The following is a 57,671-nucleotide window of genomic DNA, read 5'->3' as shown; positions in this document are numbered from 1 at the left end:
AGCCGCCGTTACAACAACTTCTATCTTCCCATCAGTCTTACCCCGCTGGAACCGGACCAGACCCCCTTCACGCCACGCAATGGAAAGCTGACTTCCTATTCCTATGCACTCAATACCGGACAAGATCAGGGTATCGATGCGCAGTCGCCCGCTTTTTCGCTCCCTACAGAGACACACCTGACGCACCTCGGCATTGGGGACAAGAAGGAATTGGTGAGCACAACCAGCACGGTATACCATGCGTATGACAGTGACGGTAATCTCTCCACCCATACCAGCATCGAAGGCATTGTCACCCGTTACACTTACTATCCTGCCGAAGGACAAACACTGGACGACACCGTTTTATGTCCGGCCGACCCGAATGGCTTCGTCAACTACATTTCCAGCATGACCATCACACCGGGCAAAGAGGCGGGTACCGTCACCAGCCCCGTGAAAAAATACGAATACCAGTACAAGCAGATTTCCACACTCCCTATGGTGGTCAGGACACAGGAAGTTTTTTATGACACTTCCAGCCCGGATGTTTCCGCCAGGAACTATCTGCTGCAGAAAAAATATGGCTACGAAGAGAAGGATCCTGTCTTTACTGGTGCGCTGATTTCCATGGAAGTCAGCAAACCGGCACCGGGCAAAGATGACAAGGGGAAGCCGATAGTCATCTACCTGACGACCAGAACTGCTACTGCCTATAGCCTGGGGACGAATCCATCACAGCAAGCCACCGTCGCCATAAGCAGCACGATAACCGGATTTGACGGCAGTACGAAATCAACCAGCACCAGCCACCTGTCCCGGACCGGGGCAACGTGGTCCAGTACGGATGAAAACAATCTCACCACCACCTATGAATATGACGCGCTGGGCCGGGTGGTAAAAAAACACTACCCATGGGGACCGCTCGGTACGGAGATCGCCACGGACAGCACAAGTTATTCGGCGGCAAACAGCGCCGTCACGACACAGACTACCAGAGAAGCCTTCAAGAAAAAGGCCACCATGGACGGGTTCGGAAATATCGTGAGCGAATACTATATTACGGAACAGGAAATCGACAAAAAAATCATTGCCACGTTTTTTGAAATGAAAAGAAACACCTACAACAATCTCATGCAACTCGTCGAATCAACTGATTACGATTACACCCTGGAAAAGAAACTGATCTCCACGGAGAGAACGATATATCAGTGGAATATCTATGATGACTTGATCAAGAAAAAATCTCCGGACAAAAGCCAGCTCAGTTATGTGTATGACTATTACAACAATACCGCCAGCGCCACCCAGTCAGCCGGGTTGTACAGACAGATTTCTTTTTTCAACGCGCAGAATCAGCTTGTGACGCAAAAAAGAATCAATCTGTTCAAAAATCCACTAAACACACAGGCAGACCAGACAGACTCCTTTACCTATGACGGATATGGGAGGCAGATAACCACGACATCCGACATCGATGAAAATCTGACATACACCTACGATGCCTTTGACCGTGCCATGACAAAGAAAGGCAGCGTCAGTGGTACGCAACAGATAGATTACGCCCCGCACAGCACGGCGGAGCTGGCAACACGCCTGACGGTCGACCGCAAGGTGATGGGGACATCCGGTTATGATGGCATCGATCGCCTGACCAGTTCCACGGTCAATCTGGTTCAATCGACCAACGACTATTCCGGCTCCACGAGCCTGACCCAGCCGCGCGAAGTCCGTTATCAGAATGGACGCGTCTTTTCTTATACCTACAATGCAAGCCTGGGTCAGGTCGTCAGCCGCCACGTCAGGCAAACGCCCGCCAGCACCACCAATGTGGGGGTGCGATCCTTCTCTTATCAGGAAAAGACCGGGCTGCTGGCCTCGAGCTATTGCAGCAATGTCAATACTTCGTACAACCGGACGCTCGGCTACGATACCTTTGGCAATCTGTCCCGGGATGATGTCAACCAGGATGTGCTCAGCCATATTTCACCTGAAAAGTGCGAAACGCGAATTCTGTCAACCGTGCGAGGAAAGCCCCTTTCCATCGATATCATACTCACTCACTCTGCCTCCACTGACGACCCGCTGAATATCAGGAAAACCTATACCTACACCGCTGCCGATGGCAGCATTGACCAGATCGAAATTCTGGTCAATGACACGCTCAGATCGCGCTCAAAATTTCTGCGCAACACTGATGGATTTGTGACCAATATCGACAGCTACTGCTGGATCACGGAAGATTATTATTCCCGTATCCAGCTGCGAAAAAAATATGGTGCCTACGGTTTGATCACCGAGGTGAAATATGTTTTTTCCGATGGAAAAAACACCAAACCCATCACAGTTTACAACGCCACCTACAATAAAAGAAACACCCTGCAGATGCTCAAACTTCAGGTCCAGACCATCAATTGCACAGAAAATTACACTTACGATCGCACAGGATTTCTGACTGAATGGAAGGTTACTGGCGATCTGATGCTGGAAAATGAATACGCTAAAAACATCATTTCGCAAACCTTTACCCAGGATACAAGCGGCAATCTCCGCAAAGTAACGACCACGGCCGCGACGGGAGGTAACAGGAGCAATTACTACTATGACATCACGGGAAGCAAACTATCAGAAATCACCAACACTGACGTCAACGCCGTCGACAGGGCCGGGCTGGATTATCCCAGAGAAATCAAGCTGGAACAGGATGCGGAAGGTCATGTAGTCAAAGAAACGATAGGCGATACGGTACGTACCTTCTCCTATCTTGGCGAAGATAATTTTTCTGACATCATCACCTCGGCCGGCAGCACACAAAGCGCATCAACATATTGCTACAACCCCTCCGGAAAAATCATAAAAACGCGCCATATCGAGGATGGCCAGCCAAGTTACCAGAGCCGGTTCTATGCGGAAGGTGAAATCATTGCTGATGTCAGTTATTCAGAAATCACCAATCCCCTGCTGCCTCCACGAAAAAAATCCTGCCAGATCTACCATCGTATCAATGGCGACATCCTGTTCATCACCCTGGCCGACACCGACCCCACGGACCGGAAATCATTGTATTTCACTACCTTTTCCTGTCTGAACCAGCTGAATGGCAGCCAGCTGGCAATTGGCCAGTACGAGAGGGCCTATACGAATGAGTATGCACCAGCGCTGTCCATCAAGGCCTTTTACCGTTACCACATCAACGGTCAAAATCCCTACGGCTTTACTTTCAATATCAAAAGCCAGCAGGTACTTGTCGAAAGGGGCATCTACAAAAAATACCCCAAAGGCAATATGGCCCTTTGGCGGAAAACACCGCCGGCAGTGGGGCCGACCCGAGGCCCCGATCCCTCGGATCCGGATGCCGGTCAACCCGCAGCCGCACCGGCCCCCCGGCCGGAAGATCCGGAGAGGTCTAGCGAGGCGCCTCGTTCCACGCCCGTTTGACCTCCAGCACCTGTGGCGGGGTCAGATAATGCGGCCCCTCAAACAGATACACCTGCTCACCCGTATAGGCACGCAACTGCGGCAGCATTTCGTCCGCTGTGGCGGCGCGGAAGCCGCCGCCCAGCGCCGGGCGGAATATCTCGGCAATCAGACGCACCCGGTCCTTGCCCAGTCGCCGCTGCAGCACTTTCAGGTAATCCATTGCCACGGAGGCATCGCGCGCATAGACCCCGACGCCATCCTGGAAAAACACGCCGACATCGGCCGGCAGCCAGGTATCCAGCCAGTCAGCCAGCGCATCCGCGCCAATATTGGAGTTGTCGTATACGCTGATCCACAGCGGGCGCGGCAGCTGGTTCAGCAGCGGGCCCAGTCTGGTCACGCCGGTCCAGGTCGGATCGGCCTCGACCGGAAAATACCAGCCACTGACGCGCAGAGGCGTCATCAATGCCGCCAGGCAGCGTGACCGCTCCACCAGCAATTCCAGACTGCGCCGCGCCTTGGGTTCGTCGAAATCGCCAGCCAGTCCCAGGATCACGTCCTGCGCCCAGGGCTCGGCGGCAATCCGCGACCAGTCCGGCAGATCGGTGATCGGCGTCGTGCTGTTGCAGCCATCGACGAAGTTGTAGTCCCCGGCCGCACTCCACTGCACCAGCAGTTTCCGCACGCCCAGCTGCTCCCAGTTGCCCTGCGGGTTGCGGGTCGGGTAGTCCGGTTGCCAGACCATGCCGACCACCGGCATGTCCGGTCCCCTGGCGGCCATGCTCGTCATGCTTGCTCCCAGCAACGCGCCGGACAACAGGATTGCCATGCCATGGCAAATTCGCATTCCAGACTCTCCGATTTCCAGCAGGATCTTGGTGGACGGGCATTGTCAATGAAACTGTCATCAACAATCCAGCATTCACTGTCAGATAAAGCTTTTGTATTCCCGATCAAATCTGCCGGTCTCCGCCCCGCCATGCTCCTGCCGGTGGCCGGGCCGGACACAGGGTGCGACAATTATTGCTTTCCAGCGCGGGGATCACCGGTCCGGAGCGGGCGAACAAAGCTTTTTTCCCCCGCATCAAAACCCGTCTTCACCTGCTTAATCTAGACTGCATTGATTGTTTCGAGCCCATTGTTTTCCCGCATTGCCAGGGAATCAAGCGCTTCGCATGCCGGAGCACACCACAGGGCCGGTCTCCGTCTATACCTAAGCAATAATGGCCTGGACGACACAATGACGGACAAATCGGATACCCGCCCGGCGCCTCTCCCCTGCGTGACGGCCCCGTTCCGGCATTTTCCTGCCGCCAAGAAAATTTTATGCCAGATACAAGATCGACAAGGGAATGCAATACGGCCTCCCGCTCTTACAGGATCGGCGCATGACCCTGCGTAAAACCTGCCTGCATGCCGCCGTGCTGATTGCCCTGTCCTGTGCGATCACGCCACTGGCCGGCCATGCCGCCCCGGTCCCCGCACCGCTGACCGGGGATGCCTGGCGTCTGGCCGACGAAGGCTACCGTGCCTACAACCGCGGCCTGTATGCGCAGGCGCAGGCGAAGGCCGAGGCCGCGCTGAAGCTGCGGCCGGATACCGACCGCCTGTACCTGCTGCTGGTCTATTCGCTGCAGAAGCAGGGCAAGATCGCCCAGGCCTTGCAGGTGGCCGACCGTGCCATTCGCGACGGGCATGGCAATCCGGCACTGCGCGAGGCCAGGACCAATCTGGCCGCCGCACCCGCTACCGGCGGCAGTGCGGCGCCGACCGATACCCCGGCCTATCGCAAGGGCTTCCCGATCGCGACCCGCGCCTACGATGAATTCAATGCCGGCAATCATGCCGCCGCCGCTCGCGACGCCGAACAGGCATTCCGCACCGACCCGAGCCAGGGCGCCTGGGCACTGCTGTGGCTGGACGCGCTCGAAGCCCAGGGCCAGTACGATGCCGCCGACCGCGCGGTCACCACGTCGCTGGCACTCGGCGCGCGCAACAAGACTGACCTGGTGGCCCGCCAGCAGACGCTGCATCGCCGGCTGGCCATCCGGCCGGCCGAAGCCGGCTACCAGGCACTGATCAACGATCGCCCCGGCGACGCGGTACCGCTGGCGCGCGAAGCCGTCTCCCTGGCGCCGGACATTACCAGCCACCGGCTGCTGCTGATGACCGCGCTGATGCTGGACAATCACCTGCCGGAAGCCGAAGCCGCCGCCAGCGATGCGCTGGTCGCCGATGACGAAAGCACCATGTCGCTGGTGATGCGCGCCTACCTGCGCCAGCGTCAGGGCAAGACCGGTGACGCCAATGCCGACTTCGATGCCGCGCTGAAGCAGGACTGGCTGGACAACGACCAGCGCCGCAATGTGCAGCTGATTGCCGCCGATGCCGCCATCGCCTCTGGCGACGGTGCCCGCGCGACCAGTCTGCTGTCATCCCTGCCGGGCAACGACGTCGATGCCGGCAAGCGCCGCAAACAGGCTCGCGCGGCCCGGGCGCCGGCCAGGCCACTGACGCTGAGTGCGTATCCGCCGCCGCTGCAGGACTGCCACGACACCCCGTACGGCACATCGTGCGACCCGCTGCCGTCCGACGCCAGTGTCAGCGGCGACCCGGCCATGCGCGCCTATGCCGCCTATGGCCAGCAGGATTACCAGACAGCCATCACCCTGGCCCGCCAGGCGGTCGAACTGAATCCGGAGCGCGAGGTCAACCAGCGCCTGCTGACCACGGCACTGGCCGCCGGCAACCGTGCCCAGCAGGCCGAGGCGGCGGCCCGCATCGAGGCCGCCCTGGCCAAAAAACCGGACGACAGCGCCCTGCTGATGCAGCGCGGCTACCTGCGCCAGCGACTTGGCCAGCCGGCGCTGGCACTGGAAGATTTCCGCGCCGCCCGCGCCACCGGCAAGGCGCCGCCCACGGCCATCCTCGACGAAGCTTTCGCCATGTCCGGCACCGGCGACAAGCGCGGCGCGGTCGGCATCCTGAAACAGGCAATCGACGAGGCCGACGCCGGCCGGCTCGAACTCGACCCGCAGCAGCGCTACAACACCCGCGCCGGCATTGCCGGCCTGTCGCGCGAATGGGGCGCAACGGTATCGGCCGGTTTCCGCGGTATTCAGCACGGCCGAAGTGTACTGGCGGCCGTCGGATTTTCTGAACACGTCGACCCGGGTGTTCGAGGTGTACGGGCGGGTGTCGAATACCTTGTATGACAGCGGCAGCAAGACGAATTCGCAGACCGTGGACAATCCGTGCGCAGGGCTGGTTTCAGACGCCAGTTCCACGATAGACGTCACCGGCACCCGCAACAATGGCATCACCGGTTTCCCGACCACGGTGGGAGCCGCCGGTTTCCGGTTTACCCCATCAACAGAAACCGGTTTCACTTTCGGGCTGGAGCGACGCTTCAACCTTGGCAGTGCTACGTATCAGGGGACCTTGGCACCCGACAGCAAGAAATACCAGTGTGCCTTGGTCAACAGTACCTATCGCCTGCGTCTGGCAGAAGAAATCCTGAAACAGCAGGGACTGATCTCCACCCCCCCAACAAACCAGCAAACACAAGCGGTACAAGATGCGCTGAACCGGCTCGGACTCGGTGCAGGCCAACTGGTGGCCAACTACAAGACCCATCAGGGTGATGGAGGCTGGCTGGCTTACATGACATATGGCTTCTATGAAGGCACTGGTCTGCGAGTTGACTTGCCGAACTGGCTGACTATCGAGGGCTATGCCCAAGCTGGCTATACCTGGCAAGACCTGCCCGCCAGCTTCCAGCTGCGCAATGTCACGACGGGCCAGGAAGTCGCCACGGGCTCCGGGCGGCTGAGGCAGGATCAGGGTTTTGCTGCTGCAGAGCTTCGTTTCGGACGCAGCATTCGACTGGATGCCATTTCCGACCGGTTGATTGTTTTCCCGTATGTGGTCGTCGGCGCAGACTGGTTGTGGCAGAAAAACAAGGCCAGCATTTCCGGTATCCCATCCGAAATCACCGCTCTTTTGGGCTCTGGCTCACTGGACCTGCAAAACAACGGCTCCACCTGGTCGCTCGGCGCCGGTCCCGGTGTGAACTTCCGCTACTGGTTCCGCGAAGACCACTACAATGCGCCCCGCTCGTATCTGGACTGGACCACGCAGTACCGGTTCAACATCGGGGGCGGCGAGGCGGACCGGGCCAAGGGCCTGTTCATGAACGTGACACTGTCGTACTGAGCCGGTTCGCCGGCCACGCTTGAGAGGACAACAACAAGATGAATTTTTCCGTCAACCGCTTGCTGCGCCGTCTGGCGCTGCCGCTGCTGGTGCTGTCGGCTTTCGCCCGGGCCGACGATTCGGCCATCGTGGCCCAGGGCAAGGACAACTGGCTGTTCCCGGCCTGGGGCAGCCTGACCCAGGTCGACCAGCGCGGCATCGACGCCTCGGTACAGCTGCTGAAGGAAACCCGCGATGCGCTGGCCGCGCGCAACGTCAAGCTGGTGGTGGTGATGCTGCCGGAAAAGGCGCTGTTCTATACCGACAAGCTGCCGGACAACAAACCGCTGAGCGCACAGGTCAAGGCACGCTATCGCGGCATCTTCGACAAGCTGTCGCAGGCCGGCATTGCCACCTTCGATGACGAGGCAGTACTGCGCAGGGTGAAGGACAGCGGTCAGGAAGTGTTCTACCGCACCGACCAGCACTGGACCCAGCCGGCCGCCGATGCCACCGCCGACGCCACTGCCGCCGTGATCAGGCAGGTGCAGCCGACGCTGGCCGGCCAGCCCGGCAGCGGACTGGCGCTCGGCCCGACCACCAATGAACGACGCTATGGCGACCTGGCCGAGCGGTTCCTGACCCCTGAACAGCGCAAGACCGTCGGCCGCGAAACCTTCACCATCCGCAAGGCGGCCGATGGCCAGCGCCTGCTCGACACCGCCGTCGCCCCGGTCCACGTGACCGGCCACAGCATGGTGCAGCCGTACTTCGGCTATCCGCAAAAGCTGTCGAACCTGATCGACCGCCCGGTGACCGTCAACTGGAAGCCCGGCAACGTCGGCCAGTGGATCATGCTGCTCGAATACCTCGAATCACCGGCGTTCAGGCAGAGCCCGCCGCAGGTGCTGGTCTGGCAGATGTTCGAGCCGACCTTTGCCCAGGGCCCGGATGCCCGGGGCCTGTGGGACAACGCGTCGATCATGACCGCCGATGCCTGGCGCGCCCGGCTGAAGACCGCGCTTGCCCGCTGACATGAACCACGATTCCGCCTCCGCCCCATCGCACCGCCCGACCGCCGGCGTATTCGCCGCGCTGCTCGCGGCCGGGCTGGCGTGGGGCGTTTGCGCACTGCTGCGTGCCGATATCGGTCCCGACCAGCTGGCGCCATCGGCCTGGCTGGACGGCAGTGCCGGCAAGGTGCTGAACCAGGCATTGAAGCTGCCCGGCCAGTCACTCATCGACAGCGGCAATGCGGCGATCCGCTATCGCCTGCTTGGCGACCTTGGTCCGCAGGTAGCACAGGGCTGTCCCGACTGGCTGTTCTATCGCGACGGCCTGCGCCCGCCGCCCGGCCATCCGGCCGTGTTCGGGCAACGGCTGGCGCTGATGCGGCACTGGACCACCCGCCTGCGGCAGGCCGGCGTGCAGGTGCTGGTGGTCGCCGTACCGGACAAGTCGCGCATCGAGGCCGACCAGTTGTGCGGACTGCCGGTTTCCGCCGCCATGCAGCAGCGGCTGGATCGCTGGGAGCAGGCGCTGCGCCAGCAGGGCATCGGCCATGTCGATCTGCGCGCGCCGCTGGCGCAGGTCCGGCCGGCCTTCTTCCGCACCGACGTTCACCTGAATGCCCGGGGCGCCAGCGCTGCCGCCCGGGTGGTGGCCGATGCCGCCCGGCCGCTGCTGGGCGGCAATGGCACATTGCGTTATCGCGAACAGATCGCCGCCCCCGCCCCGCGGGTCGGCGACCTGCTGGTGCTGGCCGGACTCGAGCACGTCCCGGACGGCTGGCGCCCGGCCCCGGACCGGGTGGCGACGGCAACGCTGACCCCGCTCCGCCAGGTCGGCCTGCTCGACGACGCCCCCCCGGTCGAAATCCTGCTGGCCGGCAGTTCCAACGGCCTGCGCAGCCAGTTCGCCGAACGGCTGGGACGTCAGCTCGGCCGCGAAGTCTGGAATCTGAGCATGGACGGCGGGCAGTTCTCCGGCGCGCTGCTGGCGGCGTTCAAGCGCCAGCCGCAGTGGCCGTCCAGCCTGAAGCTGGTGATCTGGGAGTTCTCGGAAATGGCACTGTCGCTGCCATTGACCGCCGATGAAAAAACGGCACTGGCCACTCTGGAATAACGACGCACGATGCTGTTCAACTCCTACCTGTTCCTGCTGCTGTTCCTGCCGGTCACGCTGACCATCTACTATCTGTTCGGCGCGACGCGGATGCGTGCGGCCGCCGTCTGGCTGAGCCTGAGCTCGTTCGTGTTCTACGGCTGGTGGAATCCGCAATTCGTCTGTCTGCTGGCCGGCTCGATCGTGTTCAACTATCTGGTCAGCCTGGCGATTTTCCATTTCAGGGACCGGCCGAAACGGCAGAATCTGGCGGTGATGCTCGGCCTCGCCGTCGACCTCGGCCTGCTGGTCCACTACAAGTATTTCGCCGCCCTGCTCGGCTTCCTGAATGATTACGGCGTCGGTGTCGGTACGGTCGAGTCGGTGATCCTGCCGCTCGGTATCTCGTTCTTCACCTTCACCCAGATCGGCTACCTGCTCGACTGCCGCGCCGGCATCGTCACCGAACGCAGCCCGCTCAGCTATGTACTGTTCGTGACCTTTTTCCCGCACCTGATCGCCGGCCCGATCCTGCATCACAAGGAAATGATGCCGCAGTTCGCCCAGCGCGAGAATTACCGCTTCCGCTGGGAAAACCTGTCCATCGGCGGCACCCTGTTCGTGATCGGTCTGGCCAAGAAAGTGCTGCTGGCCGACAGCATCGCCCCGTATGCGGACGATGGCTTCGCCGCGCCCGGCGACCTGCAGTTCTGGGCCGCCTGGGCCACCAGCGTCAGCTACGCGCTGCAACTGTACTTCGACTTTTCCGGCTATTCCGACATGGCGCTCGGGCTGGCCAAGATGTTCGGCATCCGCTTCCCGCTGAACTTCAATTCACCGTACAAGGCCGGCAGCATCATCGAGTTCTGGGCGCGCTGGCACATGACGCTGACCCGCTATCTGACCGCCTACCTGTATTACCCGGTGGCAATGGCGGTATCGCGCCGACGCACCGACAGGGGCCAGCCGGTCGGCGCGGCCGGCGTCGCCACCGCCGGCGGTTTCGCCGGCATGATCGTGCTGCCGACCGTCTACACCATGGGACTGGCCGGGGTCTGGCATGGCGCCGGCCTGCAGTTTCTGGTGTTCGGCCTGCTGCATGCCGCGTATCTGGCCGTCAATCATGGCTGGCGCATTTTTGTCAGCGGACGCCAGCCGGCGGCGCGCCAGCGTCCGTGGCTGCGCCATGCCGGCTGCGTGCTGCTGACCTTTGTCGCCGTTCTGGTCGGCCAGGCCTTTTTCCGCGCCAACGGCATCGGCGACGCCCTGACGCTGCTTGGCGGCATGGCCGGCGCACGCGGTGTCGAGACCCTGCCGGCGCTGTGGCCGGTCGCCACCGCGCTGCCGGCGGGAGACGCCTGGCGTCTGCTGGCCGGCCACCATCTGCAGGTGCTGTTGCTGGCCCTGCTGCTGGCCCTCACCTTCCTCGCCCCGAATGCCCACCAGATTCTCGGTCGTTTCTCGCCGGCACTGGCCCGCGCCCAGGAAGCGCCGCAGGCCGTGCTGCGCTGGCGTCCGAACCTGGCCTGGCTCGCTGCGACCCTGCTGGTCCTGTTTGTCTGCCTGGTCAACCTGCACAAGGAAACCCGGTTCCTGTATTTCCAATTCTGACTGACGCACCCCGTCTGGAGCACATTGATGGACATCCAAGAAATCGAACGTGAAGTCGCCTCCCTGATCGAAGGCATCATCCTGACCCGCGTCGACGACGACGCCCTGCTGATCGAGTCCGGCCTGATCGACTCGCTGTCCGCCGTCGACGTGGCGCTGGCGGTCGAACGCCGCTTCGGCTGCAAGATTCCGCCGACCGAGATCGACCTGCACCTGGAGTCGGTCAAGGTGCTGGCCGCCTATATCGCCGAACATTCGCACAGCTGACCGCAGCCGGCATCCTGACGGAGGTTTATCCATGCGTTTCGATTTCGACCAGCGCCGTTTCATCGACACCGGTGACGGCCAGACGCTCCCCGCCGTGACCGATGCCCGGCAGACGCTGAGCTGGCAGGCATTGCACGACGAGGTCGACGCCTGGATCGACCAGGCGCAACGCGCCGGCGTGCAGGCCGGCGTGCCGCTGGTGATCGTCGGCCACAAGGAGGCCGGATTCCTGGTCGCCATGCTTGGCTGCCTGATGCTCGGCGTGCCGTTCGTGCCGGTGGACGCAATCAACCCGGTCGAGCGCCAGCGCCGCATCGTCGACATCGTCCGCGCCGCCGTGATCCATGATGCCGCCAGTGGCAGTTTTGCCGCCGGCTGCGCCGATCCGGCACCGCTGGCAGAGCCGGACATCGCCTATATCATGTTCACGTCCGGCAGTACCGGCGACCCCAAGGGCGTGCAGATCGGCACTGACAGCCTGGCGCTGTTTGCCGGCTGGATCCGCGACTGCCTGACGCTGGGCCCGGCGCCGGCGTTCATGGACCAGATGCTGTTCAGCTTCGACTTCTCGCTGTTCAACGTTGCCGGCGCCCTGGTGACCGGCGGCAGCTGCGTGCTGTGCGCGCGCGAGACCATTGCCGACCATGCAGCGTTTATCGACTATCTGGCCCGGAGCAAGGTCAGCGTCTGGGCCTCGACGCCGTCGTTCATCCGCCAGCAACTGCTGGCTCCCGGCTTCAACCAGGCCGGGCTGCCCGATCTGCGCGTGTTCGTGTTCGGCGCCGAGTCGCTGACGCCGGCACTGGCCGGGACGCTGTGGCAGCGCTTCCCCGGCATCCGCATCATCAATTCGTACGGCCCGACCGAGGCGACCTGCTCGACCACCTGGGTCGAAATCGACGACGCCCTGCGGCGCGCAGCGCCAAACCCGTTCCCGATCGGTCGCGCCAAGCCGTATGCGGAAGTGTTCCTGCAGGATGGCGAGATCTGCGTGGCCGGCGACCATGTGATGCGCGGCTATATCAACCGCCCCGATCTGAACCGGACCCTGCTGTTCCGGCACAACGGCAAGCGCGCCTACCATACCGGCGACCTCGGCCAGATTGACGCAGACGGGCTGGTCACGTTTCGCGGCCGGATCGATGACCAGATCAAACTGCACGGCTACCGCATCGAACTGGCCGAAGTCGACGCCGCACTGACCCGCCTGCCCGGTGTGCGCGCCGGTGCGACCATCGCGCTGAAACGGCCGGACGGCTCGGCACTGCGCATGGTCGGCTTTATCGAGACCGAGGCCCCGCTGCCTGCCGACGACGGCCTGCACCCGCTGCCGGACGGCATGCATGACTGGAAGACCGTGCTTGGCGAACGCCTGCCGACCTACATGATCCCGTCGGAACTGATCGCCTGCGCCGGCTTCCCGACTACCCCTACCGACAAGGTCGACCGCAAGAAACTGGAGCAACGGTATCTGGCGGCCCGACTGAGCAAGAAACAGGAATCCTGACATGAACAAGCTGCAGCATGCGCTTATCGCCGCCGCCGTGGTCAGTCTCTCGCTGCCGGTGGCGGCCGAAGGCGTCCTGGCGCAACTGTACGCGGCCCGGCCGCCGGCCGGCTCGTCCTTTGTCCGCCTGGCCAACCCGCTGCCGACCGCCGTGGCCACCCAGGTGGCTGGCGCCTCGAAACAGTCGCTGGGACGCGGCGCGGTTGCCGGCCGCTATGCCATCGTCCAGGGCAACCGCCCGTTCGAGGTCAGGATCGACGGCAAGCTCGCCGCGACGCTGAGCGTCAAGCCGGACACGTTCAATACCCTGGTGATCGGCAAGCAGGGCGGGCGCTATGCGCTGACCGCCATTGACGACAGCGGCGGCAACCAGGATGCCCTGAAGTCCGAACTGCGCTTCTACAACCTGGCCGGCGCTTGTGCCGGCGCCCGGCTCAGGCTCGGCAGCGGCGACGCCACCGTGTTCGATGCGGTCGCGCCGTCGACCGCTGCCGCCCGCACCGTCAACCCGGTGGCAGCGACCTTCAGCGCCAGCTGCGGCAAGGGCCCGGCTGCCCACTGGTCGATGCCGGCCACCCAGCCCGGCGACCACTACAGCCTGTTCCTGACCGGCACGGCAGCAGCACCGGTATTGCGCGGCCAGCTCAGCGCTACCGAACCGTACGGCAAGGCGCCATGATGCCGGCACGCAGTGTATTCCGTGACGACCATGAGCTGTTCCGCGAACAAGTGCGCCGTTTTGTCGCCGACGAGATCCTGCCGCACTACGCGACCTGGGAACGGGACGGCATCACGCCCCGGGCCTTGTGGAAGCGGGCCGGGGACGCCGGCCTGCTGAACTGCACCCTGCCGCCGCCCTTTGGCGCCGGTGGCGATTTCGGCCATGCCGCCATCGTGATCGAGGAACTGGCCCGCGCCAGTTGCCTCGGCATCGGCTTCTCGATCCATTCGGACATGGTGTCGTCGTACATTCACCGTTATGGCAACGATGCCCAGCGCGAACGCTGGCTGCCGTCCATGGCGGCCGGCGAGCGGATTGGCGCCATCGCCATGACCGAACCCGGCACCGGCAGTGACCTGAAGGCCATCCGCACCCGCGCCCGGCCCGACGGCGACCACTATATCCTGTCCGGTCAGAAAACCTTTATCACCAACGGTGCCAATGCCGGTCTGGTCGTGGTGCTGGCGTCGACCGAGCCCGATCTCGGCGCGCGCGGCCTGTCGCTGTTCTGCGTCGAAGAAGGACTGCCCGGTTTCAGCAAGGGCCCGGTGCTGGAGAAAATCGGCCAGCATGCGCAGGACACTTGCGAGCTGTTCTTCGACGAAGTCGTGCTGCCGGCCGACTGCCTGCTTGGCGAACTGAACCAGGGCTTCAGCCACGTCGCCAACGAACTGACCCAGGAGCGGCTGTGCATCGCGCTGCGCGCCGGCGCGTCGATCGAGGCACTGCTGGATGAAACCGTCGCCTATACCCGCGAACGCAAGACCTTCGGCCGCCGGGTGTTCGACTACCAGAACACCCGCTTCCAGCTGGCTGACGCCCGCTCGCAGTCACGCATGCTGCGGGTGTTTCTCGACGACTGCCTGGCACGGCACATGGACGGCGAGCTCGACGAGGTCGACGCCGCCATCGCCAAGCTCAACGCGACCGAAATGCACGGCCGCCTGCTCGACGCACTGCTGCAACTGCATGGCGGCTACGGCTACATGAGCGAGTACGCGATCGGCCGCGCCTGGGTCGATGCCCGCGCCATGCGCATCTACGGCGGCAGCAGCGAGATCATGCGCGAGATCATCGCCCGCTCGCTGTAGCGTGTCAGGGCCAGTGGCGCACCTGTCCCGGCCGCGCCGGGCGGGTGCGGCGCGCCCGCACGTCGACACCGGACTGCCGGAGCCGTTAAGCTTGCCCCCTTTCGCCGTGGAAACCCCGTCCACGGTGTGGCTACCGCCACTCCCGATACAAAGCACAAAAACAACATGTCTGATGACGCAGCAATCGCAGTAAAAGGACGGCCGGATGACCGTGCATCACTCACCAGCTTGCTGCTGCTGGTCCCGCCCCCGCTGTTCTGGGCCGGCAATTTCATTGTCGGCCGGGCCATGCGGCAGGATGTCCCGCCGCTGACGCTGTCCTTCTGGCGCTGGGTCATTGCCTTTGTCTGTCTGCTGCCATTCGCCCTGCGCCCGATGCGGCGCGACCTCCCCCGCTACTGGCAGTATCGCTGGCGGATAGTGAGCGTCTCGCTGGCCGGCGTCGTGTCGTTCAACTCGCTGGTTTATCTCGGCCTGCGATCGACACCGGCCTCGAACGGCCTGCTGCTGAATTCGTTCATCCCGATCCTGATCGTGCTGTTCGCCGCCCTGTTCTACCAGCAGCGGCTCCAGCGGACGCAGGCGCTGGGCCTCGCCCTGTCCTTTGCCGGGGTACTGACCATCATCCTGCACGGCGACGGGTCGCGACTGGCGGCCCTGGCCTTTGCCCGCGGTGACCTGATCGTTTTCTGCGCCATGATTGCCTGGGCGCTGTATACCCTGTGGCTGCGCGGCATTCCGGCGGACATCAACCGCATCGGCCTGATGGGCGCGCAAATCGCCATCGCGCTGGTCATCCTGACGCCGCTGTATCTGTGGGAGCGCGCCTCAGGCCTGCAGGCGCACTGGAACCTGCAGTCGGTATCGGCACTGGCCTATCTCGGCCTCTTCCCGTCCGTGGTCGCCTACCTGCTGTACAACATCGGCGTGGCCCGGGTCGGCGCCGCACGGGCCGGGTACTCGATCCACCTGATCCCGCTGTTCGGCGTGCTGCTGGCCGTCCTGTTCCTGGACGAGTCCCTGCACCTGTATCACCTGGCCGGCATTGCCGCCATCATCGCCGGTCTGGCGCTGGCTTCGAGAAGCCGGCATTAACGTGCGGGTTCTGGAGGGGGTAGTGACAGGGGCGGCTTGCCGCCTCCCGCTTCAGTACGCCAGGGTCAGATTGAAGCCGGCGGTGGTCTGCGCGGTCAGAAAGCCGTCCGGCTGCCGCAATGCCTGCCCGGCGAACAGGTCGTAGTTCAGCCGGTAAAAGGCGCCGCGCAGACCGAGCACGGCACCGGCCAGCGATGTGCCGACCAGTTGCCGCGTCGACGGTCCGCCCACCCGGCCGTAGTCGAGCCCGAGATACAACTCCTGCCCGCTCTGCCCGAGCATGACGCCCAGATCATTGCGCAACAGCCAGCCGCGCTCGGCGCTCAGCGACATCTCGCCATCGAAACCCCGCACGCTGTAGCGGCCACCAATGGAAAACCGGTCCTGCGGTACCAGTGGCGTGCGGTTCCATTGCGCCCGCCAGGTTCCGCCATAGCGCAATGACAGCGGGCCGGCCGTGAAAGGCAGCGTGAGCTGGGCATCGGCACTGATCAGTGCCAGCCGCGACGTGCCTTCACCGAAGCCTTCCTCCGGCGCCGGTATCGCCCCCATTGCGCCGGTCCCGCGCCGATAACCGAGGCTGGCATCCAGCGTTGCCGGTCCGATAAACACCCGCTGGTTCAGCCCTGCCTCCCAGCCAGCCATGCTGCGGCGCTGGACCCCGACTTCGGTATCGTCGATGAAGTTCTTCGACTCGCGTGTCCAGCCACGCAGCCAGACACCCGTCTTGCGTACTGCATCGCGATACAGCAGCCGGGACAGGCGGATTTCATTATTGTGACTGTCGCCGCTGTACCGATAAGTCTGGTTGGCTCCGGCGACGGCCTGATGATAGTCGTAGCTGCTGGAGGTCAGCCCCAGCAACCAGTAATCAAATGGCAGTTCGTAATGCACCGTGTAGCCACGGGAGCCACGCTGTCCGGCTTCACCCCCGCCAAGATCATGGTTGAAACTGGCATAGAACAGATCGTTCAGCGTCCACCAGTGGTCGTAAGACACCGTTGCACTGCCCTGGTACCTGCCGGTGCTCCTGCTGCCCGAATCATCGACGGACAGGCCGACCCGGAACGGCATGTCCTGCCGCCACGCAATCAGCAGATCGCTATCGCCGGGCGCGGCGCCGATTTCGTCGACCGGCTCGATGCGGATGTCGGCGTCCGCCGTCGGCACCCGCTTGAAATTCTCCAGCCCCTGTTCGATATCGCGCAGATTGAGCACGTCTCCGGCACGAACCGGCAATGCATTCCAGCGCGTGGCGCGCGGACTGCTGTCTTCACTGAAGCGGATCGCCCGCACCCGCCCCGGCACCACGGTCAGCGCCAGCGTGCCACTGCCCAGATCCTGCTGTGCAACCCGCACCTGTGTCGTCACATAGCCTTGCGCGACAATGGCATCCTGAACCCGCTTCATCACCAGATTGATCCCGGCATCCCCCAGACAGCGCCCGCTCGCCGGGTCGGCAGCCGGGTCGGCCGCCGCCAGCGCCCGGCGAAATGCCCCGGCCATCTCTCCATCCAGCACAATCCGCCGGATCACGAAACACGGACTTTCCCCGTCAGGCAAACGCCCGGCCTCCGCGGCTCGCGGCAGTTCCAGCCGCACATCAGGCGCCACCGGCTGTCGCTGCTCCTGCTGCGCGCGTTCGCGTTCCTGCTGGCGGATCAGCGCCTGATCAACGGCGGGAACACCGGGAATGGCGGGAATCGCCGCAAACGACGGCAAGGCAGAGACCAGCCCACCCAGCACGATAGCCAGGTGGACAGGTTTGGGACAGCTACACAGCATTTAGGAAGGACACCTTTGAGGGGGCCAGCACGGTCGATGCAATGCTGGCGCCAAATAATTACTAATTGTCACGCGAATTTATTTACAGACATGACAGAATGCAAAACATAAAACCCATAAAATTCTCCAAATCATATCCGCATTATAAATGCAGCTTATAGCTCTTTGTCACCATAACTCGACAACGGTCTAGCTGCATTTAAAAAGCGAGATGCCGATGATATATTTGGCTGCAGATTAAAAACATAGCAAGCATGGCTCTCTCCATCGATAGCCGCCCAAAATGTTGGGAAGGCTCATTGGCTTTCATGCGTAATTTATGCTTGGCATGCCTGCAGTAATGGGAAGAGAAAATTGTTGAAAACAACGCGCCAGACATTTAAATTTCCACTAGTCATGGATTTAATTGGGACAACTGATGTTTTATTTTTTCCAGGTTATGCAAAAAACAAAATTTAACTATTTATCGGGTTTTCTACGTAGAAATTTTTTGCGTAAAATTCCCAAACCATTCCTCCCGGCCTGGCCCGGGAGGAATATTAGCCACCCCTGCAAATACTTTTTCAATAGCAGGCTATCTATCGATCAAGGAACATTTTGCCGAATAAATTTATTTCCTGCAAATGATTATCTATCAGCCGCATATTAATCAATAGTCATGTGCGAAAGGCGTACATCTTCAAATACAAATCAGCAGCCCCCAACAAATTCATGCATCTCACATTGACAGCTTGCTTTTTTTGCATACTGAACCCACTCACCAGAACTAGTACGAGCCTTTAAGATCCCATCATTCAACTACCACTTATAATATTCAGTATTTTTTTACTGATCGAAAATATATTTTTCATGTTTTCGCTTTCTTATTTTTTGCACCGCACAAAAAATACGGCATCATTTCTTTTAATTAGCCGCCCATATGGCTACGGTGAGGCGATGCTGGAGCTGCGCGCCAGAAAAAATGGCAGTCCCCGCTGGGCGAGGACGAGAAGTGATCGAGACGATCCGTTAGGGACTGCAGGCCAAGGGCTTTATCGTCCCAATCACGAAGCTGTGCCGCTGGTTCGACGTGTCACCCGGCACAGGCCCGTGCGACTACCCTAAAAGGTTAAACTGCGGGGGATGAATAACGTTTTTCGAGCCTTTTGGCTGAATTTAAAACTCCATCTTTTTCATCAGGAAAGTAGTCAGAGTACACATCTGCAGCAATTTTCATCAAGGCAATATAGTCCGCTACTGGAATACTTGAAGTTTCCACCTCTCCCTGAAAAAAACTAACTTCATTAAAAGCCTTGGGGTCATCCCAATCTTGGTCTAGGGAATAGAAATGCCCCTCACTCGCACAAAAGCCAACCCCCCTCGATGCCTCATAAATAAAGGCAGGAAAATTTATTTTCCCCATGGAAAGGGACTTTTTTATTATTTCATAAAGATCCTCGTACTCCAGTCCTGAGGAAGAAAAATTTTTTCTTAATTGTTCAAGCCAAGACAAGTCAATCATTGTTTGATCCTCGGTGGCATCGTAATGAAAGAGTTTGTGATCTTTCCAGTTTTAATATTGCGAGTTACTTGAAAATAATAGCCATCAACTTTAATACTAACTTCTCTTAAAGCTGGGTTTGCCGCAAATGCCGACTCAGCGTTAACTGCTGCGCGACTGGACATATTAGCGACCTTGCCATCGGGTAGGATTTTCGGGTTGTAAGTAGTCTTCGTGGCTATTGTTTTATAGCCATCAATCAATTCGCCGACATTATTTATCCTAGGCAATTGGTATTTATAATCAATAAGACCTGGAAAACGGGAGTCAGTTATTTTGTCGGAAATTTTTGCGCCAACCATTTCAATAGACTCCAAAAATGAATCGTTGTTGTGGGCTCCGGAAATTGTACCTGCCTTACGATTTAGGACACCAATTTGGGTGTTATGGCCAAGAACTGACTCACCAAAGTCCTTTGGCAAGGCAGAGGCAATAGGCACTTCAACCGTCACAGATCCTTTTATACTTTTCCCTGTGACGTTCTTTTCTGCGGCCTTTGCAGCCTCCCCCATCACCCCACGCGGCCCACTGATCGCCCCGGCACCACCTACCACCTCAGCTGCCGCGATCCCCAGTTCGCTGCATTCCACTGGCGAGCTCAAGCATAGCGCCATCAGTGTCCGCGCACTGGCTACTGCGGCGCCCCCCTGCAATACCCCCAACCCCGCCAGCACCACCCGGGCGCCCGGATTTGCCGTCAGTTCTTCACCAAACTTGCGATTGCAGACCTGCTGACTCAGACCGGCGCAGTGCTTCCGACTGTAATTTTCATATTCTCGCTGCTTGAAGACCAAGCCACCCCATTCGTTGTTCTCCATTTCGATCTGAAGCGCGTTCCTGCTGCTGACCGTGTCACCTCCGGTTTCGGCGGCAATGCCGGCCACGATGGACCCTACAAGGTTTTCTCGTGCCAGCTTTTCTTCCGCACTCAGGGTAGAACTGTCCTTGAGCAAGGTGTTCAGCACGGCATTCACACCCACGCCGCCCGCCACCCCTAAGGCGGCGCTGCCGCAATTGCCACCGCTAGCGGCAGCACTGCCGCAGGCAAGAAGGCCATGCAGAACGGCCCGTGCCGCGTCGGCTTGTGGTCCGTCGCCGACTTGCGCCGCCAGTTCCTTGATCTGTGCGGCCCCCATGCCCTGCACGTAGCTGACGACGGCACGCTGAGCCAGGTCTCCAAGCCCGCCCATGACGTTGCCACCGGTCGCCGTCGTCAGCACGGTGGCCCATTTGCTGTACTCCCCCCCTGGAGCCCACTTCGCCGCATCCCTGCGTTGCTGATCCAGCGCCGTCTTGCGTTCCGGATCAGTTTCTTTCTCCCACTCCCGTTCCAGCCGGTCCGCTTCCTTCGCCCGGTTATTCAGAAACGTCCCCGTCTCCCGCTGCAGCGCCTCGACGATCGCAAACCCGGCCTCGATCTTGTCCTTGTCGAAGATCGGTTTCAGCGTATTGCTGCTGTCCCGCTCGGTCGACACGTTCCGGTTCAGTCCGGCAAGGCTCTGCGGGTCACCGTCGGTCAGGATGAGGGTGCCGCCGCTGATGCCGCTGCGCGTAGTGCTGCTGCCGCTGCCCTTGGCCATCATGGCGATGGGCGGCGTAGCGCTCCAGCCGTTGTAGGCCGGCAGTTCGCTGCCCGGCACCTTGTCGCCGCCGGTCGTGGCCGTACCGTCCTGGCTGGTACCGACGCCGCTGGATGGGGCGGCGCTGTCGCCGCCACCGCCCATCGGCTTCAGACTGAAGTCCTTGCTGCTGTAGCCGCCGCCGAGGCTGACGCTGCTGGCGCTGTAGCTGGCGTGGTTGCGGATGTCGCTGTACGACAGCGTGCCGGTGGTCAGCCGGTTTGCGCCGTCCTGCACTGCTTGCCCGGTTGAGGCGATGATCCCGCCCTTCAGCCCGGTATGGCCGCCGACGTCGAGCTGGAAGCCGCCGTCGCCGGCGCGGATGCCGGTCTGTTCGGTCACGCTGGCGTAGTCGCTGTTCATCTTCTGCTGGCCAACGCTGACGCTGCCCGAGAAGCCGACCCCGACCGTGACGCTGGCGCTGGCCGATTGCTGCTTGCTCTTGTACTTGCTGGTGTCCTGCAGGCTTTCGATGCTCAGGTCGCCGCCGATGTCGGCCACCACCTGCCGGCCGCGCACGTCCGCGCCGCGCAGGGTGCTGTCGCCGTCGCTGGCCAGGGTCAGGGTGTTGCCGGCATCGAGCTGGCTGTTGCGCCAGATCACGTCGTTGCCGTCCGACTTGCCGCGCGCCATGCTGGCGCTGGCGGTAAAGCCGTAACCCGCGCCATTCGAGCCGAAGGTGATGGCGAGGCCGACTGCACCGCTGACCGACTTGTTGCTGCTGTGCTGTTCGGCGGTGTTGCGTGCCGCCAGCAGTTCGATGTCGCCATCGGCCAGCAGGGTCGCGTTGCGGCCGGCCTGCACGTCGCTGCCGTGCACGACGATATCGCTGTCCTTGCCGGCGCCGACCGCCACGATGCTCAGGTCGCGCCCGGCCTGTGCCGTGCTGGCGGCGGCATCGGTATAACGGTTGACCGAGCGGCTCTCGCTGCGGCTGCTGCCGAAGGTGATGCTGAGGCTGACGCCGCCGGCCGCTTTCGGGTCGGCATTGTAGGCGTCCAGCGCGTTCTTGCCGGCCAGGCCGACGGTACCGGCCGCCAGTGCTGCCAGCCGCGGGTCCTTGACCTCGCTTGCCGCCGACACCATCTGTTGTGTGGTCTGCAATGCGGCCAGCAGCGGGCTGCTGATGCCGATGTTCAGTCCGGTCTGGCTGAACAGGTGGGTTTCCTGGTGCTGGCCGCTGTTCTCGCCGGCGACCAGCGTGACCCGTTCGCCTTGCAGGCGCAGATCCTGGCCGGCGCTGAGCTGGCTGCCGCTGATGTTCAGCGCCTTGCCGGCGGTCAGGCTGGTGTCGCCCTTCAGGCTGCCGATGCGGCTGCCACTCTGCGACTGGCTGCGGTCGTCGGCGCTGTCGGTCTGCCGCACCTTGCCATAGCTGAACGTGGTGCCGGACGAGCCCAGCCCGGTGGTTCTGACGTCCTTGAAATGGTATTCACCGTGCTCGGTGCTGCGGCTGCCAATGTCGAGCTGATTGCCGGCCTGCAGCGCCAGATCGCCGGTCGCCACTACATTGCCGGCAGTGACGCCGAGGCCGTGCCCGGCATGAATGGCGATGCGGTCGCCGGACACGGTGGTGGCAGCAGCCTCGGTCCAGTCGCTGCGGTCGATGGTGTGGATCGTTTCGCCGGACAGCAGGCTTTTGCTGGCGACGTAGCGTTCATCGCGCGCACTGGCGCTGTTCTCGCCGGCCAGCAGCCGCAGGTCGCGACCGGCGCCGAGCCCGATCGCGCCACTGGCGTTCAGGTAGGCCGCGGTGGTACCCAGGTCGCGCCCGGCCAGCAACTGCAGGTTGCCGCCGCTGCCGAGCTCGCTGCCGACGCTCTGGCTGTCGTGGGTATCGGCGCGGTTGCGCCGGTCCCATGCCACGTGGTCTTCGCGCCGGGTGGTCAAGGCGTCGAGGTTCAGGTCGCGGCCGGCCGCCAGGGTCAGGTCGCCGGTGCTGTGCAGTGAGGCGGCGGTGGCGGTCAGGTCCCGGCCGGCCGAGGCCAGCAGGGTGCCGGCGTCGATGCGGGAGACGCCATCGATCCGCGTTCTGCTGCCCTGTTCACCCGAGGTGCTGCGCAGGGTGCTGGTCAGGTTCAGGTCGTTGCCGGCCGCCAGGTAGACACTGGCGCCACTCAGGCGCCCGGCCAGGTTGTCCAGATCGCGCCGCGCCTCGGCCCGCAGGCTGTCCGCCATCAGCGTGCCACGGTTGCGGATGTCGCCGGCATCGATAACCTGCTGGCCGGTCGCCAGCAGGGTGCCGCTGTTGTCCAGCGCACCGGCCAGTTTCAGCTTCAGGTCGCCGCCGGCCATCAGGGTGCCGTCGCCGCGCACGTCGCCTTCGCGCACTTTGGCATACACCTGCGGCACCAGCACGCGCTGCCGGCTGCCGTCGGCGAGGGTGACGTCCTGCGCCACCAGCCAGACGATGTCGGTGGTCAGGCGCGCCATCTGTTCGGCGCTGAGCGCCACGCCCGGACTCAATTGGTAGTGCCGGGCGAACTCGACCCCGGCCGTCATCAGCGCCTGGTACTGCGCTTCGTTGCTGCTGTAGTTGCCCAGGAAACGCCGTCCGGTCAGTTGCAGTACCTGCTCGTTGACCAGCCGCTGCTCGTAGTAGCCGTCGCCGAGCCGTTTCTGGGTCACGGCCGGATCGAGTTTCAGCTGCTGCAGCATGTAGTCGGAACTGAGCCAGGTCTTGTAGCTCGCATAGCGCGCATCGGTCTCGACCAGATAGCGTGCCTCCGGCGCCGGCCGGGTCTGGTACAACGCGCTGTCCGGCACCTGTCCCGGCAGCGGTCGGGTACGGATGGCGTCATTGCCCAGTCGTCCGGCCACGCCTTCGAGCCTGACCTGCGTCGGTGTTTCCGCCTGCCGGGGCTGCGTCCCCTGATTCGATTCGGTGCGTGCCACCGCCAGTTCGACGGTGCTTTCCTCGTTGCCGGGCTGGTAGGCAATGCTCCGCCAGCGCCGGTCGTCACTCTTCATCGAGTGGGTCTTGATATAGGTGCTCTGGGCCGAGCCGCTGACGGTGGTGACCTGCACTACCGTCGCCCCGACGTTCTCGACCGCCGGGCCGTTGACGTCCAGCGTCTTGCCGACCGAGATCCGGCTCTTGTCGTTGACCACCCGGCCATCCAGCGTGGCATTGCCGGTCACGCGCAGCAGTGCCGGATCGGTGCTGTCGACCACCGGCACATGCGGGGTCCGGTCGACAATGTAGACGCTCCAGGTCTTGACGACGCGCTTGCCCAGATCCTGGTTGAACGCAGCAATGGCCTGGTTCAGTTCGAGGTAGCGTGCTTTCCTGTCCTTGCCCTGGGTGGTCCAGGTCTGGCTCGCCGTCAGATACTGGGCGTAGCCAGGTGTCGCCCGGCAGGCGTTGCCTTTGTACCGGCAGGGATCGACCGGCTCGCCCCCGGGCTCAACCGGTGGCTGAATGCCGAAGATGCCCCAGATACGGTCGCTCGGTGAATAGACGAATTCGTCCGGAATGGGGTCCGGTTTGCAGTCGGTAAGGCCATCGTAGGTGTAGCAATCCTTGTGCTCGGGGATAAAGGCAATGGCGACCGACCCGTTGTTTCTTTTCTTTATCTGCTTCGAGAATTTGTTGTAATCGAACGGCGGCCCATACCGCTCGAACGGGTATTTCGCCGATGGCAGCACCAGCACCTTCGACGGCTTGTCCGGCCAGCGCCAGTTCTCGCCGGCATAGCCGCCGCCATAGCTGGTGTTGTACAGCCGGACCTTGCTTGCATCGATAAACTCGGTCGCGCCATTCAGCCGGTACAGAATCTGCCGGGTCGTGGCACCGTCCACGGTCGAGGTGCGGAAATGGTCGTTGCGGTTGACGAGTTCGTCGGCGGCAAGTACGGCATTGCCGCCCACGTCGATGGCCGCCGAGGCATTGACCACGCGCGTGGCGCGACCACTGGCACGGCCGTTTGCATCCAGCGTGCCGCCAATGCGCAGATCGCCTTCCGTGAGGATCAGTGCGTGCTCGCGGTTGAGCAGCGTGCCAACGCCAAGGTCCATGTCGCCGCGCGACGCGATCACGCCGGCGGTCGCACTGGCCGGGTCACGGTCGTTCAGCAGTGATCCGGCCTGGATGGCGACCCGGTCGCCGTACAGCCGGTCACGGTTGCTGACGCTGCCGGCGGTGATGCGGGTGTCGGCACTGTCGATCAGGCCGGCGTTGTCGAGTTCGCCGCTGAGGTTCAGCCGGCCGCCGCCGCCGGCGACCAGTTCGCCACTGCCGCGGTTGAACAGGGTTGCCGCTCCCAGCGTCAGTGTCTGCCCGGCGCCGATCCGGCCCTGATTGTCGATCGTGCCGGGGCTGGCCAGCATCAGGTCACGCCCGGCCTGCAGCTCGCCACGGTGCAGATAGTCACCGCTCAGCGTCAGGCTCAGATCGCCGGCGGCCAGCACCTGGCCGCCGTCGTTGTCGAGGGCGTCAGCCCCCAGCGCCAGCCCGCCATGGGCCGAACCGAGTGCGCCGCTGCGGTTGTCGACATGGCCGGCATCGACCCGTGCCTGACCGTCCGCCGCCAGCTGGCCGCTGCGATTGTCGAGGCTGCCGCGCACGCGCGTATTCAGCCCGCCCAGGCTGCCGATCCGTCCCTTCTGGTTGTCCAGTGATCCGCTCTCCAGCACCAGATCCTGCTGTGCCGCCAGTTGGCCATCGCGATTGTCGATCGCGTCGCCGGCGTGCAGTCGCAGCGTGCCGGCCTGCAGCCGCGCCGCCCGGTGGTCGATGCGCCCGCCCGCCTCCAGGCTGGCGTGACCACCGGCATGCAGCGTGCCGCCGGACAGATCCAGCGTCTGCCCGCTCAGGGTCAGTGCCGCCGCGCGGTCGATATCACCGCTGCCGTTCAGGCCGGCAGCCAGCGTGCCACGGTTGTCCAGCTGTACGGCGCTGGCGCTGACATCGCCGTGTGCGGCCAGCAGGCCGCTGTTGTGCAAGGACTGACCGGCGTCGACCGTCAGTGCGCCGCTGCTGTACAGCGTGCCGCGCTGATCCAGTTCGCGGCTGGCAAGCCGCGCATCGCCCTCGCTGCTGAGGCCGCCAGTCAGTTCCAGCCGGCCGTCGTGGCGCAGGACAAAACCGCCGGGACCGGCTCCAATCTGACCGGCGTGGCGCATGCCGACACCGGCTTCGGTGCCGATCAGGAAGATCTTGCCGGCATACATGCCGCCAAGCCGGGCGGTATCCAGCGCGAATCGGGGTTTGTCGCCAGTGGGCGCACTGGGGCTGGCGGTCGCGGTTTCTCCGTCGGCGGCGACCTGATTCTGGCCGGTGACCACGCTCAGGTACTGCGCCCACAGCCCGGCATTGATTTCGACTGCGCGGGCAAGGATGGCGGTATGGCTGGTCTGCGATGCATCCAGCCCGGCACCGTCGACGCGAATCAGCCCGTTCTCGACCTGAAAACCGCTCAGCCCGCCACCGACGCCATACAGCGGCCGGCCGGTGCTCAGCGTGGCGCGATCGGCATTGATGAAGCCGCAGCCGGCACAGCTGATGCCGGACGGGTTGGCGATGACCACTTGCGCCCGGTCACCGGCGACTTCGACAAAACCGCGCAACTGACTTGGCTGGTTGCTGTTGACCTCGTTGACGATGATCTTCGCCGTGCCCTTGCCCAGCCACGGATTGCCCTGCACCCAGCCGCCCTGGCGGGTGCTGGCATTGGTGCGGGAGTTGTTCAGGATCACGCCGCGCGAATCGACATCGAACTGCTTGTAGCTATTGCGCGACACCCCGGCTGCGCTCGGGGTCTGGATATTGACCTGTGGCAGTCCGCTGGCGGTGTTGACGATGGTCGGCTGCTGGTTTTTGGGTGCGGACGGGTCGGCAATAATGGCAGAGGCCCCGCTGGCACCGGACAGGCCCAGGCACAGCAACAGGGCGGTCACGGCAGTAGCGGACGGTCGGAACGGCATGGGGTTTAGCAGCCAAACATCAGGAAGGGTCGATACTGTACTCCTATGTCATTGCTAATTCGGTGGTAAATATTCTGAAAAGCTAAACAGAAAAATGCACCTTTTGCCCCGGAATAAACAAAAAAAGGAGGCCATAACGGCCTCCCGGAGACGACAAAACAGAAAATGGCGCGGCCTACTTGCCGCCCTCCACCACTTCTTCGGCCAGCGCCGAGCGTCGGCGCTGCTCATCCAGTGCCTGCTTCAGGCCGTCGCGCGACACTACGCCCTCGCGCAGCAGGTACTCGCCGATGCGACCGTCACGTTCCGGCTGGTAGCGGTTCAGTGCCGTCTCGAACGCTTCACGGCTGACCAGATTCGCTTCGATCAGGATATCGCCCAGCAGTGGCGCGCGGTCGAGCTGGAAGCGGCCGCCGCGGATCAGGCGCAGACCGGCGCTGATCTCGCTCTCGCGGGCAATGAACTGGCGGAAGGCACAGCCTTCATGTTCGGCCTGCAGCTGGGCCAGCGCTTCCCCGGTCAGCGGATTGGACACCGCGATCTCGATCGCGCCGTCGGCGGTCTGGCGCAGCGGCAGTACCCGCCAGCGTATGCACAGCGCTGGCGAGATCAGTGCCAGGTTCCGTTCCAGTTCGGCAGCATCAAACTGGGCACGCGGCAGGTCGGACTGGCAGGCAATGGCCTCGGCCAGGGTTTCATCGTCCAGCCAGCCACGCGACACCAGAATCCGTCCCAGCGGCAGTTGCGAGCTGCCGTTCGCCTGTTCTTCCAGCACGCTGTTCAGTTTGTCGCTTTCCACCGCCTGCCAGGCGGTCAGCAGTTCGCCCAGCCGCTGCCGCGTGACCGCCAGCTGGCCGGAGGTCGGAAAGTCGTGCATGGTCTTGTCCCAGGCCATGCGCTTGCCGAAGAACAGGTACAGCAGGAACATTTTCCAGGCGCGTGCTGCGGCCATGAAATTGATCACATTGCTGACCACCATGCGCGGCACCGACATCAGTGCGTGTTCCCAGCCGTACAGCAGATTGACGAAGTAGATCCGCTGCACCACGCGCAGGGCGAGCGAAATGGCGGTCAGCGTCACCACCGTCATCAGCCAGCTGCCGGACACGAAAATCGGTGGCAGATGCAGGGTCCACAGCCCGCTGGCGGTCAGCAGCCAGAACAGGATGAACTGGAAGAACAGCAGGTAGGCAAAGATGCTGACAAACGAGGTGATGATGCCCTTGCGATCGCGGAACAGCAGGTATTTGGTCGCCAGTGAACCGCGCCAGCCGAGCTGCTCCCAGCTCTGCAGGCCGATGCCCAGCGTCCAGCGCGCCTTCTGCCGGTAGGCGGTGCGGAAGGTGTCGGGAAAGTACTCGCGCACGCACAGCGGCATGTCCAGCGTCTTCTCGCGCACCGGCCCCAGGCCGAACCACGACTTGCGCCGGGCACGGAACTGCACCGGAAAACGGGCGAAGATCGACTGCATGCCCATCTCGGCCAGCCGCGCCCCGACGTCGTAGTCTTCGGTCAGGCTGTCGGTATTGAAAGGCTGGTTGCGGTTCTGCGCGCACAGGCCCATCAGCGCGCGGCGCGAGAAACAGGTACCGACACCGGCCGACGGCACCATGCCGGACACGCTTTCTCGGACCACAAGGTCCTTGGCGTGCCATTCGGCGAATTCGTCCATATAGGTGCCGGCCACCAGCTCGAACCACTCGCGTTCCAGCGAGGTGACCGGCAGCTGGATCATGTCCTTGCGCGGCAGCAGGTAGTTGAAGAACTGCAGTTCCAGCGGGTGCAGCACGTCTTCGCTGTCGTGCAGGATCACGCCGGCAAATTCCATGTCGTGCTGTTCTTCATGCAGGAAGATCGCCTGGATCAGCCAGTTCAGGCAGTCGGCCTTGCAGGTCGGCCCGTCATGCGGCACTTCCACCCGCTTCAGCTGGCGATAGCGCCGGCGCATGCGCTCGACTTCGGCAATGGTCGCCGAGTCGTTCGGATAGGTGCCGACGAACACCACGTAGTTGCGATAGTCGAGCACGCCGACCATGTTCTCGATCATCTGCGCAATGACGTCGTACTCGAGCCAGGCCGGCACCATGATCGCCAGCGGCTGCTGGTCGCGCTGGCCGAGCTGTTCGGCGGTCAGCGGCGTGTAGTTCTGGCGCCGCTTGACCGTCAGCTTGCGCCAGATCTCCCGCGACCAGTACCAGACATCAATGAACAGGTCGTCCAGACTGGAAATCAGGATGATGATTGCCACTACTACCGACAGCTTCTCCAGCGCCGAGTAGTAGTGGGCAAAAAAGATATTCCAGTACAGGAGCATCATGGCGGATCAGGACTCCACCCTGGCATGGTCCTGGCGACGACGACGGACCTGGGCGATGCGGGCGGCCATCAGCATGAAGGCAATCACGCCGATCAGCGCCAGCCATGCCCACATATGCCGTTCCCACATCGACTGCGGGTTGCCTTCGTCGGCCAGCCGGGCACTGGTCGGGTCCGCCGTGTCGATCTGCAGCGTCGGGCCCCCCTCGTCGATCACGGCGAAGTTGCCCCGCGCGAGCCGGAACGGCTTCGGCACGTCCGGCGCCTCGCTGCCGACGGTACGGAAGGCAATACCGCGTCCGCCATCGACGACTTCCGCCACCGTCAGCCGTTGCAGACCGCTCAGATCGAGCAGCGTCGTGTTGCTGTCCCGTTTCAGTACCAGTTTGCCGCCATCGACCGCGACTTCGCTGCCCCCCGACATCGACGGCACGTCGAAGGCGATGAAGTGGCCGCTGACGTCCGGTTTCTGGCCGCTGGCCACGACTTTCAGCTGCGCGTGCTCGCCGGTGGCGCCCACGGCATCACTGAGGCGGATCATCCGGGCCAGGCTGGTCGGCGCGTCCTTCAGCCATGTATCCGGCACCAGGACGGCATGATCGCCGGCCAGCCCGATGCTGGCGCCGACAAAATCGTCGCCGGGCGCGCCCTTGCCCAGCCGCAAGTGACTGCTCTTCTGGATCGAGACCGGGTACGGGGTCGGCTGGTCGTGGCAGCGGATCTGGGTCGGCTGGCGCAGGAAGACGATGCGGATTTCATTGCGTGCCGCCAGCGCGTAACGCGGGATGTTCACCGCCAGCCGCCGGGTATTGCCATTCGCTTCCAGCTTTTCGGCACCGAGCAGATAGTCGTTGAGCAGCACCGACAGTACCGGCCCTTCACCGCCGGCATTCGGCGCCGAGGCCACATCGAGCACCAGCTGGCTCGGGTAGCGACCGTCGCCGGCCACCGCACCGAGGTCGAAGGCAGCGACGCGCTCGCCGCGCGCGATGATGTCCATGGTGCCGGACACCGCGCCGAACTGGTCGAGCAGCACCGAACCGTTGTCCACCGCCGGCGTGTTGGCGCTGGTAACGGTCAGGTCGCGGCCGAGGGCAGCCGGGCGCCACAGCGAGCCCAGCAACCCGGCGGCCCGGGCGCCTGCGCCCTGGGCGACGATGATGACCGGATTGCCGGCCAGCACGCCCAGGCGGACCTGATCCTGGCGCGACGGCACGTCCAGCGGGGCGCCATTGTGCTTGCGCCATTCGTCCCAGGCCGCAGTCGCCGCCTCGCCGGAGGTGCGAACCTGTTCGCCCAGCGCATCCAGCGCCTGGCTCATCGCCGTGCGCAGTGCCGGCTCGTCAATCAGCAGGTCGGTGCCGAGCGGGCCATTGCGGCCGAGGGCCAGCAACGCACCGGTTTCCGCCGCGCTGGCAATGCGGTGGCTGCCGCTGCCGCCGGCCAGTGCCGCGAAGGCCGGGATGCCGCGCAGGCTGTCCGGCACCCGGACCGTCGCCAGGTCGACGGTCGTCCCGACCGCCGGCAGCGCCTGGATGCGTACCCGCTTGCCGGCCCGTTCCAGCGTGACCCCGACCCGCCACGCGGTGTCGTAGGCTTGCGGCGACAGGCTCTTGCCGGAAACCAGCAGAACCGGGGTCGCCGGCAGGGCGCTCCACGCCGTGGCCAGCGTTCGCACGGCACTGCGGTCATAACGGTACTGGAACAGTGAATCCGGATTCAGTCGCAGGGCATTGCCCGGGGCGCGCTGGTCCGCGCACATCAGGTCGGAAATCACCGACGACCAGCCGATGCCAAGCCGCACAAAACCGTTCGGGCGTTCGCCGCCGGCAATGTCGATACGCTGGCTGGCGTCGCCCTTGTCATCGGTATAGCGATTGGCGGTGACCGGCACGTCATCGGCCGACAGCAGCAGGGTCGAGCGCCCGCCATCGGCACGCAGGTAGCTGGCATTGATCTGCACCGTCGCCGCGTCGATCGGCACCCCGGCCGGCACCGGCAGGAAGAACTCGCGCCGGCTGTCGCCGCCGGACAGCACCACCGGGCTGCGCAGGCCCAGCGCGGCCAGGCTGATCTGCCGGTTGACCCAGGTGTCGGCAGTCCATTCCTGGAACTGTTCGGCGGGGCTGCCCGCCGCCCAGACCTGGCTGACCAGGACACAGAACACGGTGGGCAGGAGAAGACGGGGCCGGGCGGCGCGATGGGATGTGGGCATGGTCGATTGCACAGTAAATTGAGATTCAGGCCGGCAGCGATGGCTGCCCGGAAGCCGGACGGTACTCGTCGGCGCCGACGGGGGTGAACGCCTCGCACGGCTGCCCCATCAGCGAGGCGACGATGCGGGCGGACGCCATCCCGTCCCCGTAGGGGTTGTTGCGTCTGGCAAAGCGTTTCCACAGTGCCGGGTCGTCAAAGAACGCACTGACTTCGCTGACGATGCGCGCATGCCCGGTCCCGATCAGCTTGACGGTACCGGCCGCCACCGCTTCCGGCCGCTCGGTCACGTCGCGCATGACCAGCACCGGCTTGCCCAGCGACGGCGCCTCTTCCTGCACGCCGCCGGAATCGGTCAGCACGACATGGGCGTGCTGCATCAGGCGGATGAAGTGCAGGTAGTCGAGTGGTGCGATCAGATGGATGTTGCCCATCCCGCCGAGCGCCTGCAGCACCGGGCCGCGCACGTTCGGATTCAGATGGACCGGATAAACGATGTCGATGTCATCGCGCAGCGACAGCTCGGCCAGGGCCGCGCAGATATGGGCGAAGCCGTCGCCGAAGTTTTCCCGCCGGTGACCGGTCACCAGCAGGATGCGGCGACCGCTGTCCAGGAACGGAAATGCGCTGTCGAGCCGGCGCCGCAGGCTTTCGTCGCGGTCGATGCGGGAAACCGTGAAGCGCAACGCATCGATCACGGTATTGCCGGTCACGACCACCTGCCCTCCCGCCTTCTCGCCGAGCAGCAACTGCTGTGCGGTCGCCGTCGGCGCAAACAGCCACTGGCTGACCAGGTCGATGGCACGGCGGTTCATTTCTTCCGGCCATGGCTGAGACAGGTCACCGGTGCGCAGGCCGGCCTCGACATGGGCCACCGGGATGCGACGGTGGAACGCGGCCAGCGCCGCCACCATGGCGGTGCTGGTATCGCCATGCACCAGGACGTAATCGGGGTTCACCTGCGCCAGCACCGGGTCCAGCTGCGCAAACAGCCGTCCGCACAGCCCGTTCAGGGTCTGGTCCTTGACCATGATGTCCAGATCGAAATCTGCCTTGATTCCGAACAGCGCCATGACCTGCGCCAGCATCTCGCGATGCTGCCCGGTGATGCAGACCCGGGAATCCACACCCGGCGTACGCGCCAGGAGCTGGACCAGCGGCGCCATCTTGATGGCTTCCGGACGCGTGCCGAAAATTGAGAGAACTCGCAAAAAACACCTCGATATCCATGATGCGGTGACAGGCGCCAGTGGCGAAGACGTTCACTTGCCGGCGCCGTCCACACCCGGTCACATTCCACCGGCGGGATTCCGGCCCGCGGGAAAATCCGGCAGAAAACCCTGGCCTGGCGTTCCCGGCCGGTGTCATCCGCTTATGTCATGATGACCACGAAACAGGACGCGCATGTTTGTGATGCAGGTCAAACGCTTTGCTGCAGAGAACATGTCGCAGTGTTTTTTGGATTTGTTATGCTAGTTCACTGACATATAGAATAGGATCGGTAGCGTAGCAACCCGATTCATTTCACGCAGGGCAATCACTTTCGGTGTTTCGATTGTCATTGCGGCAGGCTGGAAACGGAAATAAGCCCGGTATTCTAGTCTCCCGCCATGTCTCCGGAAAACCCGAATCACGTTACCGTGTCATTTGTCGTGGCAACCTGTCCGATAAACAGAAGTCGTGCCCGCAAAAACCGTCCTGGCCATTTCCATGTCATCCAATTCACTACGTCCTCATCTGCTCATCATCGACGACCGGCCCGACGAAATGCGGTTGCTGCTGGAGACGCTGCGCAGCGAGGATTACCGGATCAGCGTCGCCTTCGATGGTGAACAGGGCTACCGGCGCGCCATCGCCAACCGCCCCGACCTGATCCTGCTGGATGTGCGGATGCCCCGGCTGGGTGGCTTCGCCACCTGTCGGCAGCTGAAGGCCTACCCGGCCACCTCGCGCATCCCGGTGATCTTCCTGACCTCGTCGAACGAGTTGTCCGAGCGGCTGGAGGGACTGGGGGCCGGGGCAGTCGACTACGTGACCAAGCCGTTTGCACCGGAAGAAGTGCTGGCACGCATCCGCATTCACCTGCAGCTGGCCACCGGGACCGCCCCGCAGGCGGTGATCGAAGAGCCGGACATCACCAGCCACGATCTGGTCATCGTCCGCGCGGCCATGAAATACATGGCGGAAAATATCGCCAGGCCGATCAGCCTGGAAGACATTTCACGCCATATCGGTACCTACGAAAAAAAGCTGTCCAACGCGTTCCGCACCCATACCGGCAAGTCGGTATTCGAGTATCTGCGCGAGGAACGCCTGTGCCGCGCCCGCCAGCTGCTGTCGACCACACCGCTGAGCATCCATGAAATCGCACTGGAAGTCGGTTTTTCCAGTGCAGCCAATTTTGCCACTTCATTTCGCGACCGGTTCGACACCACGCCGAGCGAATTCCGCAAGAACCCGGACGGCTGATTCATCCCGGCTGATATTTTCGCGCCGACAAATCTTTTGTCATTGCCGGCAAACATTCGGATTACGGTAAACAGATAGCATGGTGCAGCCACAACCGGAATTTATTCCGCTGCTGCGGTCATTCCTCCAGTCGCCCCGGTTTTTGCGATGCCCGCGCGTTGCAGCGCTTCGCGGCATTGCTGACAAGGGAAGGTCATGAAGGTTACGAAGGTCATGGAAAACAACGGCTCGAAGCCCCCGTCGTATTACTACGCCAATCCGAATCTGGTGATTCAGAAGCTGCGTGCCCGCTGTCAGGCCCTCAATGACGAACAGGAGCAGTTGCTCGAACGCATCGACCTGCTCGAACTGACCAACCGGCGGCTCAAGCAGCTGGTGGCCATCGACGAGCTGACCGGCGCCTTCAACCGGCGTCATTTCAACAAGCTGTTCGAGACTTCACTGAGCCTGCACCGGCGCGATGCGCCACTGGCGCTGTGCCTGTTCGATCTCGACAACTTCAAGGCCTACAACGACTTCTATGGCCATCCGGCCGGGGATACCGTGCTGCGCGAAGTGGCCACTGCGATCCGCGGCAAACTGCGCCGCACCAGCGACAGCCTGTCCCGGCTTGGCGGAGAGGAATTCGGCGTGCTGTTCTCGGCCGAATCGGCCGACAAGGCCTGCGCCTTTGTCGCCCAGCTGCAGCAGGTCGTCACCGACCTGGCCATTCCGCACGCCTGCAACCCGCCCGGCATCGTCACCGCCAGCTTCGGCACGGTCTGGTGGAATGCGCATGACGAGCAGCGGCTCGGGGCTGACCAGATCTACGCCACCGTCGACACCCTGCTGTACGACGCCAAGGCCGCCGGCCGCAACCGCTCGGTGATCGACGAGCTCGGGCATGCCTTCAACCGCTGCCATGTCGGCCCGGCTTTCGATGCGGCGCTGGCCCGCCACCACCGGGCCGACCCGCTGGCGTTCTGCGTGGTCGAGATCGACAACTTCAAGGCATTCAGCCATCTGAACGGCCCGGAAACCATCGACAAGGCCCTGCGCGCCATCACCCATGTCGTCCAGGTACGGCTGCGCCGCGCCAGCGACACCATGCTGCAGACCGGATCGGAGCAGTTCAGCATGCTGTTCTCTGCCAGTTCGCCGGCCATGGCCGAGCAGTTTGTCGAGCACATGCGCGCGGCCGTCAGTGCGCTCGGCATCCCTCACCCCGGCCATCCGCTCGGCGTGGTGACCGCCAGTTTCCGCATTGTCTGGCTCGGCGCCGAGGAAATGACCGCCGACCAGATGACGCAGACCGTCAACAGCCTGCTGCACCGGCCACGCAAGTCGGTGCTGAACCAGGTCAGCCTGGAGATGCTGTAGGGTCAGGCCGCCCGTCAGGTGCCCGCCCGCGTGCGACAGGGGTCGCACGCGGGTTTTTTCGTCTGGGCGCACTTCTTCCACAGTTTCTTCATTCTCTGGCGACAGGCGGCTGCTACCCTGCTCACGATCCGGTCATTCCCGTCCGTCCATTTCGCGCAAAGCCCATGAATCCGTCCACGTCCCCGAAATCCGGCGCCCGTCGCCGCTGGTCCCTGCTCCTGATCGCCGCCGTCGTCATCGGTGGTCTCGGCTACGGCATCTACTCGCTGCGCCAGCAGAGCGCGGCCGGCGCCGCGAACGGACCCGGCGGGCCCGGCGGCAGGATGCCGCAGCCGCCGGTGCAGGTGGCTACCGCCAGCACGGCCGATGTGCCGGTCTGGCTCGGCGGACTCGGCACCGTGACCGCCGCCAGCACCGTAACGGTCAAGAGCCGGGTCGACGGCCAGTTGATGAAGCTGCACTTCACCGAGGGACAGACGGTCAGGGCCGGCCAGCTGCTGGCCGAAATCGACCCGCGGCCATTCCAGGTCAGTCTGGCACAGGCCGAAGGCCAGCTGGCCAAGGATCAGGCCGATCTGGACAATGCCCGCGCCGACCTCGCCCGCTACCGCACCCTGCTGGCGCAGGAGTCGATCGCGGCGCAGAAGGTCGACACCCAGGCCTCGCTGGTGCGCCAGTTGCAGGGCACGGTCAAGGCGGATCGCGCCCAGGTGGACTCGGCACGGCTGCAGCTCGACTACAGCCGGGTCACCGCACCGGTCAGCGGCCGGGTCGGCCTCAAGCAGGTCGATGTCGGCAACCAGATTTCGTCCGGCGACACCACCGGCATCGTGGTCATCACCCAGGTCCAGCCGATCCAGGTACTGTTCACCCTGCCGGAAACGCAGCTGCCCTCCATCCTGGCGCCGCTGAACGCCGGCCAGACGCTGACGGTCGAGGCCTGGGACCGGGAGATGAAGCAGCGGCAGGCGGTCGGCAGGCTGCTGACGCTCGACAACCAGATCGACACCAGCACCGGCACCATCAAGCTGAAGGCCGAATTCGCCAACACGGACGGCACACTGTTCCCGAACCAGTTCGTAAACGCCCGCGTTCGCGCCGGCACGCTGTCGCAGGCGGTAGTGGTACCGGTTGCGGCCGTGCAGACCGGCAAGAAAGGCAGCTACGTGTGGGTGGTCGGGGCGGACAACAAGGTCGCCATGCGCCAGGTATCGACCACGGCCGGCGATGGCACGCGCGTGGTCATCAGCAAGGGCGTCCAGGCCGGCGAGCGGCTGGTGACCGACGGCGTCGACAAGCTGACGGCGGGCGCCCGGGTCGAGATCGTCGATCCCGCCCGTCTCGAACGCAATCGTGCCGCCGCGGCCAGCAAGCCGGCCGCGCAGAAACGCCACAAGGGCCAGCCGCAATGAGCGGCCGCCGCCTGCCCGCTGACGGCCGGAGACCGGCATGAACCCGTCCCGCCCGTTTATCCTGCGCCCGGTCGCGACCACGCTGCTGATGGTGGCACTGCTGCTGGCCGGTCTGGTCGGCTACCGCGCCCTGTCGATCTCCGCGCTGCCGGAAGTCGACTACCCGACCATCCAGGTGGTCACGCTGTATCCGGGCGCCAGCCCCGACGTGACGACGTCGTCGATCACCGCGCCACTGGAGCGGCAGTTCGGCCAGATGTCCGGCCTCAAGCAGATGTCGTCGCAAAGCTCCGGCGGTGCGTCGGTCATCACCCTGCAGTTCAACCTCGACCTCAGCCTCGACGTGGCCGAGCAGGAAGTGCAGGCAGCCATCAATGCCGCCAACAGCCTGCTGCCAGGCGATCTGCCGAATCCGCCGATCTACAGCAAGGTCAACCCGGCCGATCCGCCGGTACTGACCCTGGCCGTCACTTCGCAGACCCTGCCGATGACCCGGGTCCAGGATCTGGTCGACACCCGGGTCGCGCAGAAGCTGTCGCAGGTATCCGGCGTCGGCCTGGTCACCCTGTCCGGCGGCCAGCGGCCGGCGGTGCGGGTCAACCTGAATCCGCGCGCGCTGGCGGCCTACGGCCTCGACAGCGAGGCCGTGCGGACCGCCATTTCCGGCGCCAACGTCAATTCGGCCAAGGGCAGCTTCGACGGCCCGACCCGCGCGACCACGCTGTCGGCCAATGACCAGCTGACATCGCCGGACGACTACCTGAAGCTGATCATCGCCTACAAGAACGGCGCGCCGGTCCGGCTGGCCGATGTCGCCACCATTGCCGAGGGCGCGGAGAACAACAAGCTGTCGGCCTGGGCCGACCATGATCCGGCCATCATCCTCAATGTCCAGCGTCAGCCCGGGGCGAATGTCATCAAGACGGTGGACCGCATCCGCGAGATCCTGCCGACCCTGCAGGCTTCGCTGCCGGGGGCGGTCGAAGTCAGGATCCTGACCGACCGCACCTCGACCATCCGCGCCTCGGTCAGGGACGTGCAGTTCGAGCTGATGCTCGCCGTGGCACTGGTGGTGATGGTGATTTTCCTGTTCCTGCGCAATCTGTCGGCCACGGTGATTCCCAGTGTCGCCGTGCCGCTGTCGCTGGTCGGCACTTTCGGTGTCATGTACCTGGCCGGCTTCTCGATGAACAACCTGACGCTGATGGCACTGACCATCGCCACCGGTTTCGTGGTCGACGACGCCATCGTGGTGATCGAGAACATCACCCGTTATCTGGAAGAAGGCGACACGCCGCTGCAGGCGGCGCTGAAGGGGGCCGGCGAAATCGGCTTCACCATCATTTCACTGACCTTCTCGCTGGTCGCCGTACTGATCCCGCTGCTGTTCATGGGCGATGTGGTCGGCCGGCTGTTCCGCGAATTTGCCGTCACCCTGGCGGTCGCCATCCTGATTTCCGGCGTGATCTCGCTGACGCTGACGCCGATGATGTGCGCCAGGCTGCTGCGCCACGTGCCGCCGGAGCGGCAAAGCCGCTTTTCCCGCGCCAGCGAGCGCTTTTTCGACCGCGTCATTGCCCGCTACGGCCGCTACCTGAACTGGGTGCTCGAACACCAGCGGCTGACGCTGTCGGTGGCGGTCGGCACGCTCGCCCTGACGCTGCTGCTGTTCTGGCTGATCCCGAAGGGCTTTTTCCCGCAGCAGGACAACGGCGTGATCCAGGGCATCACCGAGGCGCCGCAGACGGTGTCGTTCGCGGTCATGGCCGAGCGCCAGCAGCAGGTGGCGGCACGTCTGCTGCAGGACCCGGACGTGGAAAGCCTGTCGTCGTTTATCGGCATCGACGGCAGCAATGCGTCGCTGAACAGCGGCCGCCTGCAGATCAATCTCAAGCCGCTCGACCAGCGCGCCGAGCGGGCGCCCGCCATCATCAACCGGCTGCAGCAGCAGGTAGCCGACATTCCCGGCATCAAGCTGTACATGCAGCCGATCCAGGACCTGACCATCGAGGACAGCATCAGTCGTACCCAGTACCAGTTCACCCTGCAGGCCGGCACCCAGGAAGAACTGGGCAAGTGGATACCGGCCCTGGTCGAGCGGCTGAAAACCGTGCCGGCACTGGCCGACGTGACCAGCGACCTGCAGGACCAGGGGCTGGTGGCCCAGGTCGACATCGACCGCGACGCCGCCAGCCGGCTCGGCATTACCGTCGCCCAGATCGACAACGCACTGTACGACGCCTTCGGCCAGCGGATGGTCTCGACCATCTTCACCCAGGCCAACCAGTATCGGGTAGTGCTCGGCGTCGAGCCACGCCATTCAGCCGGTCCGCAGGCGCTGGAGGGCATCTACCTGACCGGCAGCAACGGCAGCACGGTGCCGCTGACCGCCGTGGCCCGCGTCAGCGAACGCAGCGGTTCGCTGGTGCTGAACCATCTGGCGCAGTTCCCGTCGGCAACGGTGTCGTTCAACCTGGCGTCCGGCGTATCGCTCGGCGATGCGGTGCAGGCCATTCGCGCCGCCGAGCGCGGTATCGGCATGCCGGCGGACATCATCACCAGCTTCCAGGGCGCGGCGCTGGCGTTCGAGGCCTCGCTGAACAGCACCCTGTGGCTGATCGTTGCCGCCATCGTGGCGATGTATATCGTGCTCGGCGTGCTGTACGAAAGCTATATCCACCCGATCACCATCCTGTCCACCCTGCCCACCGCCGGCGTCGGCGCACTGCTGTCGCTGATGCTGGCCGGGCAGGATCTCAGCGTGATCGCCATCATCGGCATCATCCTGCTGATCGGCATCGTCAAGAAGAACGCGATCATGATGATCGACTTCGCCCTGGCAGCCGAACGTGAACGCGGGCTGCCGCCGCGCGAGGCCATCTACCAGGCCTGCCTGCTGCGCTTCCGCCCGATCCTGATGACCACCATGGCCGCCCTGCTCAGTGCCCTGCCGATGATGTTCAGTACCGGGATCGGCGCCGAGCTGCGCCGCCCGCTCGGCGTGGCCATGGTCGGCGGGCTGGTGCTCAGCCAGGTACTGACGCTGTTCACCACCCCGGTGATCTATCTGGCCTTCGACCGGCTGGCGCAGCGCCTGCGCCGCCGTGATCCGGACAGCGCAGCATGAGCGGCGGACCGTCCGATCTGTTCATCCACCGCCCGGTCGCGACCTGGCTGCTGACGATCGCCATTCTGTTCGCCGGCGCACTGGGCTTCCTGTTCCTGCCGGTGGCGCCGCTGCCGCAGGTCGACTACCCGACCATCTCGGTCTCGGCATCGATGTCCGGCGCCAACTCGGAAACCATGGCATCGAGCGTGACCACGCCGCTGGAGCGCGCGCTGGGCCGCATTGCCGGGGTCACGGAAATGACCTCGCGCAGCTCGCTCGGCTCGTCGCGGATCACGCTGCAGTTCGAGCTGGACCGTGATATCGACGGCGCCGCGCGCGATGTACAGGCAGCCATCAATGCCGCGCGCAGCCTGCTGCCATCCGGCCTGCCGAACAACCCGACCTATCGCAAGGCGAACCCGTCCGACTCGCCGATCCTGATCCTGTCGATGACCTCGGACACGCTGAGCCGCGGCAAGATGTACGACATCGCCTCGACGATTCTGGCCCAGCGCATTCTGCAGATCGAGGGCGTCGGCGACGTCAATGTCGGCGGCAGTTCGCTGCCGGCGGTGCGGGTCGAGGTCAATCCGGATGCGCTGGCCAACCAGAACCTGTCGCTGACCGCGATCGGCAAGACCCTGTCCGCCGCCAACCAGCGCCGGCCGAAGGGCGCACTGGAGAAGGACGACCGCCGCTGGCAGATCGAGGCCAACGACGAGGCGAAAACCGCCGCCGACTACGCGCCGCTGATCATCAGTTACAAGAACGGCGCCGCCGTGCGGCTCAGCGATGTGGCCACGGTCCGGGACGGCGAGCAGGACCGGCGCAATGCCGGCTACGCCAACGGCAAGGAATCGGTGATCCTGATCGTCACTCGTGCGCCGAACGCCAATATCATCGCCACCGTCGACCGCATCAAGGCCGAACTGCCGATGCTGAAACGCCTGCTGCCGGGCGCGGTCGAGCTGAACATCAACCTCGATCGCTCGCCGAGCATCCGCGCGTCGCTGACCGAGGTCGAGCGCTCGCTGATGATCGCCGTCGGCCTGGTGATCCTGGTGGTCTACCTGTTCCTGAAGAACGGCCGCGCGACGCTGGTGCCGTGCGTGGCGGTACCGGTCTCGCTGATCGGCACCTTCGCCGCCATGTACCTGTGCGGCTTCAGCCTGAACAATCTGTCGCTGATGGCGCTGACCATCGCCACCGGCTTCGTGGTCGACGACGCCATCGTGGTGATGGAGAACATCTCGCGCCATGTCGAGGCCGGCATGAAGCCGCTGCAGGCCGCCATGCAGGGCTCGCGCGAGGTCGGCTTCACCGTGCTGTCGATGAGCATTTCCCTGATCGCGGTCTTTATCCCGCTGCTGTTCATGGGCGATATCGTCGGCCGGCTGTTCCGCGAATTCGCCGTCACCCTGTCGGTGTCAATCCTGATCTCGCTGCTGGTATCGCTGACCACCACGCCGATGCTGTGCGCCCGGCTGCTGAAACCGGGCATGGAGGCAGAGAAAGGCAGCTGGCCGGTCCGCCGCTTCGGCATCCTGCTCAAGCGCATGCAGCGCGGTTACGGGCGGTCGCTGACCTGGGCGCTGGACCACGCCCGGCTGATGATCGCGCTGCTCGGCATTGCCATCGCCCTGAACGTCTATCTGTACGTGGCCATTCCGAAGGGTTTCTTCCCCGAGCAGGACAATGGCCAGATCGGCGGCTTTATCCGCGCCGACCAGAGCATTTCGTTCCAGGCGATGCGCGACAAGCTGGTGCGCTTCATGACCATCGTCCGTGCCGATCCGGCGGTGCAGAACATTTCCGCCTCGACCAGTGGCTCCAACAGCGGCCAGATGTTTATTGCCCTGAAACCGAAGGACCAGCGACCGCCGGCGGAGAAAGTCATCGCCCGGCTGCGCAAGCAGCTGTCGCAGGAGCCCGGCGCGCAACTGATGATGATGCCGATGCAGGATATCCGCGTCGGTGGCCGCCAGAGCAACTCGACCTACCAGTACACGCTGCAGTCGGACGACCTGGCCGCGCTGCGTCTGTGGGAGCCGAAGATCCGCGAGGCGTTCTCGAACGACCCGGGCCTGCTCGATGTCGATTCCGACCAGCAGGACAAGGGCGTCGAGACCTTCCTGACCTATGACCGCGATACGCTGTCCCGGCTCGGTCTGACCGTGGCCGACGTCAACAGCACGCTGTATGCGGCCTTTGGCCAGAGCCAGGTATCGACCATCTACCAGCCGCTGAACCAGTACAAGGTGGTGGTCGAGGTGCAGCCGCAATATACCCAGAGCCCGGAGACACTGAAAAAGCTGTTCGTGGTCAGCAGCGCCGGCACTTCCGTGCCGCTGTCGGCATTCGCCACCTGGCAGCCGACCAATGCGCCGCTGCAGGTCAATCACCAGGGCCAGTTCGCCGCAGCCACGCTGTCGTTCAATCTGCCTGACGGCAAGTCACTGTCCGACGCGACCGAAATCATCGATCGCATCATGGCCGAACTTGGCGTGCCGTCCTCCGTCCACGGCAGTTTCCAGGGCACGGCCAAGGCCTTCCAGGACAATCTGCGCAACCAGTTGTTCCTGATACTGGCCGCACTGGTCACGGTCTATCTGGTGCTCGGCATCCTGTACGAAAGCTATATCCATCCGCTGACCATCCTGTCCACGCTGCCGTCGGCCGGCCTTGGCGCATTGCTGGCACTGATGCTGTTCAAGAGCGAATTCAGCCTGATCGCCCTGATCGGCGTGCTGCTGCTGATCGGCATCGTCAAGAAGAACGCGATCATGATGATCGACTTCGCCCTGGTGGCCGAGCGCCGCGACGGCATGAGCCCGCGCCAGGCGATCCACGCCGCCTGCCTGCTGCGCTTCCGGCCGATCCTGATGACCACACTGGCGGCCATTCTCGGCGCTGTGCCGCTGGCAATCGGCGGCGGCGACGGCGCCGAACTGCGCCGCCCGCTCGGCATCACCATCGTCGGCGGCCTGCTGATGAGCCAGTTGCTGACGCTGTACACCACCCCGGTGGTTTACCTTTACCTCGATCGTTTCCGTGCCTGGTGCCAACGCCAGTGGCGCGGCGAATCCGATACGCAAGCAGGAGAACCGAGTTGAAATTGCGTGCCCTGATGCCTTCACTGCTGTGCCTGCCGCTGCTGGCGGCCTGCGCCGTCGGCCCGGACTATGTACGGCCCGACATGCCGCTGCCGGCGCACTACAAGGAAGCGGCCCCGGGCTGGAAAATCGCTGCGCCGGCAGACCACGCGCCGCGTGGCGCGTGGTGGACCGTCTACGCCGACCCGGAACTCGACCGGCTGGTGGCGGCGCTGAATGCGAACAACCAGACGCTGCAGGTCGCCCTGGCCAATTACCGCCAGGCGCGTGCCGCCGCGCAGGAAGCCCGGGCCGGCTTCTTCCCGACCGTCGGCGCAACGGCCAGCACCAGCCGCAAGCAGACCGGCGGCAATCAGGCCGTCACCAATGGTCATGTATTCTCGCTTGATGCAAGCTGGGAGCCGGATCTGTGGGGTCAGGTCCGGCGTACGGTCGAGGCCAGCGATGCCAGCACCCAGGCCAGTGCCGCCAGTCTGGCCGCTGCGCAGTTGTCCGCCCAGGCCGAGCTGGTGCAGGATTATCTGCAGTTGCGCGTGACCGAGCGTCAGCGTCAGCTCAGCGCCGACACCATCGCCGCCTACCGCCAGTCGCTGACCCTGACCCGCAACCAGTTCGACGCCGGCCTGGTCACCCGCGCCGATGTCGCCCAGGCCTTGGCGCAACTGAAAACGGTCGAGGCCCAGGCCATCGACTACGACCTCAGCCGCCGCCAGCTCGAACACGCCATCGCCATTCTGGTCGGCAAGGCGCCGGCCGATTTCGACCTGCCTGCCACCGCCACCCTGCCCGCACTGCCGGCGACGCCGGCCGAACTGCCGTCCAGCCTGCTCGAACGCCGGCCCGACATCGCCGCCGCCGAACGCGCGGTGGCAGCAGCCAACGCCACCATCGGCGTCCGGCAGTCGGCGTATTTCCCGGCGCTGACCCTGTCGGCCTCGGGCGGTTTCAGCGCGGCCGGCTTTGCCAGCTGGTTCAACACCCCGGCCCGGGTCTGGTCGCTCGGCGCCGGACTGGCGGAAACGCTGTTCGATGCCGGCGCGCGCTCGGCCCGGGTCGAGCAGGCGCGCGCCGCCTACGACGCCAGCGCGGCGCAATACCGGCAGACGGTACTGTCCGGGCTGCAGGAGGTCGAAGACAACCTGGCCGCGCTGACCCTGCTGGCCGAGGAAGCCCTCCGCCAGCAGGAAGCCGTCGCCGCGGCCCGCGAGGCCGAGCGGCTGGCGCTGAACGAATACCGCGCCGGCACGGCCGACTTCACCACCGTGGCCACCGCCCAGGCCAGCCGTCGCCAGAGCGAGATTACCGCGCTGCAACTGGAAGGCCGGCGCTATTCGGCCAGCGTGCTGCTGATCAAGGCACTGGGCGGTGGCTGGAACGGCGACCTTGCCCCGGAGGCGACCACGCCATGAACCTGCTCAGGCCGCCGGGCGTCACCGGCAAGCTGTTCCTCGCCATTCTCGCCGCCTGCCTGCTGCTGGCGCTCGGCATCGGCATGGCGTTCCGGATCAGCTTCCAGAACGGCTTTCTCGACTATGTGCGCAAGAGCAACGAGACCCGGGTCGAGATCGTCGCCGATGCCATGGCGCGGCTGTATGCACAACACGGCGACTGGACCTTCGTCCATGAGGACCCGGACAACTGGCTGCGACTGATCCGTACCCTGACCCCCCCGGCCGACCGCGACAGCGAGCTGGACGGCAATGGCCACCGCCATCGCCGCATGGAGCACCGTGGTGGTGGTGGCGGGCCACCTCCGCCGCCACTGCCCGGGCTGCGCACGCGGCTGTGGCTGCTCGACCAGCAGCGCCAGGTGATCGGCGGCCGTGGCGAACCGCCGCAGGAAGACACGTTCTCGCGTCCGATCGAAGTCGGCGGCCGCACGGTCGGCTGGGTACTGAGCACGTCGCCGGCGCGATTGACGCGCATGGCCGACCTGCACTTCCTCGACCAGCAGTTGCGCAGCAGCTGGATCATTGTCGGCCTGTCGGTGCTGCTGGCCGCCGGCGCGGCGCTGTGGCTGGCACGCGGCTTTCTGGCGCCGCTGAAGCGGCTGACCGGCGCCACCCACCAGCTCGCGGCCGGGCATTTCAGCGCCCGGGTGCCGATCACCCGCAGCGACGAGTTCGGCCGGCTGGGCCAGGATTTCAACCAGCTGGCACATACGCTGGAAAAAAACGAGAACATGCGCCGCCAGTTCATGGCCGATGTCTCGCACGAGCTGCGCACGCCGCTGTCGGTCCTGCGCGGCGAACTGGAGGCACTGGAAGACGGTGTTCGCGCGCTGACGCCGGACTCCCTGCGCTCGCTGCAGGTCGAGGTCGCGACGCTGACCAAGCTGGTCGATGACCTGTACCAGCTGTCGCTGTCCGATGTCGGTGCCCTGAGCTACCGCAAGGCCGAGGTCGATCTGGCCGAGCTGCTGCTGCTGTCGCTCGGTGCGTTCCGTGAGCGGCTGGCCGGCAAGTCGCTGACCGTGTCGCTGTCACCGTGCGACGCGGGCCGCTGCCGGGTGTTCGGCGACGCCGACCGCCTGAACCAGCTGTTCAACAATCTGCTGGAAAACAGCGTGCGCTACACCGATGCCGGCGGGCGACTGGACATTGCCTGCCATGCCGACGGCGACCGGGTCCGCATCGATATCCAGGACTCCGCGCCTGGCGTGCCGCAGGCGTCGCTGGCGGGCCTGTTCGATCGTTTCAGCCGGATGGAGAGTTCGCGCAACCGTGCCAGCGGCGGATCGGGACTCGGCCTGGCGATCTGCCAGAACATCGTCGAAGCCCATGGCGGCACGCTGACCGCCCGCCAGTCGCCGCTGGGCGGGCTGTGGATGGAGATCAGCCTGCCGAGGCTGCGCGGCAGCGTCTGACCGGCGGCCCCGGGCGCCACGGGCGGGCGATGGCCGCTTGTCAGAGCGGTCTGGCTACGTGCAGGCAGGCTTTATAGAACGAAGGAAACCGGGCCCGCCCCGACACCCACCCGAGGCCCCCTGCTCGGCATGGTGTCCTCTTCGCTGCCGGGCCCTGCCCGTTTCTTCGGCACAACGCTTGGCAGGCTGGTCCGTTACGGCCGTCCGTCCGAGGTCTGGACGACGAGCTTGTAGCCGACCCCGTATACCGAGCGGATCGCCTCGCAGTCGGAACAGACGTGCTCCAGCTTGCGGCGCAGGTTCTTGATATGGCTGTCGACGGTTCGATCCGTCACCACACGGTAGTCGTCATACAACTGGTCGAGCAGCTGATCGCGGGAGAACACCCGCCCCGGGGCCGATGCCAGCGTCTTCAGCAAGCGGAATTCGGCCTGGGTCAGATCCAGCAGCTGACTCTGGAAGCGGGCTTCGCAGCGGACTTCGTCGATGACCAGCGCCGGCTCGGCCGGCAGTGCGTCACCACGTCGTACCCGGCGCAGGATCGCCTTGACCCGGGCAATCACTTCGCGCGGGCTGAATGGCTTGCAGATATAGTCGTCGGCACCGATATCGAGCCCGAGCAGGCGATCGACTTCCTCAACCCGGGCCGTAACCATGACGATCGGCACACTGGAGAAAGCGCGCAGCTCACGGCAGATCGACAGGCCGTCGAGTCCGGGCAGCATGATGTCGAGCAGAATCAGCGCCGGCTCGGCCTCGCGCACGCGCGGCACTACCGCCTCACCATCGGCAATCCATTCAGTCTGGTAGCCGGCCACACGCAGGTAGTCGACGAGCAGCTGGCCCAGTTTGGGCTCGTCCTCGACCACCATGACCGTCAATGCGTCGCTGGCTGTGGTTTCGTTCATCCGTGCCTTCCGTAATGCATGGGGCGTCATTTTGCCATGGGCTCGCCCGCCCCATCCATGGGGAAACCGGCTCAGATCACATACTGGAAGACACTGACGAACATGCACAGGCTGCCGCCAAGCACGAACAGGTGCCAGATGCCATGGCCGTGGGGAATCCGTTCGTCGTTGATGAACCAGTACACGCCGACGCTGTAGGTCACGCCACCGGCGACCAGCCATGCCAGACCCGGGGTTGCCAGTTGCTGCATCAGCGGCTTGACGGCAATCAGCACCAGCCAGCCCATGACCAGATAGATGACCAGCGACAGCCAGCGCGTCGGGCTCTTGCGGCCGATGGTGACCTCCTGGGCAATGCCGAACACGGCCAGCCCCCAGACCAGCCCGAACAGCGTCCAGCCCCACGGACCCTGCAGGGTCACCAGCGCAAACGGGGTGTAGCTGCCGGCGATCAGCAGATAGATCGCGCAATGGTCAAATTTCTGCAGCACGCTCTTGGCCCGGCCGCGCACGCTGTGATACAGCGTGGAAATCGCGTACAGCAGCACCAGTGCGGCGCCGAACAGGCTGGCGCCGACGATCCGGTAGGCGTCGCCGCTGTCCGCCGCGCGCACCACCATCACCACCAGTGCCACGACACTGGCCACGGCGCCGATCAGGTGACTGATGGCGTTGAAACGTTCGCCACGATACATGCTTGCCTTCTTGTTCATTGCGCGGCCCGGTTGCCGCATGGGGGAAATGGTCACAAAACCGTTGCCGGCACGCAAGCGCCGGCAACGACTGCTTACATGTGACGTACCGGGGTCGCGGCCAGCAGCGCCGCCAGCAACTGCCAGAACATCGCCACGCTGGCGATGTCCACCCGCTCGTCCGGCGAGTGCGCACCCCGCACGTTCGGCCCGAACGACAGCATGTCCAGTCCCGGGTACTTGCCGGCCAGGATGCCGCACTCAAGGCCGGCATGAATGACCTTGACCGCCGCCTCGCCGCCGAAATGGCGGCGGTACACGTCAAGGCCCAGCGCCAGCAGCGGCGAATCCGGGTTCGGCGTCCAGCCCGGGTAGCGCCCTTCGGTCGCGGTGCGGCAGCCTCCCAGCCGGCCGACGGCAACGATCTCGCCGACACGGGCGGCAAGCCCGCTGTCCAGCAGCGAACGCACCAGCAGCACGGCCGAGAAACCGTCTTCCCCGGCGCGGACCACGCCGATATTGTTCGAGGTCTCGACCACGCCCGGCACCCGCTGGCTCCAGCGCGCCACGCCATGCGGCAAGGCGTTGACCAGATCCATCACCGCCGCCGAGGCCGTCGTGTCGAGCATGCGTGCCGCCTGCGCCTCGCGCAGCACCAGCGTCACGCCGTCATCCACCCCGGCCAGCTCGTCGCGCAGCAGCGCCTGCCACTGGTCCAGTGTTGCTGCCACTGCCGCACGCTGCGCGGCCGGCACGGCGATCACGGCAAAGGCCTCGCGCGGCAGCGCATTGCGCAGCGTGCCGCCTTCCAGCGACACCAGCTGGGCGTCATGTTCGGCGGCCAGTGCCGCCAGTACCCGGCCCAGCAGTCTGGTGGCATTGCCGCGTTCCAGGTGAATGTCGACGCCGGAGTGACCGCCACGCAGCCCGGTCAGTTCGATCCGCAGTGCCTCGCGGTCCGCCGGCAGCGCTTCGCTGTCGAGCGAGCGTTCCAGCAGCACATCGATACCGCCGGCGCAGCCAACATAGAACTCGCCCCAGTCCTCGGTATCGAGGTTCAGCAACAGGCGCCCGGTCAGCAGGTCGGTGCCCAGTCCCTGGGCACCGGTCATGCCGGCTTCTTCATCCAGGGTGAACAGCGCCTCGATCGCCGGATGCGGCAGATCGTCGCTTTCCAGCACTGCCAGCGCAGCGGCAACACCGATGCCGTTGTCGGCCCCCAGCGTGGTGCCCTCGGCGCGGACCCAGCCATCGTCACCGATCAGCGGGCGGATCGGGTCGCGCAGGAAGTCATGCTCGGTACCGGCATTTTTCTGCGTCACCATGTCAAGATGGCCCTGCAGCACGACGGTTTCCCGGTCGGCCATGCCCGGTGTCGCCGGCTTGCAGATCAGCAGATTGCCGACTGCATCCAGCCGGGTGGCCAGGCCCCGTGCCTCGGCCCAGGCGCGCAGATGGTCACGCAGCGCCGTCTCGTGCTTCGACGGCCGCGGAAAATCGCACAGCGTCTGGAAATGGGCCCATAGCGGGCGGGGCTCCAGCTCGTTCAACACCCTCATGACAACAACTCCCGAATCAACGGCGCCGGGCCAGCAGCCACAGCGAAAATACGATCACGCCAATAAAGAACACCAGCGACCACATCGGCATCGACAGTCCCAGCAGGGTCCAGTCGATGGCCGCGCACTCGCCGCTGCCATGGAACACCTTGGCCAGCATCCGGCTCAGCGGCATGGTTTCCAGCATGTAGTCGAGGCCCGGGCCGCAGGCCGGTACCTGGTCGGCCGGCAGCAGTTGCAGACGGGTCTGCCAGCCGGCGACGCCGGCGCCACCCAGCGCGGCCAGCGTGACCAGCCCGCCGAACAGGCCGCGACTGACGCCGCCCTGCGGATTGACGATGGCCGCCAGCAGCGCCAGCAGGCCGGTCAGGATGATGGCCACGCGCTGGAACACGCACAGCGGGCATGGCTGCAGGCCCATCACATACTGCGCATACAGCGCAAAGGCCATGCCACCGGCGCAGGCGAGGAAAATCAGGAAATAGCCGCCCCGGCGGGACGGCAGCAAGTTCGACAGCACGTTGGATGACTCCGGAATTCAGGATGGACCGTTCAAATTATCACATACTGATTTATGGCAAATGAACGGTCCGTTAACGACCCGTTACTCGCCGGCGATGGTCATGCGCTCGATCAGGATCGAGCCGGTCTGCTTGCCGCCGCGCACTTCGACGTCGGTGCCGATGGCCAGGATCTGCCGGTACATGTCGCGCAGATTGCCGGCAATGGTGATTTCCTCGACCGGATAGGCGATCTCGCCGTTCTCGATCCAGAAACCGGCCGCACCACGCGAATAGTCACCGGTCAGCGTATTGACGCCGTGACCGAGCAGCTCGGTCACCAGCAGTCCGCGGTTCATCATGCGCAGCAACTGCCCGAAACTCTCGCCGGTCGGGCGCACGATCAGGTTGTGGTTGCCGCCGGCATGGCCGGTCGACACCAGTCCCAGCTTGCGTGCCGAATAGCTGGACAGGAAATAGCCGGTCAGCACGCCCTTGTCGACCAGCGTGCGGGCGCGGGTCGCCACGCCCTCGTTGTCGAAGGCGCCGGAGGCCAGCCCGCGCGGCAGGAACGGGTCCTCGTCGATCCGCACCCGGTCGGAGAACACCTGGGTACCGGCGGAATCAACCAGGAAGCTGGCCTTGCGGTACAGCGCGCCGCCACTGGTGGCGCCGACCAGATGACTGATCAGGCCGGCGGCCATGCCCGGATCGAACAGGACCGGAAACTGGCCGGTAGCCACCTGGCGACCACCGAGACGGCGCACGGTGCGCTCGCCGGCAATGCGGCCGACGTCACGCGCGGCCTGCAGGTCGTCGGCATGACGGGCGGTGCTGTACCAGTAGTCACGCTGCATGGCATCGTCGGCTTCGGCAATCACCGCGGCCGACAGCGAATGCCGGCTGGACGCATAGCCACTGGAGAAGCCGTTCGAGTTGGCGTAGATGAAGTTCGACACGTGGCTGGACACGCTGCCGCCTTCGGAGTTGCTGATGCGCGGGTCGACGGCGCGCGCGGCATCCTCGACCTCGGTGGCCAGCGCGATCGCCTGGTCCACATCCAGCGCCCATGGGTGGTAGAGGTCCAGATCGATACTGTCGTGGGCAAGCAGCGCCGGGTCGGCGAGGCCGGCGGCCGGATCACTGGCGGTATGGCGGGCAATGGCCAGGGCGGCCTCCACCGTCTGCCGCAGGGCGTCGTCGCTGAAGTCCGAGCTGGATGCCTGGCCCTTGCGCTGGCCGACATAGACGGTGACGCCGATGCCCTTGTCGCGGTTGTACTCGATGGTTTCGACCTCGCCCAGGCGAACGGTCACATTCTGGCCGGTTCCCTCGCTGACTTCGGTCTCGGCGCTGGTCGCGCCCAGTACGCGCGCGTGCTCAAGCACCCGTGCGGCAAGCTGGGTCAGCTGGTCGTGGCTGTAACTGAATTGGTTGTCGGGTTGACTCATGGCGGCAGGGCTATCCGGTTGACTGGCGCCAGTCACTGGCGCGAATGGGTGCCAGTCTAGCACGCGGGTCGCGGCGGGCCGACCATGGCAAAACGGAAGCGGCGCGGCAAAGTCTAGTCGCGCAGTTCGCGGCCGGTCAGGCGCAGGAACACATCTTCCAGATTGGCCGGGCGCAGCAGGTATCGAAACGTCAGCCCCTCAAGCACAGTCACTAGCGGCTTGAGCTGCTCGCCATAGAAAAACGCCGTTTCGCCGCTGATCTCCATCCGGTACGGCGGCGCAGCCTGGCGGGCCCAGTCAGTCGCCCCGTCGCCGTAGACTTCGACCACCTCGGGCTCGATGTACTGCCGGATCAGCGCCTGCGGCGTGCCCTGCCCGATCAGCCGGCCATGGTCGATCACCGCCAGCCGGTGGGACAGGCGCTCGGCCTCGTCCATGAAGTGCGTGGTCAGCACCAGCGTCTTGCCAGCCTGGGTCAGGCTGCGCAGTCGCTCCCAGATCAGGTGGCGCGCCTGCGGATCGAGACCGGTGGTCGGCTCGTCGAGAAACAGGATGTCGGGATCGTTGACCAGTGCCCGCGCCAGCGTCAGCCGTCGCTTCATGCCGCCGGACAACTCGCCGACCCGGGCGTGCTCCTTGCCGGTCAGACCGCCGAATTCCAGCAGTTCCGGTACCCGGCGCCGCAATGCGCGCACGTCCAGCCCGAAATAGCGGCCGAACACGACCAGGTTTTCCGCCACGGTGAAATCGGGGTCGAGGTTGTCGAACTGCGGCACCACACCGACCCGCATCCTGGCCTCACGGCCCTGTGCCGGCACCGGCAGCCCGTTGAGACGGATGCTGCCACCGCTGGGGTCGAGCAGGCCCAGCGCCATGCGCAGCGTGGTGGTCTTGCCGGCCCCGTTCGGGCCGAGCAGGCCGAAGCACTCGCCACGGACCACATGCAGGCTGACATCATTGACTGCCGTGACATCGCCAAAGGTTTTGTGCAGATGCGTCAGTTCGAGCATGGACTCCGTCCGGAAAGCGTTAGCGCAGCATCAGCCGACGTGGCGGGCAATCAACCGGCCGAGCGGCACCAGCCTGCCATGGAAAAAATGACCGGCGCCGGGAAAGACCACCACCGGCAGCGCCTGCGGTCGCGCCCAGTCCAGCACCGCGCCGAGCGGGATGACCTCGTCCGCCTCGCCATGCACCACCAGCGTGTCGACCGGCACTTCGGCCGGAATCGGCGTCTCGTACTTGCCGACCGCCGGCCCCATCAGGATCAGGTGTTCGCTGTCGATGCGCTGGCGCGCATGCGCGGCGACAAAGCCACCGAACGAGAAGCCGGCCAGCACCAGTGGCAGCGGACCATGGTCCGCCCTGGCCTGCGCGACCACGGCCAGGACATCGTCGACCTCACCGTGACCATGGTCGTGCTCGCCATCGCTGCCGCCGACACCGCGCAGGTTCGGGCAATAGGCGACATAGCCGCGACTGGCCAGCGCCTTGGCGCAGGTCTGCACCACCTTGTTGGTATTGGTGCCGCCCTGCAGCGGGTTCGGGTGACAGATCACGGCCACGCCGCGCGGCACGTCCTGCGGCGCGACGATCAGGGTATCCAGGCCGCCGGCCGGGCCGGCGATGCGCTGCATCGGGGGGGGATTAAGCATGATCGGGCAGTTTCAGTCGTTCGACCACGCGGCCGTTGACGATATGTTCGGAAATGATTTCATCGATGTCCTCGCGGTCGATGAAGGTATACCAGGTCTCTTCCGGGTAAATCACCAGCACCGGGCCGAGATCGCAGCGGTCGAGGCAGCCGGCCTTCTGCACCCGCACCTTGCCCTCGCCCTTGAGGCCCAGTTCGCGAATGCGGTCCTTCGCGTAGTCGAGCAGTTCGCTGGCACCATGATTGTTGCAACAGTCACGACCCGCTTCACGCTGGTTGGTGCAGAAAAACACATGATGGGAATAGAAACTCATCGCTGGTCCTTTGAGGCTTATTCGTCAGGTGCGGCCCAGCCGCCCTGGCCGAGCGCGGCATTCTCGAAGCGGGAGAACTGGCCGATAAACGCCAGTTTGACCACGCCGGTCGGCCCGTTACGGTGCTTGCCGATAATGACCTCGGCCGTGCCCTTGTCCGGCGAGTCGGGATTGTAGTACTCGTCGCGGTACATGAAGATGATCAGGTCGGCATCCTGCTCGATAGCGCCGGACTCACGCAGGTCGGACATCATCGGCCGCTTGTTCGGCCGTTGTTCCACCGAACGGTTCAGCTGCGACAGGGCAATCACCGGCACGCTCAGTTCGCGCGCCAGACTCTTCAGCGAACGCGAGATCTCCGAAATTTCGGCGGTCCGGTTCTGTTCGCGCCCGCCCGACGAGCCACTCATCAGCTGCATGTAGTCGATGACGATCAGGCCGAGCTTGCCGCCGTACTGCCGCGCCAGCCGCCGGGCGCGGGCGCGCAGTTCCAGCGCGGTCAGGCCCGGGGTTTCGTCGATATGCACCTTGGTCTCGGCCAGCACGCCGAGCGCGTGGCTGAATTTTTGCCAGTCTTCGTCGTCGAAGCGGCCGGTCCGCAGCTTGTGCTGGTCCAGCCGGCCGACCGAACCGATCATCCGTGTCGCCAGCTGCGCTGCCGGCATTTCCATCGAGAACACCGCCACCGGCAAATTGGTCGCAATGGCGACGTTCTCCGCCAGGTTCATCGAAAACGCGGTCTTGCCCATCGACGGCCGGCCGGCCACGATAATCAGGTCGCCCGGCTGCAGGCCGGACGTTTTCTCGTCAAGATCGAGGAAGCCGGTCGGCAGGCCGGTAACTTCATCCGGGTTCTCCCGGCTGTACAGCATGTCGATCTTTTCCGTGACCTCGGACAGGATCTCCGGCATCGCCTGGAAGCCCTGCTCATTCTTGGCCGTGCTCTCGGCAATGCGGAACACCTTGCCCTCGGCCTCGTCCAGCAGTTGCGCGGCATCGCGCCCCATCGGCCGGAAGGCGGACTCGACGATCTCGGTGCCGACCGTCACCAGCTGGCGCATGACCGAACGTTCGCGGACGATCTCGCCGTAACGGCGGATATTGGCGGCCGACGGCGTGTTCTGCGCCAGCGTGGCCAGATAGGACAGGCCGCCGATATCGGTCAGCTCGCCTGTGCTTTCCAGCCGTTCGGACACGGTAATGACGTCGGCGGGCCGACCGGTGTCGATCAGTTTGGACACCGCGCGCCAGATCAGCCGGTGGTCGTGGCGATAGAAATCGCCCTCGCCGACCAGGTCGGCGATTTTTTCCCAGGCCGTATTGTCGAGCAGCAGGCCGCCCAGTACCGACTGCTCGGCCTCGACCGAGTGTGGCGGCACACGCAGGTCGGACAGGGAATCGGCATCGGACGGAGGAGGAAGATCAGCGTAATCGGACATGTATCATTTCAATCGCGCCGCCCGGAGGCGGCAAAAGCAGGTCCGGAATTGTAGTGCCAAGCGGCTGCGCGCGTCGCGGCTATTGCGCGACCCGTCGCTCAGCAATGCTGGCCGGCCACCCAGCCGCTGGACCACGCCCACTGGAAGTTGTAACCGCCGAGCCAGCCGGTCACGTCGACCAGTTCACCAACGAAGAACAGCCCGGGCACCTCGCGGGCCATCATCGTTTTCGAGCTCAGGTCGCGGGTATCGATACCGCCGCGGGTAACTTCCGCCTTGCGGTAGCCCTGGGTGCCGTTCGGTCGCAGGACAAAGCCGCGAATGGCCTCGAACAGGCGCGCCACGCTGCGTTCATCGAGGCTGCGCAGCGGCCGGTTGTCACCGAACAGCTCGACAAAGGCCTGAGCGAAGCGCCGGGGCCAGAAGCCCGCCAGCCAGTTGCCGAGCAGCTTGTCGCTGTGGCGATCTTCGGCCAGCCGCGCCTCCAGGTCCACCCCCGGGCACAGATCGAGCGTCAGGCTCTCGCCGGGTCGCCAGTAACTGGACACCTGCAGCATGGCCGGCCCGCTGGCGCCCTTGTGCGTCAGCAAGGCTGCCTCGCGGAATGCCGGCCCGCGCTCGGCACAGGCCTCGACCTCGATGGCGATGCCGGCCAGCTCGCCGAACACGGCCACATCGCCAGGCTGGAAGGTCAGCGGCACCAGCGCCGGCGCCAGCGGCGTCACCCGCAGTCCGAACTGCTCGGCCAGCCGGTAGCCGAAAGGCGTGGCGCCGATCTGCGGAATCGACAGCCCTCCGGTCGCCACCACCACACTGTCAGCCTCGAAAACGCCGGCATCGGTCGTCACCCGGAAGCGCGACGGCTTGTCGACCGCCTGCACCGTCACCCCCATGCGTCGCTCGACGCCGCCCAGCTCACATTCATGCAGCAACAGGTCTATGATCGACTGACTGCTGTCGTCGCAGAACAACTGGCCAAGCGTCTTCTCGTGACAGGCAATGCCGTACCGCTCGACCAGCTTGATGAAATCATGCTGGGTGTACTGGGCCAGCGCCGAGCGGCAGAAATGCGGGTTATCGGACAGATAGCACTCCGGCCGCACGTTCACGTTGGTGAAGTTGCACCGGCCGCCGCCGGAGATGCGGATTTTTTCCGCCAGTCTGACCGCGTGGTCGAGCAGCAGCACGCGGCGACCGCGCTGTCCGGCCTGGGCCGCACACATCAGGCCGGCCGCACCGGCACCAAGGACGATTACATCAAAATTCAACGACATGTCTCATTTCTCGCCGCGCGCCGTGCGCGTGCAACGGTTGGGAAGTATTCCTGACTAAATTTGTCAACATTGGCCTGACGTCTTTATTCCTATAAACTTGATATCAGTCATATCATCACCACATACGGGTATACACCTACCCGTCAATGACTCAAGGAGTTATCGCATGGAACACAAGCTGCCGGCACTGCCTTACGCCCTCGACGCCCTCGCCCCGTACCTGTCCCGGGAAACCCTGGAATACCACTACGGCAAGCATCACCAGACTTACGTCACCAACCTGAACAACCTGATCAAGGGTACCGAGTTCGAAAACGCCTCCCTGGAAGAGATCGTCAAGAAATCGTCCGGTGGCGTGTTCAACAATGCGGCCCAGATCTGGAACCATACCTTCTACTGGCTCGGTTTCGCACCGAATGCCGCCGGGGAAGAGCGTCAGCCGTCCGGCGCGCTGGCCGAAGCGATCAATGCCAAATGGGGCAGCTTCGACGAGTTCAGGAAAGCTTTCAACACCGTGGCTGCCGGCACCTTCGGCTCCGGCTGGGCCTGGCTGGTCAAGGGCTCCGACGGCAGGCTGGACCTGGTGTCGACCAGCAATGCTGCCACCCCGCTGTCCACCGACAAGCAGGCACTGCTGACCTGTGACGTTTGGGAGCACGCGTACTACATCGATTACCGCAACAGCCGCCCGAACTACCTGGAAAGCTTCTGGAAGCTGGTCGACTGGGACGTCGTCGCCAAGCGCCACGCCGCCTGAACAACGGGCCGCGCAGTATAACCGCAGCCGGCACAGTCCGGCCGCCGGTAACGACAAAGCGCCAGCAGTGATGCTGGCGCTTTGTCATGCCCGACCCGCCCTGCTCATGCCCTCAGCAGGGGCGCGCCATTCCTGTAACGCATCAGGCGGCCCAGCGTGCTGCAGCGGATACAGGCAAAGCGCCCGGCGGCCTGTCAGCTCCATTCGTCCGAAAGGGAAGTCCGGACAGCACAAATCACCTATAGCTGGCTTTGGAAGCAAGGCACCGGCCGTCCATGGTGCCGGTCATCAGAGGAGCCCGCCATGCCCAGCAAAACCTCTCCCCGCCCGACGCCCCCCCGCGCTGTCCCGGCGACCCGCATCCAGCCACAAATCGGCATGCATGGCGAACTGGTCGACTGGATCAATTCACGCAGCCAGCTGTATCACCTCGGCAATGGTGCCCGCAGCTATGACCCGATGCTGCAGTGTTTTCTGCGCATGGACCCGTTCAGCCCGTTCTCGGGCGGTGGCATCAATCCCTACGCCTTCTGTGGCGGCGATCCGGTCAACCGGACCGATCACTCCGGCTATATGAGCGCATCCGCGGCTACCGGTCTGGGACTGGGCATTGTGGGCATTATTCTCGGCATTGCGACGCTGGGACTGGCCATGATGCTGGCCACCCTCACGGGCGCCATTCTGGGTATCACGTCAGCACTGCTTGGACTGGCGTCAAATGCCACCGGCATTGCTGCAGCCATCATTGGCGACCACGATCCGAAGCTGGCCAGTACCCTGGGCTGGATATCGCTGGGGCTGGGTATCGCCTCGGCCGCAACCGGGCTGTTCGGGCCGGCGCTGGCAAGCTATGGCAAAGCCACCGGCCGCATTCTGGCGGGAAAAATGTCAAAGCGTGCAGCCGTGGGTTATATCCGGAGGGTTGATTCAGACGTATCTCTCGACTACATGCTGATGCCGGAATTTCATGATGGGGCACTGGTCATGACTCACGGAGAACCTGGCCTGATGCAGAACTTCGGCGGTCGCTTCGTCTCTCCGCTCCGTTGGGCAGACGACCTGTCCTCGCTGCCTTCCTATGCCGAATCGCGCCGGGGGCCCCTGTACCTGCTGGCTTGCAGCTCCGCGACCCCGAATGGTAACGGAGTCTCCAACGTCCGCCTGATCACCAGCAGCCTTGCACGGGAAGTCCGTACTTTCAATGCGCCTGTAGTTTACGTTTCCACCCCCTTCGAGCGGGCGGTGGTTGCCCGCGGTCTTGGCTGGGGCAAGCTGACCCGTTTCCCACCGATGTGAACCGCCCATGAAAGCCGCCCCCCGGGCATGGCACGGGGGGCGGCTTTGCGCATTCAGTCGCACCAATGAAAGAAGCCCTCGTACAGGGTACGAGGGCTTCAGTATAGGACCT

At 64.2% G+C, this 57,671-nt stretch carries 37 protein-coding genes (1 of these 37 running past the window's edge); 20 read left to right on the top strand and 17 right to left on the bottom strand.

All coding sequences use genetic code 11. The features are described 5' to 3' along the window. Window positions 1-3,417, top strand: the 3' portion of a protein-coding gene (locus ACYVG8_RS12760) for an RHS repeat domain-containing protein (protein ID WP_460745962.1). It extends 993 nt beyond the left edge of the window; only the last 3,417 of its 4,410 coding nucleotides appear in the window; its start codon lies beyond the left edge, outside the window; the stop codon is at window positions 3,415-3,417. On the opposite strand, the gene ACYVG8_RS12755 is transcribed toward ACYVG8_RS12760, so the two are convergent. Continuing rightward, complete coding sequence (locus ACYVG8_RS12755; protein ID WP_460745960.1) at window positions 3,386-4,246, bottom strand: alpha-amylase family protein; 861 nt, start codon at window positions 4,244-4,246, stop codon at window positions 3,386-3,388. The two genes, ACYVG8_RS12760 and ACYVG8_RS12755, sit on opposite strands and share 32 nt — an antisense overlap. Before the next feature lie 541 nt (window positions 4,247-4,787). Here ACYVG8_RS12755 and ACYVG8_RS12750 point away from each other — a divergent pair. The 10 genes from ACYVG8_RS12750 (at window position 4,788) to ACYVG8_RS12705 (ending at window position 15,988) form a co-directional block, all read left to right on the top strand. Then, window positions 4,788-6,614, top strand: coding sequence for a tetratricopeptide repeat protein (locus ACYVG8_RS12750; RefSeq protein WP_460745958.1), 1,827 nt, complete (start codon window positions 4,788-4,790; stop codon window positions 6,612-6,614). After that, window positions 6,595-7,614: an NfrA family protein gene (locus ACYVG8_RS12745; protein WP_460745957.1), complete on the top strand. Its 1,020-nt coding sequence runs from the start codon at window positions 6,595-6,597 to the stop codon at window positions 7,612-7,614. The genes ACYVG8_RS12750 and ACYVG8_RS12745 overlap by 20 nt, the downstream gene beginning before the upstream one ends. 38 nt (window positions 7,615-7,652) lie before the next feature. After that, window positions 7,653-8,627 carry an alginate O-acetyltransferase AlgX-related protein gene (locus tag ACYVG8_RS12740; protein ID WP_107889986.1) on the top strand — a complete coding sequence of 325 codons (975 nt, stop codon included), beginning with the start codon at window positions 7,653-7,655 and terminating at the stop codon, window positions 8,625-8,627. A 1-nt stretch (window position 8,628) separates the two neighbouring features. Next, a complete protein-coding gene (locus ACYVG8_RS12735; RefSeq protein ID WP_460745956.1) occupies window positions 8,629-9,717 on the top strand; it encodes an alginate O-acetyltransferase AlgX-related protein in 1,089 nt (362 codons plus the stop codon). 9 nt (window positions 9,718-9,726) lie between these two features. Continuing rightward, on the top strand, window positions 9,727-11,307 hold the full coding sequence (locus ACYVG8_RS12730) for an MBOAT family O-acyltransferase (RefSeq protein ID WP_460745954.1): 1,581 nt from the start codon (window positions 9,727-9,729) through the stop codon (window positions 11,305-11,307). A gap of 27 nt (window positions 11,308-11,334) precedes the next feature. Further along, window positions 11,335-11,574, top strand: coding sequence for an acyl carrier protein (locus ACYVG8_RS12725; RefSeq protein WP_107889988.1), 240 nt, complete (start codon window positions 11,335-11,337; stop codon window positions 11,572-11,574). 31 nt (window positions 11,575-11,605) lie between these two features. Beyond that, complete coding sequence (locus ACYVG8_RS12720; RefSeq protein ID WP_460745953.1) at window positions 11,606-13,081, top strand: AMP-binding protein; 1,476 nt, start codon at window positions 11,606-11,608, stop codon at window positions 13,079-13,081. 1 nt (window position 13,082) lies between these two features. After that, the gene (locus ACYVG8_RS12715; RefSeq protein ID WP_107889990.1) at window positions 13,083-13,760 is read left to right on the top strand and encodes an alginate O-acetyltransferase AlgF; all 678 of its coding nucleotides are present in this window, start codon (window positions 13,083-13,085) and stop codon (window positions 13,758-13,760) included. Continuing rightward, the gene (locus ACYVG8_RS12710; RefSeq protein WP_460745952.1) at window positions 13,757-14,893 is read left to right on the top strand and encodes an acyl-CoA dehydrogenase family protein; all 1,137 of its coding nucleotides are present in this window, start codon (window positions 13,757-13,759) and stop codon (window positions 14,891-14,893) included. The genes ACYVG8_RS12715 and ACYVG8_RS12710 overlap by 4 nt, the downstream gene beginning before the upstream one ends. Before the next feature lie 228 nt (window positions 14,894-15,121). Further along, window positions 15,122-15,988: a DMT family transporter gene (locus tag ACYVG8_RS12705; RefSeq protein ID WP_233495260.1), complete on the top strand. Its 867-nt coding sequence runs from the start codon at window positions 15,122-15,124 to the stop codon at window positions 15,986-15,988. Between the two features lie 51 nt (window positions 15,989-16,039). On the opposite strand, the gene ACYVG8_RS12700 is transcribed toward ACYVG8_RS12705, so the two are convergent. From ACYVG8_RS12700 to wecB, 6 genes are all read right to left on the bottom strand, one after another. Continuing rightward, window positions 16,040-17,773, bottom strand: coding sequence for a ShlB/FhaC/HecB family hemolysin secretion/activation protein (locus ACYVG8_RS12700; protein WP_460745950.1), 1,734 nt, complete (start codon window positions 17,771-17,773; stop codon window positions 16,040-16,042). 1,108 nt (window positions 17,774-18,881) lie between these two features. Then, on the bottom strand, window positions 18,882-19,274 hold the full coding sequence (locus tag ACYVG8_RS12695; RefSeq protein WP_460745949.1) for a hypothetical protein: 393 nt from the start codon (window positions 19,272-19,274) through the stop codon (window positions 18,882-18,884). Further along, on the bottom strand, window positions 19,271-26,857 hold the full coding sequence (locus tag ACYVG8_RS12690) for a hemagglutinin repeat-containing protein (protein ID WP_460745948.1): 7,587 nt from the start codon (window positions 26,855-26,857) through the stop codon (window positions 19,271-19,273). The genes ACYVG8_RS12695 and ACYVG8_RS12690 overlap by 4 nt, the downstream gene beginning before the upstream one ends. Before the next feature lie 175 nt (window positions 26,858-27,032). Next, window positions 27,033-29,174 (bottom strand): glycosyl transferase family protein, encoded by a 2,142-nt coding sequence (locus tag ACYVG8_RS12685; RefSeq protein ID WP_460745947.1) that lies wholly within the window; start codon window positions 29,172-29,174, stop codon window positions 27,033-27,035. Between the two features lie 6 nt (window positions 29,175-29,180). Then, entirely contained in the window at window positions 29,181-31,388 is a 2,208-nt protein-coding gene (locus ACYVG8_RS12680; RefSeq protein ID WP_460745945.1) for a cellulose biosynthesis cyclic di-GMP-binding regulatory protein BcsB, read from the bottom strand. Between the two features lie 25 nt (window positions 31,389-31,413). After that, window positions 31,414-32,598 carry a non-hydrolyzing UDP-N-acetylglucosamine 2-epimerase gene (wecB, locus tag ACYVG8_RS12675; RefSeq protein WP_460745944.1) on the bottom strand — a complete coding sequence of 395 codons (1,185 nt, stop codon included), beginning with the start codon at window positions 32,596-32,598 and terminating at the stop codon, window positions 31,414-31,416. A gap of 499 nt (window positions 32,599-33,097) precedes the next feature. Here wecB and ACYVG8_RS12670 point away from each other — a divergent pair, with 499 nt between their 5' ends. The 7 genes from ACYVG8_RS12670 (at window position 33,098) to baeS (ending at window position 45,715) form a co-directional block, all read left to right on the top strand. Further along, on the top strand, window positions 33,098-33,856 hold the full coding sequence (locus ACYVG8_RS12670; protein WP_199489830.1) for a response regulator: 759 nt from the start codon (window positions 33,098-33,100) through the stop codon (window positions 33,854-33,856). A gap of 195 nt (window positions 33,857-34,051) precedes the next feature. Beyond that, window positions 34,052-35,215, top strand: coding sequence for a diguanylate cyclase domain-containing protein (locus tag ACYVG8_RS12665; RefSeq protein ID WP_051528882.1), 1,164 nt, complete (start codon window positions 34,052-34,054; stop codon window positions 35,213-35,215). Window positions 35,216-35,379: 164 nt separating this feature from the next. Further along, the gene (locus ACYVG8_RS12660) at window positions 35,380-36,627 is read left to right on the top strand and encodes an MdtA/MuxA family multidrug efflux RND transporter periplasmic adaptor subunit (protein ID WP_036386026.1); all 1,248 of its coding nucleotides are present in this window, start codon (window positions 35,380-35,382) and stop codon (window positions 36,625-36,627) included. Between the two features lie 37 nt (window positions 36,628-36,664). Continuing rightward, on the top strand, window positions 36,665-39,754 hold the full coding sequence (locus ACYVG8_RS12655) for an MdtB/MuxB family multidrug efflux RND transporter permease subunit (protein WP_460745943.1): 3,090 nt from the start codon (window positions 36,665-36,667) through the stop codon (window positions 39,752-39,754). Then, on the top strand, window positions 39,751-42,849 hold the full coding sequence (locus tag ACYVG8_RS12650) for a multidrug efflux RND transporter permease subunit (protein WP_460745941.1): 3,099 nt from the start codon (window positions 39,751-39,753) through the stop codon (window positions 42,847-42,849). Before ACYVG8_RS12655 ends, ACYVG8_RS12650 begins: the two co-directional genes overlap by 4 nt. After that, entirely contained in the window at window positions 42,846-44,258 is a 1,413-nt protein-coding gene (locus ACYVG8_RS12645; protein ID WP_281661304.1) for an efflux transporter outer membrane subunit, read from the top strand. The genes ACYVG8_RS12650 and ACYVG8_RS12645 overlap by 4 nt, the downstream gene beginning before the upstream one ends. Then, window positions 44,255-45,715, top strand: coding sequence for an envelope stress sensor histidine kinase BaeS (baeS, locus tag ACYVG8_RS12640; protein WP_028499387.1), 1,461 nt, complete (start codon window positions 44,255-44,257; stop codon window positions 45,713-45,715). The genes ACYVG8_RS12645 and baeS overlap by 4 nt, the downstream gene beginning before the upstream one ends. A gap of 194 nt (window positions 45,716-45,909) precedes the next feature. Here the strand turns inward: baeS and ACYVG8_RS12635 are convergent, their stop codons facing one another. From ACYVG8_RS12635 to ACYVG8_RS12590, 10 genes are all read right to left on the bottom strand, one after another. Beyond that, entirely contained in the window at window positions 45,910-46,623 is a 714-nt protein-coding gene (locus tag ACYVG8_RS12635) for a response regulator (RefSeq protein ID WP_028499389.1), read from the bottom strand. 71 nt (window positions 46,624-46,694) lie between these two features. Continuing rightward, a complete protein-coding gene (gene trhA / locus ACYVG8_RS12630; protein ID WP_028499390.1) occupies window positions 46,695-47,318 on the bottom strand; it encodes a PAQR family membrane homeostasis protein TrhA in 624 nt (207 codons plus the stop codon). A 92-nt stretch (window positions 47,319-47,410) separates the two neighbouring features. Then, window positions 47,411-48,874, bottom strand: coding sequence for an aminoacyl-histidine dipeptidase (locus ACYVG8_RS12625; protein ID WP_460745939.1), 1,464 nt, complete (start codon window positions 48,872-48,874; stop codon window positions 47,411-47,413). Between the two features lie 16 nt (window positions 48,875-48,890). Then, window positions 48,891-49,394 (bottom strand): disulfide bond formation protein B, encoded by a 504-nt coding sequence (locus tag ACYVG8_RS12620; RefSeq protein WP_233495258.1) that lies wholly within the window; start codon window positions 49,392-49,394, stop codon window positions 48,891-48,893. 84 nt (window positions 49,395-49,478) lie between these two features. Continuing rightward, entirely contained in the window at window positions 49,479-50,825 is a 1,347-nt protein-coding gene (gene pmbA, locus ACYVG8_RS12615; RefSeq protein ID WP_028499393.1) for a metalloprotease PmbA, read from the bottom strand. A 113-nt stretch (window positions 50,826-50,938) separates the two neighbouring features. Beyond that, window positions 50,939-51,835: an ATP-binding cassette domain-containing protein gene (locus ACYVG8_RS12610; RefSeq protein WP_028499394.1), complete on the bottom strand. Its 897-nt coding sequence runs from the start codon at window positions 51,833-51,835 to the stop codon at window positions 50,939-50,941. A gap of 30 nt (window positions 51,836-51,865) precedes the next feature. Further along, a complete protein-coding gene (locus ACYVG8_RS12605; protein ID WP_036386030.1) occupies window positions 51,866-52,480 on the bottom strand; it encodes an alpha/beta hydrolase in 615 nt (204 codons plus the stop codon). After that, complete coding sequence (locus ACYVG8_RS12600; protein ID WP_028499395.1) at window positions 52,473-52,793, bottom strand: (2Fe-2S) ferredoxin domain-containing protein; 321 nt, start codon at window positions 52,791-52,793, stop codon at window positions 52,473-52,475. Before ACYVG8_RS12600 ends, ACYVG8_RS12605 begins: the two co-directional genes overlap by 8 nt. Before the next feature lie 17 nt (window positions 52,794-52,810). Continuing rightward, window positions 52,811-54,232: a replicative DNA helicase gene (gene dnaB, locus ACYVG8_RS12595; RefSeq protein ID WP_028499396.1), complete on the bottom strand. Its 1,422-nt coding sequence runs from the start codon at window positions 54,230-54,232 to the stop codon at window positions 52,811-52,813. Between the two features lie 98 nt (window positions 54,233-54,330). After that, the gene (locus tag ACYVG8_RS12590; RefSeq protein WP_036386032.1) at window positions 54,331-55,506 is read right to left on the bottom strand and encodes a BaiN/RdsA family NAD(P)/FAD-dependent oxidoreductase; all 1,176 of its coding nucleotides are present in this window, start codon (window positions 55,504-55,506) and stop codon (window positions 54,331-54,333) included. 166 nt (window positions 55,507-55,672) lie between these two features. Between ACYVG8_RS12590 and ACYVG8_RS12585 the strand changes: the two genes are divergently transcribed. Both ACYVG8_RS12585 and ACYVG8_RS12580 read left to right on the top strand, forming a co-directional pair. After that, complete coding sequence (locus ACYVG8_RS12585; RefSeq protein WP_107890006.1) at window positions 55,673-56,263, top strand: superoxide dismutase; 591 nt, start codon at window positions 55,673-55,675, stop codon at window positions 56,261-56,263. A gap of 303 nt (window positions 56,264-56,566) precedes the next feature. Continuing rightward, the gene (locus ACYVG8_RS12580; RefSeq protein ID WP_112692672.1) at window positions 56,567-57,559 is read left to right on the top strand and encodes an RHS repeat-associated core domain-containing protein; all 993 of its coding nucleotides are present in this window, start codon (window positions 56,567-56,569) and stop codon (window positions 57,557-57,559) included. Window positions 57,560-57,671 lie beyond the last annotated feature (112 nt).

This window comes from Microvirgula curvata, from assembly GCF_054781615.1.
This window is presented reverse-complemented; position numbering and strand designations above follow the sequence as displayed.

Excerpts from the sequence above, each read along its gene's own strand:
- ACYVG8_RS12755 (WP_460745960.1), bottom strand. The coding sequence starts at position 4,246 with ATGCGAATTTGCCATGGCATGGCAATCCTGTTGTCCGGCGCGTTGCTG.
- ACYVG8_RS12750 (WP_460745958.1), top strand. The coding sequence starts at position 4,788 with ATGACCCTGCGTAAAACCTGCCTGCATGCCGCCGTGCTGATTGCCCTG.
- ACYVG8_RS12740 (WP_107889986.1), top strand. The coding sequence starts at position 7,653 with ATGAATTTTTCCGTCAACCGCTTGCTGCGCCGTCTGGCGCTGCCGCTG.
- ACYVG8_RS12735 (WP_460745956.1), top strand. The coding sequence starts at position 8,629 with ATGAACCACGATTCCGCCTCCGCCCCATCGCACCGCCCGACCGCCGGC.
- ACYVG8_RS12730 (WP_460745954.1), top strand. The coding sequence starts at position 9,727 with ATGCTGTTCAACTCCTACCTGTTCCTGCTGCTGTTCCTGCCGGTCACG.
- ACYVG8_RS12725 (WP_107889988.1), top strand. The coding sequence starts at position 11,335 with ATGGACATCCAAGAAATCGAACGTGAAGTCGCCTCCCTGATCGAAGGC.
- ACYVG8_RS12720 (WP_460745953.1), top strand. The coding sequence starts at position 11,606 with ATGCGTTTCGATTTCGACCAGCGCCGTTTCATCGACACCGGTGACGGC.
- ACYVG8_RS12715 (WP_107889990.1), top strand. The coding sequence starts at position 13,083 with ATGAACAAGCTGCAGCATGCGCTTATCGCCGCCGCCGTGGTCAGTCTC.
- ACYVG8_RS12710 (WP_460745952.1), top strand. The coding sequence starts at position 13,757 with ATGATGCCGGCACGCAGTGTATTCCGTGACGACCATGAGCTGTTCCGC.
- ACYVG8_RS12700 (WP_460745950.1), bottom strand. The coding sequence starts at position 17,773 with ATGCTGTGTAGCTGTCCCAAACCTGTCCACCTGGCTATCGTGCTGGGT.
- ACYVG8_RS12695 (WP_460745949.1), bottom strand. The coding sequence starts at position 19,274 with ATGATTGACTTGTCTTGGCTTGAACAATTAAGAAAAAATTTTTCTTCC.
- ACYVG8_RS12690 (WP_460745948.1), bottom strand. The coding sequence starts at position 26,857 with ATGCCGTTCCGACCGTCCGCTACTGCCGTGACCGCCCTGTTGCTGTGC.
- ACYVG8_RS12685 (WP_460745947.1), bottom strand. The coding sequence starts at position 29,174 with ATGATGCTCCTGTACTGGAATATCTTTTTTGCCCACTACTACTCGGCG.
- ACYVG8_RS12680 (WP_460745945.1), bottom strand. The coding sequence starts at position 31,388 with ATGCCCACATCCCATCGCGCCGCCCGGCCCCGTCTTCTCCTGCCCACC.
- ACYVG8_RS12670 (WP_199489830.1), top strand. The coding sequence starts at position 33,098 with ATGTCATCCAATTCACTACGTCCTCATCTGCTCATCATCGACGACCGG.
- ACYVG8_RS12665 (WP_051528882.1), top strand. The coding sequence starts at position 34,052 with ATGAAGGTTACGAAGGTCATGGAAAACAACGGCTCGAAGCCCCCGTCG.
- ACYVG8_RS12660 (WP_036386026.1), top strand. The coding sequence starts at position 35,380 with ATGAATCCGTCCACGTCCCCGAAATCCGGCGCCCGTCGCCGCTGGTCC.
- ACYVG8_RS12655 (WP_460745943.1), top strand. The coding sequence starts at position 36,665 with ATGAACCCGTCCCGCCCGTTTATCCTGCGCCCGGTCGCGACCACGCTG.
- ACYVG8_RS12650 (WP_460745941.1), top strand. The coding sequence starts at position 39,751 with ATGAGCGGCGGACCGTCCGATCTGTTCATCCACCGCCCGGTCGCGACC.
- baeS (WP_028499387.1), top strand. The coding sequence starts at position 44,255 with ATGAACCTGCTCAGGCCGCCGGGCGTCACCGGCAAGCTGTTCCTCGCC.
- ACYVG8_RS12635 (WP_028499389.1), bottom strand. The coding sequence starts at position 46,623 with ATGAACGAAACCACAGCCAGCGACGCATTGACGGTCATGGTGGTCGAG.
- trhA (WP_028499390.1), bottom strand. The coding sequence starts at position 47,318 with ATGTATCGTGGCGAACGTTTCAACGCCATCAGTCACCTGATCGGCGCC.
- ACYVG8_RS12625 (WP_460745939.1), bottom strand. The coding sequence starts at position 48,874 with ATGAGGGTGTTGAACGAGCTGGAGCCCCGCCCGCTATGGGCCCATTTC.
- pmbA (WP_028499393.1), bottom strand. The coding sequence starts at position 50,825 with ATGAGTCAACCCGACAACCAATTCAGTTACAGCCACGACCAGCTGACC.
- ACYVG8_RS12610 (WP_028499394.1), bottom strand. The coding sequence starts at position 51,835 with ATGCTCGAACTGACGCATCTGCACAAAACCTTTGGCGATGTCACGGCA.
- ACYVG8_RS12605 (WP_036386030.1), bottom strand. The coding sequence starts at position 52,480 with ATGCTTAATCCCCCCCCGATGCAGCGCATCGCCGGCCCGGCCGGCGGC.
- ACYVG8_RS12600 (WP_028499395.1), bottom strand. The coding sequence starts at position 52,793 with ATGAGTTTCTATTCCCATCATGTGTTTTTCTGCACCAACCAGCGTGAA.
- dnaB (WP_028499396.1), bottom strand. The coding sequence starts at position 54,232 with ATGTCCGATTACGCTGATCTTCCTCCTCCGTCCGATGCCGATTCCCTG.
- ACYVG8_RS12590 (WP_036386032.1), bottom strand. The coding sequence starts at position 55,506 with ATGTCGTTGAATTTTGATGTAATCGTCCTTGGTGCCGGTGCGGCCGGC.
- ACYVG8_RS12585 (WP_107890006.1), top strand. The coding sequence starts at position 55,673 with ATGGAACACAAGCTGCCGGCACTGCCTTACGCCCTCGACGCCCTCGCC.
- ACYVG8_RS12580 (WP_112692672.1), top strand. The coding sequence starts at position 56,567 with ATGCCCAGCAAAACCTCTCCCCGCCCGACGCCCCCCCGCGCTGTCCCG.